General features: G+C 64.7%; 51 protein-coding genes and 1 riboswitch (1 of these 52 running past the window's edge). Of the genes, 21 read left to right on the top strand and 30 right to left on the bottom strand.

Annotated elements, in window-relative coordinates; genetic code table 11:
- Window positions 1-236 precede the first annotated feature (236 nt).
- Window positions 237-857, top strand: coding sequence for a ubiquinone biosynthesis accessory factor UbiJ (locus F462_RS06265; protein WP_038052507.1), 621 nt, complete (start codon window positions 237-239; stop codon window positions 855-857).
- Entirely contained in the window at window positions 857-2,542 is a 1,686-nt protein-coding gene (ubiB, locus tag F462_RS06260; protein WP_038052500.1) for a ubiquinone biosynthesis regulatory protein kinase UbiB, read from the top strand. Before F462_RS06265 ends, ubiB begins: the two co-directional genes overlap by 1 nt.
- 58 nt (window positions 2,543-2,600) lie before the next feature.
- Here ubiB and odhB read toward each other — a convergent pair whose 3' ends face one another.
- Together odhB and F462_RS06250 are read right to left on the bottom strand one after the other, a co-directional pair.
- Window positions 2,601-3,893: a 2-oxoglutarate dehydrogenase complex dihydrolipoyllysine-residue succinyltransferase gene (odhB, locus tag F462_RS06255; RefSeq protein ID WP_038052497.1), complete on the bottom strand. Its 1,293-nt coding sequence runs from the start codon at window positions 3,891-3,893 to the stop codon at window positions 2,601-2,603.
- 35 nt (window positions 3,894-3,928) lie between these two features.
- Window positions 3,929-6,739 (bottom strand): 2-oxoglutarate dehydrogenase E1 component, encoded by a 2,811-nt coding sequence (locus F462_RS06250; protein WP_038052495.1) that lies wholly within the window; start codon window positions 6,737-6,739, stop codon window positions 3,929-3,931.
- Between the two features lie 169 nt (window positions 6,740-6,908).
- Between F462_RS06250 and uvrD the strand changes: the two genes are divergently transcribed.
- Window positions 6,909-9,119: a DNA helicase II gene (gene uvrD / locus F462_RS06245; protein WP_038052492.1), complete on the top strand. Its 2,211-nt coding sequence runs from the start codon at window positions 6,909-6,911 to the stop codon at window positions 9,117-9,119.
- A gap of 375 nt (window positions 9,120-9,494) precedes the next feature.
- On the opposite strand, the gene F462_RS06240 is transcribed toward uvrD, so the two are convergent.
- The gene (locus F462_RS06240) at window positions 9,495-9,968 is read right to left on the bottom strand and encodes a DsrE family protein (protein ID WP_369772031.1); all 474 of its coding nucleotides are present in this window, start codon (window positions 9,966-9,968) and stop codon (window positions 9,495-9,497) included.
- 218 nt (window positions 9,969-10,186) lie between these two features.
- On the opposite strand from F462_RS06240, the gene rpsT reads away from it, so the two are divergent.
- Entirely contained in the window at window positions 10,187-10,456 is a 270-nt protein-coding gene (gene rpsT / locus F462_RS06235) for a 30S ribosomal protein S20 (RefSeq protein WP_018141172.1), read from the top strand.
- Window positions 10,457-10,709: 253 nt separating this feature from the next.
- Here the strand turns inward: rpsT and ggt are convergent, their stop codons facing one another.
- Genes ggt through coaD form a run of 3 tightly spaced genes read right to left on the bottom strand, consistent with a single transcriptional unit; the run spans window position 10,710 to window position 13,212 of the window.
- Complete coding sequence (gene ggt / locus F462_RS06230; RefSeq protein WP_038052486.1) at window positions 10,710-12,422, bottom strand: gamma-glutamyltransferase; 1,713 nt, start codon at window positions 12,420-12,422, stop codon at window positions 10,710-10,712.
- Window positions 12,423-12,430: 8 nt separating this feature from the next.
- On the bottom strand, window positions 12,431-12,682 hold the full coding sequence (locus F462_RS06225; RefSeq protein ID WP_018141170.1) for a YfhL family 4Fe-4S dicluster ferredoxin: 252 nt from the start codon (window positions 12,680-12,682) through the stop codon (window positions 12,431-12,433).
- A 41-nt stretch (window positions 12,683-12,723) separates the two neighbouring features.
- Window positions 12,724-13,212 (bottom strand): pantetheine-phosphate adenylyltransferase, encoded by a 489-nt coding sequence (gene coaD / locus F462_RS06220; RefSeq protein ID WP_018141169.1) that lies wholly within the window; start codon window positions 13,210-13,212, stop codon window positions 12,724-12,726.
- 97 nt (window positions 13,213-13,309) lie between these two features.
- Between coaD and F462_RS06215 the strand changes: the two genes are divergently transcribed.
- Window positions 13,310-13,537 carry a hypothetical protein gene (locus F462_RS06215; RefSeq protein WP_018141168.1) on the top strand — a complete coding sequence of 76 codons (228 nt, stop codon included), beginning with the start codon at window positions 13,310-13,312 and terminating at the stop codon, window positions 13,535-13,537.
- 141 nt (window positions 13,538-13,678) lie between these two features.
- Here the strand turns inward: F462_RS06215 and F462_RS06210 are convergent, their stop codons facing one another.
- From F462_RS06210 to F462_RS06200, 3 genes are all read right to left on the bottom strand, one after another.
- Window positions 13,679-14,704: a PA2778 family cysteine peptidase gene (locus F462_RS06210; protein ID WP_244270852.1), complete on the bottom strand. Its 1,026-nt coding sequence runs from the start codon at window positions 14,702-14,704 to the stop codon at window positions 13,679-13,681.
- 7 nt (window positions 14,705-14,711) lie between these two features.
- A complete protein-coding gene (locus F462_RS06205) occupies window positions 14,712-15,137 on the bottom strand; it encodes a PA2779 family protein (protein WP_038052481.1) in 426 nt (141 codons plus the stop codon).
- Between the two features lie 146 nt (window positions 15,138-15,283).
- Entirely contained in the window at window positions 15,284-15,721 is a 438-nt protein-coding gene (locus tag F462_RS06200; RefSeq protein ID WP_038052479.1) for a hypothetical protein, read from the bottom strand.
- Between the two features lie 155 nt (window positions 15,722-15,876).
- On the opposite strand from F462_RS06200, the gene F462_RS06195 reads away from it, so the two are divergent.
- Window positions 15,877-16,095 carry a GDCCVxC domain-containing (seleno)protein gene (locus F462_RS06195; RefSeq protein ID WP_038052477.1) on the top strand — a complete coding sequence of 73 codons (219 nt, stop codon included), beginning with the start codon at window positions 15,877-15,879 and terminating at the stop codon, window positions 16,093-16,095.
- A gap of 16 nt (window positions 16,096-16,111) precedes the next feature.
- Here F462_RS06195 and F462_RS06190 read toward each other — a convergent pair whose 3' ends face one another.
- Window positions 16,112-17,377: a 6-phosphofructokinase gene (locus F462_RS06190; RefSeq protein ID WP_038052475.1), complete on the bottom strand. Its 1,266-nt coding sequence runs from the start codon at window positions 17,375-17,377 to the stop codon at window positions 16,112-16,114.
- A 208-nt stretch (window positions 17,378-17,585) separates the two neighbouring features.
- Here F462_RS06190 and F462_RS06185 point away from each other — a divergent pair, with 208 nt between their 5' ends.
- Together F462_RS06185 and chrA are read left to right on the top strand one after the other, a co-directional pair.
- Window positions 17,586-18,599, top strand: a complete 1,014-nt coding sequence (locus F462_RS06185) for a class 1 fructose-bisphosphatase (RefSeq protein WP_038052473.1) — start codon at window positions 17,586-17,588, stop codon at window positions 18,597-18,599.
- A gap of 97 nt (window positions 18,600-18,696) precedes the next feature.
- Window positions 18,697-20,058 (top strand): chromate efflux transporter, encoded by a 1,362-nt coding sequence (gene chrA / locus F462_RS06180; RefSeq protein ID WP_038052470.1) that lies wholly within the window; start codon window positions 18,697-18,699, stop codon window positions 20,056-20,058.
- Between the two features lie 125 nt (window positions 20,059-20,183).
- Here the strand turns inward: chrA and F462_RS06175 are convergent, their stop codons facing one another.
- The 3 genes from F462_RS06175 to F462_RS06165 all read right to left on the bottom strand — a co-directional run bounded on the left by F462_RS06175 (window position 20,184) and on the right by F462_RS06165 (window position 23,228).
- A complete protein-coding gene (locus F462_RS06175; RefSeq protein ID WP_038052468.1) occupies window positions 20,184-21,185 on the bottom strand; it encodes a 2-hydroxyacid dehydrogenase in 1,002 nt (333 codons plus the stop codon).
- A 161-nt stretch (window positions 21,186-21,346) separates the two neighbouring features.
- Window positions 21,347-22,111 carry a ParA family protein gene (locus tag F462_RS06170; protein ID WP_244270851.1) on the bottom strand — a complete coding sequence of 255 codons (765 nt, stop codon included), beginning with the start codon at window positions 22,109-22,111 and terminating at the stop codon, window positions 21,347-21,349.
- 205 nt (window positions 22,112-22,316) lie between these two features.
- Complete coding sequence (locus F462_RS06165) at window positions 22,317-23,228, bottom strand: DMT family transporter (protein WP_038052463.1); 912 nt, start codon at window positions 23,226-23,228, stop codon at window positions 22,317-22,319.
- A gap of 255 nt (window positions 23,229-23,483) precedes the next feature.
- Here F462_RS06165 and F462_RS06160 point away from each other — a divergent pair, with 255 nt between their 5' ends.
- On the top strand, window positions 23,484-24,614 hold the full coding sequence (locus tag F462_RS06160; RefSeq protein ID WP_038052461.1) for an acyl-CoA desaturase: 1,131 nt from the start codon (window positions 23,484-23,486) through the stop codon (window positions 24,612-24,614).
- A 42-nt stretch (window positions 24,615-24,656) separates the two neighbouring features.
- Here F462_RS06160 and F462_RS06155 read toward each other — a convergent pair whose 3' ends face one another.
- Both F462_RS06155 and F462_RS06150 read right to left on the bottom strand, forming a co-directional pair.
- A complete protein-coding gene (locus F462_RS06155) occupies window positions 24,657-24,974 on the bottom strand; it encodes a response regulator (protein WP_038052459.1) in 318 nt (105 codons plus the stop codon).
- Window positions 24,975-25,159: 185 nt separating this feature from the next.
- The gene (locus tag F462_RS06150; protein ID WP_038052457.1) at window positions 25,160-25,666 is read right to left on the bottom strand and encodes a GNAT family N-acetyltransferase; all 507 of its coding nucleotides are present in this window, start codon (window positions 25,664-25,666) and stop codon (window positions 25,160-25,162) included.
- A 145-nt stretch (window positions 25,667-25,811) separates the two neighbouring features.
- Between F462_RS06150 and F462_RS06145 the strand changes: the two genes are divergently transcribed.
- From F462_RS06145 to F462_RS06135, 3 genes are all read left to right on the top strand, one after another.
- Complete coding sequence (locus tag F462_RS06145; protein ID WP_018141144.1) at window positions 25,812-26,762, top strand: PDC sensor domain-containing protein; 951 nt, start codon at window positions 25,812-25,814, stop codon at window positions 26,760-26,762.
- 69 nt (window positions 26,763-26,831) lie between these two features.
- Entirely contained in the window at window positions 26,832-27,647 is an 816-nt protein-coding gene (locus F462_RS06140) for a PP2C family protein-serine/threonine phosphatase (RefSeq protein WP_038052454.1), read from the top strand.
- A 43-nt stretch (window positions 27,648-27,690) separates the two neighbouring features.
- A complete protein-coding gene (locus tag F462_RS06135; protein ID WP_038052451.1) occupies window positions 27,691-28,698 on the top strand; it encodes a LysM peptidoglycan-binding domain-containing protein in 1,008 nt (335 codons plus the stop codon).
- A 37-nt stretch (window positions 28,699-28,735) separates the two neighbouring features.
- Here the strand turns inward: F462_RS06135 and F462_RS06130 are convergent, their stop codons facing one another.
- Window positions 28,736-30,412, bottom strand: a complete 1,677-nt coding sequence (locus F462_RS06130; protein ID WP_038052449.1) for a serine/threonine-protein kinase — start codon at window positions 30,410-30,412, stop codon at window positions 28,736-28,738.
- A 29-nt stretch (window positions 30,413-30,441) separates the two neighbouring features.
- Complete coding sequence (locus F462_RS06125; protein WP_038052446.1) at window positions 30,442-30,981, bottom strand: FHA domain-containing protein; 540 nt, start codon at window positions 30,979-30,981, stop codon at window positions 30,442-30,444.
- A gap of 156 nt (window positions 30,982-31,137) precedes the next feature.
- On the opposite strand from F462_RS06125, the gene F462_RS06120 reads away from it, so the two are divergent.
- Both F462_RS06120 and F462_RS06115 read left to right on the top strand, forming a co-directional pair.
- Window positions 31,138-31,515: a DUF5362 family protein gene (locus F462_RS06120; RefSeq protein WP_038052443.1), complete on the top strand. Its 378-nt coding sequence runs from the start codon at window positions 31,138-31,140 to the stop codon at window positions 31,513-31,515.
- Between the two features lie 46 nt (window positions 31,516-31,561).
- Window positions 31,562-32,659 (top strand): GGDEF domain-containing protein, encoded by a 1,098-nt coding sequence (locus F462_RS06115; protein WP_038052440.1) that lies wholly within the window; start codon window positions 31,562-31,564, stop codon window positions 32,657-32,659.
- Between the two features lie 30 nt (window positions 32,660-32,689).
- Here the strand turns inward: F462_RS06115 and thiC are convergent, their stop codons facing one another.
- Window positions 32,690-34,579 (bottom strand): phosphomethylpyrimidine synthase ThiC, encoded by a 1,890-nt coding sequence (gene thiC, locus F462_RS06110; protein ID WP_038052437.1) that lies wholly within the window; start codon window positions 34,577-34,579, stop codon window positions 32,690-32,692.
- An 81-nt stretch (window positions 34,580-34,660) separates the two neighbouring features.
- Window positions 34,661-34,759: riboswitch (TPP riboswitch) on the bottom strand.
- Window positions 34,760-34,860: 101 nt separating this feature from the next.
- Between thiC and F462_RS06105 the strand changes: the two genes are divergently transcribed.
- Window positions 34,861-35,541, top strand: coding sequence for a TIGR00153 family protein (locus F462_RS06105; protein ID WP_038052433.1), 681 nt, complete (start codon window positions 34,861-34,863; stop codon window positions 35,539-35,541).
- A 29-nt stretch (window positions 35,542-35,570) separates the two neighbouring features.
- A complete protein-coding gene (locus F462_RS06100) occupies window positions 35,571-36,824 on the top strand; it encodes an inorganic phosphate transporter (RefSeq protein ID WP_018141135.1) in 1,254 nt (417 codons plus the stop codon).
- Between the two features lie 82 nt (window positions 36,825-36,906).
- On the opposite strand, the gene F462_RS06095 is transcribed toward F462_RS06100, so the two are convergent.
- The gene (locus F462_RS06095; RefSeq protein WP_038052431.1) at window positions 36,907-38,415 is read right to left on the bottom strand and encodes a protein adenylyltransferase SelO; all 1,509 of its coding nucleotides are present in this window, start codon (window positions 38,413-38,415) and stop codon (window positions 36,907-36,909) included.
- A 144-nt stretch (window positions 38,416-38,559) separates the two neighbouring features.
- Between F462_RS06095 and F462_RS06090 the strand changes: the two genes are divergently transcribed.
- Window positions 38,560-39,063: a hypothetical protein gene (locus F462_RS06090; protein ID WP_038054839.1), complete on the top strand. Its 504-nt coding sequence runs from the start codon at window positions 38,560-38,562 to the stop codon at window positions 39,061-39,063.
- A 67-nt stretch (window positions 39,064-39,130) separates the two neighbouring features.
- Here F462_RS06090 and argH read toward each other — a convergent pair whose 3' ends face one another.
- Window positions 39,131-40,561: an argininosuccinate lyase gene (gene argH / locus F462_RS06085; RefSeq protein ID WP_038054837.1), complete on the bottom strand. Its 1,431-nt coding sequence runs from the start codon at window positions 40,559-40,561 to the stop codon at window positions 39,131-39,133.
- 115 nt (window positions 40,562-40,676) lie between these two features.
- Between argH and F462_RS06080 the strand changes: the two genes are divergently transcribed.
- The 4 genes from F462_RS06080 (at window position 40,677) to F462_RS06065 (ending at window position 44,321) form a co-directional block, all read left to right on the top strand.
- Window positions 40,677-41,708 carry a sensor histidine kinase gene (locus tag F462_RS06080; RefSeq protein WP_038052429.1) on the top strand — a complete coding sequence of 344 codons (1,032 nt, stop codon included), beginning with the start codon at window positions 40,677-40,679 and terminating at the stop codon, window positions 41,706-41,708.
- Window positions 41,705-42,427, top strand: a complete 723-nt coding sequence (locus F462_RS06075; RefSeq protein ID WP_038052427.1) for a LytR/AlgR family response regulator transcription factor — start codon at window positions 41,705-41,707, stop codon at window positions 42,425-42,427. The genes F462_RS06080 and F462_RS06075 overlap by 4 nt, the downstream gene beginning before the upstream one ends.
- Before the next feature lie 116 nt (window positions 42,428-42,543).
- Window positions 42,544-43,488, top strand: a complete 945-nt coding sequence (gene hemC / locus F462_RS06070; RefSeq protein WP_081911368.1) for a hydroxymethylbilane synthase — start codon at window positions 42,544-42,546, stop codon at window positions 43,486-43,488.
- Between the two features lie 5 nt (window positions 43,489-43,493).
- Window positions 43,494-44,321 carry a uroporphyrinogen-III synthase gene (locus tag F462_RS06065; protein ID WP_038052421.1) on the top strand — a complete coding sequence of 276 codons (828 nt, stop codon included), beginning with the start codon at window positions 43,494-43,496 and terminating at the stop codon, window positions 44,319-44,321.
- A 287-nt stretch (window positions 44,322-44,608) separates the two neighbouring features.
- On the opposite strand, the gene F462_RS06060 is transcribed toward F462_RS06065, so the two are convergent.
- From F462_RS06060 to dnaA, 10 genes are all read right to left on the bottom strand, one after another.
- Window positions 44,609-45,637: a CDP-6-deoxy-delta-3,4-glucoseen reductase gene (locus tag F462_RS06060; protein WP_038052418.1), complete on the bottom strand. Its 1,029-nt coding sequence runs from the start codon at window positions 45,635-45,637 to the stop codon at window positions 44,609-44,611.
- A 138-nt stretch (window positions 45,638-45,775) separates the two neighbouring features.
- Window positions 45,776-46,771: an alpha/beta fold hydrolase gene (locus F462_RS06055; RefSeq protein WP_038052415.1), complete on the bottom strand. Its 996-nt coding sequence runs from the start codon at window positions 46,769-46,771 to the stop codon at window positions 45,776-45,778.
- Window positions 46,772-46,774: 3 nt separating this feature from the next.
- Entirely contained in the window at window positions 46,775-48,238 is a 1,464-nt protein-coding gene (gene ubiD / locus F462_RS06050; protein ID WP_018141125.1) for a 4-hydroxy-3-polyprenylbenzoate decarboxylase, read from the bottom strand.
- Between the two features lie 33 nt (window positions 48,239-48,271).
- A complete protein-coding gene (xth, locus tag F462_RS06045; protein WP_038052412.1) occupies window positions 48,272-49,039 on the bottom strand; it encodes an exodeoxyribonuclease III in 768 nt (255 codons plus the stop codon).
- Window positions 49,036-51,087 carry a M3 family metallopeptidase gene (locus F462_RS06040; protein ID WP_038052410.1) on the bottom strand — a complete coding sequence of 684 codons (2,052 nt, stop codon included), beginning with the start codon at window positions 51,085-51,087 and terminating at the stop codon, window positions 49,036-49,038. The genes xth and F462_RS06040 overlap by 4 nt, the downstream gene beginning before the upstream one ends.
- Window positions 51,088-51,279: 192 nt before the next feature.
- Entirely contained in the window at window positions 51,280-51,795 is a 516-nt protein-coding gene (locus F462_RS13270; RefSeq protein WP_081911367.1) for a hypothetical protein, read from the bottom strand.
- A gap of 37 nt (window positions 51,796-51,832) precedes the next feature.
- On the bottom strand, window positions 51,833-54,262 hold the full coding sequence (gene gyrB / locus F462_RS06035) for a DNA topoisomerase (ATP-hydrolyzing) subunit B (RefSeq protein WP_038052407.1): 2,430 nt from the start codon (window positions 54,260-54,262) through the stop codon (window positions 51,833-51,835).
- Window positions 54,263-54,378: 116 nt separating this feature from the next.
- Complete coding sequence (locus tag F462_RS06030) at window positions 54,379-55,461, bottom strand: DNA replication/repair protein RecF (RefSeq protein ID WP_081911366.1); 1,083 nt, start codon at window positions 55,459-55,461, stop codon at window positions 54,379-54,381.
- Between the two features lie 12 nt (window positions 55,462-55,473).
- Window positions 55,474-56,577, bottom strand: coding sequence for a DNA polymerase III subunit beta (dnaN, locus tag F462_RS06025; RefSeq protein WP_038052401.1), 1,104 nt, complete (start codon window positions 56,575-56,577; stop codon window positions 55,474-55,476).
- Between the two features lie 244 nt (window positions 56,578-56,821).
- Window positions 56,822-57,436 carry the 3' end of a chromosomal replication initiator protein DnaA gene (dnaA, locus tag F462_RS06020; protein ID WP_038052398.1) on the bottom strand. The gene runs 762 nt beyond the window's last position, so the window shows 615 of its 1,377 coding nt (coding positions 763-1,377); its start codon lies beyond the right edge, outside the window; the stop codon is at window positions 56,822-56,824.

Here is a 57,436-nt window from a genome sequence, read left to right as displayed (position 1 = left end):
CTACCCGCCCGTTTCTGATGGATTCGGGGCGCAACGCCGGATCGGGGAACCTGGGGTACCAACCCCACAAACCATTGAAAGCAGGGGCTCGGCCGCTTTTGCGCGCGCACAGCGTTGCGGCTCCTTTGTGCAGAATGACTGCACGGCAGTCACCGCGCCTTGTTCCCACGCAAAAGCGACTCGAGCGCGAGCGTGTACATTCATCAGTATTTCCCTAGGGAAATGCGGGCCTCATCATGACCGAACCCCTCGCCCTGCCCAGCCCGTTCGCGGCCTTGATCGAGGCCACGCTCAACGAACACCTGGCCAGCGCCCCGGAGAAAGACCGGGCGCGTCTGGCGGGACGTGCAATCGCCATTGTGATCGAACCGCCGGGGCTGGCCCTTTCGCTGATCGGGGCCGCCGACCGGCTGCAGGTCATTGGCGGTGTCGAAGAACCCGTCGATGTACAACTTTCGGGCTCGCCGCTGTCGCTGGCCGCGGCGATGGCACGTGACGACCGTTCCGGGTTGACTATCGCGGGCGACGCCACCGTACTCTCCGATCTGCAGCACGCGCTGCGCGACTCCGGGATCGACTGGGAGGGCCTGTTCGAGCGCTTTGCCGGCGCCGGGGCCGCCGGACCACTGCGCCACCTGCTGGATCAGGCGCGCGACAGCCTGCGCCACCTGGGCCGGCGCTCCGCCGAGGACACCGCCGACTATCTGCGTGACGAACTCGAGTGGCTGCCGGCGGGCGGGGCCTTCGAGGCCTTTGCCGAAGATGTCGCCGACTTGCGCGATGGGGTTGCGCGCCTAGATGCCCGACTGCGCCGGCTGGAAACCGACGCCTCCGAACCCGACGACCGGAAGGCCTGATGCGCCGCGCGCTGTACCGGGGCTTGCGGCTGTGGACCATTGCGCGGGTCCTGGTGCGCTATCGCCTCGATGTCATCCTGTTTACGCTGAAGCCGCTGCGCCCGCTTAGCTTCCTGCTCTATCTCGCCCCCTGGAACTGGTTCCGCCGTACCGAGGGCACGCGCGGGGAGCGCATCCGTCGGGCATTGGAGGACCTGGGGCCGATCTTCATCAAGTTCGGGCAGATGCTCTCCACTCGCCGTGACCTGCTCCCGGACGACATCGCGATCGAACTGGCGCGCCTGCAGGACCGCGTCCCGCCGTTCCCCAGCGACCAGGCCCGGGCACTGATCGAAGCCGAGCTCGAACGCCCCATCAGCATCGCCTTTGCCGCGTTCGAGGACACGCCGATCGCCTCCGCCTCCATCGCCCAGGTGCACGCGGCCACGCTGCAGGATGGACGCGAGGTCGTGGTCAAGGTGGTGCGCCCCGGCATCCTCAAGACCATCCGTGCGGATCTCGAGGTCATGCACCTGATCGCGGACCTCGCCGATCGCTACTGGTCCGAGGCCAAGCGCCTGCGTCCGCGCGAGGTTGTGGACGAATACGAAAAGACCGTCACCGACGAACTGGATCTGATCCGCGAGGGCGCCAACGCCGCCGCGATCCACCGCAACTTCGAGGACAGCCACCTGCTGTACATCCCGGAGATCATCTGGGACTACACCCGCCGCAGCGTGCTCGTGATGGAACGCATCGGCGGTATTCCCGTCGCCGATATCGCCGCACTGCGCGAACGCAACGTAGACCTGAAGCTGCTGGCCGAGCGCGGGGTGGAGATCTTCTTCACCCAGGTGTTCCAGCACAACTTCTTCCACGCCGACATGCACCCGGGCAACATCTTCGTCGATGCCACCCACCCGGACGACCCGACCTACCTGGCGGTGGACTTCGGCATCGTCGGCTCGCTGCTGGACTCCGACCAGCGCTACCTCGCGGAGAACTTCCACGCCTTCTTTAACCGCGACTACCGCCGCGTGGCCGAACTGCACGTGGAGTCCGGCTGGGTGCCGAAAGACACCCGCGTGGACGAGTTCGAAGCGGCCATCCGCACCGTCTGCGAGCCGATCTTCCAGCGCCCACTGGACGAGATCTCCTTCGGCCAGGTCCTGCTGCGCCTGTTCCAGACCGCGCGGCGCTTCAACATGGAGGTCCAGCCGCAGTTGGTGTTGTTGCAGAAGACCCTGCTGAACATCGAGGGCCTGGGCCGCCAGCTCTACCCGCAGCTGGACCTGTGGACCACCGCCAAGCCGTTCATCGAGGACTGGATGCACGAGCGCATGGGCGTGCGCGCCTTCATCCGCAATGCGCAACAGCACCTGCCACGCCTGCTAGCGCACTTGCCGGAACTGCCCATGCATCTGGAAAAGGCCCTGACGGTCGAGGAACAGCGCGCCGAGCGCGACGCCGCCCTGCGCCACCAGATCCTCGAGCTGGAGGATGGGCTGCGGCGCCAGTCCCGACGCCGCAACGAAGGCTGGGCCGGCGTCGCCCTGCTGGCCCTGGCAGGGCTAGCCACGCAACTCGAGGTCGCCGCCTGGCAGGGCCTAGCCTGGCCAGTCTGGCCGCTCGCCCTGATTGGCGCCGGCGTGCTCCTGTTCAGCCTGCGCCCCGGCCCGCGCCGTCGCCCGGCAACGGATGACTGATTGACTCGTCATCGGCGACCGGCTTCAGTCGTAGCCAGCGGCCGGGTCTGAGCCGAATTCAGACGTCGAGGAGCAGGCGCGCCGGGTCTTCGATGGCGTCCTTGATCGCGACCAGGAACTGCACGGCGTCGGCGCCGTCGACCAGGCGGTGGTCGTAGGACAGCGCGACATACATCATCGGCCGGATTACCACTTCGCCATCCACCGCGACCGGGCGCTCCTTGATCGCGTGCATGCCCAGGATCGCGCTTTGCGGCGGGTTCAGGATGGGCGTCGAGAACAGCGAGCCGAATACACCGCCGTTGGTGATGGTGAAGGTGCCGCCGCGCAGCTCGTCGATATCCAGCTTGCCGTCGCGGGCGCGCTCGGCGAAGTCGCGTATGCGCCGCTCGATCTCCGCGATCGAGGCGTTGCCGGTATCACGCAGCACCGGCACCACCAGCCCGCGCGAGGACGACACCGCAATCCCAATATCGCTGTAGTGGTGATAGACGATCTCCTCGCCATCCAGGGCGGCGTTCACCACCGGGAAGCGCTCCAGCGCCCGGCTGGCCGCGGCCACAAAGAGGCCCATGAAACCGAGCTTGATGGAGTGGCGCTTCTCGAAGCTCTCCTTGTAGCGACCGCGCAGGGCCATCGCCGCGGACATGTCGATCTCGTTGAAGGTGGTCAGCATCGCGGTGGACTGCTTGGCCTCCAGCAGGCGCTCGGCGATGCGGGCGCGCAGCCGGGTCATCGGCACGCGTTCGATGCGCCCGGCATGCTCACCCGACACGGCTGGACGCGGCTCGGGCCGCGGGCCCTCCCTCGAAGCAGGCGCCCTCGGCTCCCCGCCGTCACCTGAACGCTGACTTCGGGCGCGCTCCACGTCCTCGCGCTGGATGCGCCCATCCTCGCCCGTGCCCTCGACCTCCTCGGCCCGCAGCCCGGCCTCCTGTAGCAGACGGCGGATGGACGGCGATGGCGGGGGCGGACTGCCAGCGGATTCCGGCTCCCCCCCATCCGTCGCGGTCTCGGACTTCGAGGTCGCGGCGGGCGTCGATGCCTTCGCAGGAGAGGTCTCGTCGGTGGTCTCCTCGTCGTCGGCGTCCGCTGGGGTTGCTTCGGCCGGCCCCAGGTAGCCGAGGATCGCATCGGCCTTCACAACGTCACCCTCGCTGGCGGAAAGTTCGACCAGGGTGCCCGCGCTGGGCGCCGAGACCTCGAGAACCACCTTGTCGGTCTCGAGCTCCGCGATGAGCTCATCGCGCTTGACGGAATCACCGGCCTTCTTGTGCAGGGCAATCACGGTCGCGTCGGCGACCGATTCGGGGAGTTCCGGGACCTGGATCGGGGTGCGATCGGATGCCATCTCGCTTCCTTGTGCTGTGCTTCAGTGTCGAATGTTCAGGGTGTCGGATGCGGCGTGTCGCGCGAGCTTATGGGCCCGAACGCGCGCTCGAGCAAATCCTTTAGCTGCGCCTTGTGCACCTCGGGATAACCAACGGCCGGTGCGGCGGCCGGGGGCCGAGCGACCGCGTGCAGGGTCTGGCCACGCACCGCCAGCAACGGGTTAATGCGCGGGGCGACAAACTCCAGATAGCCCTGGTTCTCCGGCTCGTCCTGGACCCAGACGAATTCGTCCGCCTCCGGGTAGCGACCGAGCAGCGTGGTCATACGCTCTTCGGGGAAGGGGTAGCACTGCTCCAGGCGCAGTATCGCGGTATCGGTGTGTTCACCCTCGGACTGGCGGGCGGCCAGATCATAAAAGATCCGGCCACTGGTCATCAGCACGCGTTTAATCTTGCCGGGGTCCTCGACACCGGCGTCGTCGATCACCGTCTGGTACTGCCCGCTGGCCAGCGCGTCGAGACCCGAGACCGCATCCTTGTGCCTGAGCAGGCTCTTGGGGGTCATCACGATCAGTGGCTTGCGGTAGGGGCGCAACATCTGCCGGCGCAGCAGGTGGAACATCTGCGCCGGTGTGGTCGGCACGCAGACCTGCATGTTCTCCTGCGCGGCCAGTTGCAGAAAGCGCTCCGGGCGCGCCGAAGAGTGTTCCGGTCCCTGGCCCTCGTAGCCATGGGGCAGCAACAGGGTCAGCCCGGACAGACGCCCCCATTTCTGCTCGCCGGAGGAGATGAACTGGTCGATTACCACCTGGGCGCCGTTCACGAAGTCGCCGAATTGCGCCTCCCAGATCACCAGGGCCTCGGGCGCCGCCGTCGCGTAGCCGTATTCGAAGGCCAGCACACCCTCCTCGGAGAGCAGCGAATCGATCACCAGGAAACGCGGATGATCCGGGTCCAGGCGGCGCAGCGGGACGATCGCCTTGCCGGTCTCCTGATCATGCAGCACGGCATGGCGATGGAAGAAAGTGCCACGGCTGGAGTCCTGCCCGGACAGGCGAATGCGGTAGCCATCCTGGATCAGCGCGCCATAGGCGAGGGTCTCGGCGGCGCCCCAGTCCAGCGGCTGCTCGCCGCGCGCCATGGCCACGCGCGCCTCCAGGATCTTCTGCACCCGGTCATTCGGACGAAAACCCTCCGGGGACGTCGAAAGCTGTTCCAGGGTGCGCGCCAGGCGGTCGGCGGGGGCACCGGTATCCACGTCCTGGTCCCAGGTTTGATTCACGTAGGGGCCCCAATTGGTCGAGGAGCTGGCATGGCCGTTGCGCTCGCGCAGCAGGGACAGTGCCACCGGCTGACCCGCGTCCAGACGACCGCGATAGTCCTCCACGGCCTGTTCCTGCGCATCCTCGGTGGTCAGGCCATCACGGATCAGGCGCTTGGCATAGCGCTCACGGGTCGTCGGCAGTTCGCGGATACGGTGGTACATGCGCGGCTGGGTCGCCGCTGGTTCATCCGCCTCGTTGTGGCCCTGGCGGCGGTAGCAGACGAGATCGATCACCACATCCTTGCCGAAGCGCATGCGGTAATCGAGCGCGATCTGGGTCACGAACACCACCGCCTCGGGGTCGTCGCCATTCACGTGCAGAATGGGCGCATTCACCATCTTGGCGACATCGGTCGAATAATGCGTCGAACGCGCATCCTTCAGCGTCGATGTTGTAAAGCCAATCTGATTGTTCACCACCACGTGCACGGTGCCCTTGGTGGAGAAGCCCCGGGTCTGGGACATGTTCAGGGTTTCCATGACCACGCCCTGCCCGGCAAAGGCGGCGTCGCCATGGATCACCACGGGCATCACCCGATTGCCCTTGCGGTCGCCCACGCGCACCTGGCGAGCGCGCACGGAGCCCTCGACCACCGGGGTCACGATCTCCAGGTGCGAGGGATTGAACGCCAGGGCCAGATGGACCGCCCCCCCGGGGGTCTCGAGGTCCGAGGAAAAGCCCATGTGGTATTTCACATCCCCGGTGCCGCGGTCGTCGCGCGGCCGGCCCTCGAACTCGTTGGCCAACTCCTCCGGGGACTTGCCGAACAGGTTGACCAGGACATTCAGGCGCCCGCGGTGTGCCATACCCACCACCAGCTCCTGCAACCCGCGCGCGCCACCGCGCTGGACCAGGGCATTCAATAGCGGGATCAGGCTCTCCGCACCCTCCAGGGAAAAACGCTTCTGCCCGACGTAGCGCCGGTGCAGATAGCGCTCCAGACCCTCGGCGGCCGTCAGGCGCTCAAGGATGGCCAGGCGGGTATCACCGTCAAAACCGAACTGGCCGTGCGCCGACTCCAGACGCTCCTGCAGCCAGCGCTTCTCGTCGGTGGCCATGATGTGCATATATTCCGCGCCGATGCTGGCGCAGTAGGTCTCCTTCAAGACCCGCTCGATGGTATCCAGAGACACCCGGCCCTCGATAAACAGCGAACCGGGATCGAACGTGACATCCGGCCCCACCTGATCCAGCCCGTGGTGCTCGCGGCTTAGTTCCCGCGGCGGCTCCGGGGACTCGCGCTCCAGCGGATCCAGGCGGGCACCAAAGTGGCCGAGATAACGGTACGCATTAATGAACTGCAGGACGCGGATCTGCAGTTGCTCGTGGGCGAGATCCGGCCGATCGGTGGAGCGGCGGCGACGCTCCGGACGTGCCGCACCCTCCAGGGACCGAAAGTAATCGGCCCAGGCCGGCGGAACCGAATCGGGGTCTTCGCGGTAGCTTTCCAGCAGCCCCTCGGCGAAGGCGAGGTTGTCCGGGTGCAGTTCCTGGCCGGAAACGGGGCTGTCCAGCCGGTGCCGGGATGGCATCTCGTTCATTCGCGGTCTTCCCATTCCTGATGCGCCTACCCTTGGGACCTGATCGACACGTGAGGTTCCTGCGTGTCGCAAGAAGGCTGTCTCCGAGAGTAGCGCGTTTGCCCTGCCGAAGGCACACGGCCCGCGTGCCGAACGTGCGATTCCGGCCGGGTTTCCCTACCATTCGCGCATGGATGTCTCCCCCCTGCTCGATTCCCTGAACCCGGCCCAGCGCGAGGCCGTGGCCGCCCCACCGCAACCGGTGCTGGTCCTGGCCGGTGCCGGCTCCGGCAAGACCCGCGTACTGGTGCACCGCATTGCCTGGCTGATCGGCGTGGAAGGCGTGGCCCCGCACAGCCTGCTGGCGGTTACCTTTACCAACAAGGCGGCGGCCGAGATGCGCGGGCGGATCGAGACCCTGCTGGGACATCCGGCCACAGGCCTGTGGGTTGGCACCTTCCATGGGCTGGCGCACCGGCTGCTGCGCCAGCACTGGCAGGAGGCGAGACTGCCGCAGAGTTTCCAGATCCTCGACTCCGACGATCAGCTGCGCATGGTCAAGCGCGTGCTGCGCGGCCTGGAACTGGACGAATCGCGCTGGCCACCGAAACAGGCGCAGTGGTACATCAACGCACGCAAGGACGAGGGCTCGCGCCCGGAGCACCTCCCGGATACCGGCGATCCGGTCGCGCGTCAGTGGGTGCGCGTCTACACCACCTACCAGCAGGCCTGCGAGCGCGCCGGGGTGGTGGACTTCGCCGAGCTGATGCTGCGCTCGCTGGAGCTGCTGCGCGACAACAAGGCCCTGCTGGAGCACTACCGCACCCGCTTTCGCCACGTGCTGGTCGACGAATTCCAGGACACCAACGACATCCAGTACGCGTGGCTGCGATTGCTGGCCGGCGACAGCCCGGTGTTCGCCGTCGGCGACGACGACCAGTCGATCTACGGCTGGCGCGGCGCGAAGATCGAGAACATCCAGCACTTCCAAAAGGACTACCCCGGCACCCAGGTGGTGCGTCTGGAACAGAACTATCGCTCCAGTGCCAACATCCTGAACGCCGCCAATGCCCTGATCCGGCACAACTCCGGACGTCTGGGCAAGGAGCTGTGGACCGAGGACAAGGAAGGCGAACCGGTACGGCTGTACACCGCGCTGAACGAGCAGGAAGAGGCACGCTTCATCGCCGAAACCATCGCCCGCCACGTGGACCAGGGCGGGCTGTACCGCGAGTGCGCGGTCCTCTACCGCTCCAACGCCCAGTCGCGCGTGCTGGAAGAGACCTTCATCGCCCGCCGCATGCCCTATCGCGTCTATGGCGGCCTGCGCTTCTTCGAACGCCAGGAGATCCGTGACGCCCTGGCCTACCTGCGCCTGGCCGGCAACGGCGATGACGACGCCGCCTTCCTGCGCGTGGTCAACCAACCGCCGCGCGGGATTGGCGAGAAGACCCTGGAGGGCTTGCGTCAGGCCGCACAGGCCGCCGACACCAGCCTGCTGCAGGCTGCAACTCACGCGGTGGATTCCGACGCGCTGCCAGGACGGGCTCGTACTGCCGTTGCCGGCTTCGTTCAACTCATTCGCACCCTGCAGCAGGATCTCCCGCGCCAGCCACTGGCCGACCAGGTGGAACAGGCGATCGGCCGCGCTGAGCTGCGCGAGCACTACAAGAAAGAGAAGGGCGAGCGCGGCGAGGCGCGTCTGGAGAACCTGGACGAACTGGTGGGCGCCGCGCGCGCCTTCGACATGGAGTCCACCGCCGAGAGCGAGGAAGGCGAGGGCAATCGGCTGACCGAGTTCCTCGCCCACGCCGCGCTGGAAGCCGGCGAGGGCGCGGCCGACCCGCATGAGGACGCGGTGCAAATGATGACCCTGCATTCGGCCAAGGGCCTGGAGTTCCCGTTGGTATTCCTCACCGGGATGGAAGAAGGCCTGTTCCCCAACGCCCGCTCACTGGAAGAGCCCGGGCGCCTGGAAGAGGAACGCCGCCTGGCCTACGTCGGCATGACCCGCGCGGAGAAGGAGCTGTACCTGATCCACGCCGAGACCCGGCGCCTGTACGGCCGCGAGTCCTACAACGTCGCCTCGCGCTTTATCAACGAGATCCCGGAAGGCGCCCTGGAGGTGTTGCGCCCGCAGGCCTCCCCGTATGGCGCCGGGCGCTTCGCCGCCAGCCGGCGCAAAGCCGCCGAGGGTTTCGGCACCATGGATGCGCGGGCCCACGAAGCAAGCGCTGCCGGGCTCGCAATCGGGGCCCGCGTCCACCACGCGAAATTCGGCGAAGGGCTGATCACCCAGTTCGAGGGCTCCGGCAACTCAGCCCGCGTCCAGGTGAACTTTGCCCACGCCGGCTCCAAGTGGCTGGTCCTCGGCTTCGCCAAGCTGGAAGTCCTGGGCTAGGCTTTTTTGACCACGGAGAACACAGAGGGCACGGAGAAGGTCCAGGGCGATTTACAGGAAGGTGGGGAGGCAGGAAGAAAAAGGCTGGATTGATAGGGCTGGCATTGTGAGCGCAGCGCGGCAATCTTTTGGGTAACACTGGAGGGGATCCCAGCCCGATCACCACGTCGCTTCGCTCCTCGCGATGACCTCCTCAATAGCGACAAGATGCGATGCGCTCGTCACATTCCTGCCCCTCTTCGCGGGATTTCTCCGTGTTCTCTGTGCCCTCTGTGGCGCAAACGCCCTTGACCCCCTTCGTGTCTTCGTGCGCTTCGTGGTGACACAAAAAAGCCCCGCCGAAGCGGGGCTTGTGATCATGAGCACGCGCAACGATCACTCAATCTTGATGTAGGCGAAGCCTTCCTCGTTCTGCAACTCCGCGACGCGCACCACGCCGGAAGGCACGAAGTTCACGTGATCATAGATCAGGTCTTCGTCAAGCCCGATCTGGGAGCGAGTGATCTCGCATAATTCCAGCTGCACACCATGCGTGGAGGCCAGGCTCATCAGCCGACCGCGCAGGGTCTCGCGCTCTTCCTTCAGCTCCTCGTCGGCCTCGAACGGGGTATCGGCCAGGTTGTCGTCGGTCAGGAAGCGGATGCCGTGGGCCACGAACACGATGCGCACGTCCACATCCATGAACTCGTCCTGGTAGTACGTCATCATGTTGTTGATGCTGGTCAGCATCGCGGAGAACCGACGTGGATCAGCGAAGTCCGCGTGGTAGACGACCTTGGCTTCTGGCTCGAACGCCTTGGCCTGCGGCATGAACGCCAGACTGGCAATCAGCAATGCGGTCAACAGCATGCCAACACCAATCCCGGTGGCGTGAGTGCGGGGCTGTTGCAGGGCGACGGAAAACATGGCGCGCTCCTTTTTTGGTGGCCTTTTTCTTACACAGTAGACGCTTCTGCGGGCCGACACCATCCTCAACAGTACGATCGTTCTGGTTGACCCGGCATCTGCATTTTCGGTATGCTCGCCGCCTTTTCCGGAACCTAGCGATTCAACGCGAGGGAAGTACTTTGGCAAATATTGCTTCTGCCCGTAAGCGGGCCCGTCAGGCGGTCAAGAACCGCGCCCACAACATGGCGCTGCGCTCCCGTTTCCGTTCGGCCATGAAGGCCGTGCTCAAGCCGCTGCACAAGGGCGATGCCCAGGCCGCGGCCGAGGCCTACAAGCAGGCGGTGCCGGTGATCGACAAGACCGTCAGCAAGGGCCTGGTGCACAAGAACAAGGCGGCCCGCCACAAGAGCCGCCTGAACGCCCGCATCCGCGACCTGGCCCAGGGCTAAGCCCCAGGCTTGCGGGCTGGCCCAGCCGGCCCGGTTGGCAGTGAATCGAAAAGCCGCGCCCCGGTACTGGGGCGCGGCTTTTTGCGTGGATGACTTTCAGACAAATCCCACCACGGGCGAACGCCCGATTCTTCGTTCAGTGCCCAGATCCAGCCCGTCATCGCGAGTCGCGCAACGACGCGGCGATCTGCTCGAGACTGGCTCAGCGATTGCCGCTCTGCGTTCGCAATGACGGGCACCTGAAGGGCTTCGATTACTGCAGCTGGAAGACGCGCGCCTCGCCCTCGCCACGCGGATCGGAGGCGGCCTCCAGACGGTCGGCGGAACGCTCCCACAGGATGGCGTGCATATCGCCGAACGGGCGCACCTGGGGTAACAGCTGATGGCCCCGCGAGACGAGCTGGCCGCGGAGTTCGGCATCGAAGGCCCCGGTCTCGTGTTCCACCCGGTCCGGCAGGTACTGGTGGTGATAACGCGGGGCCGCGACCACGTCACTGACGGAATCCCCCTCAATGATGCCGAGCACGCCGTGCAGCACCATGGTGATGATGCGACTGCCACCCGGGGTGCCGAGGATCGCGACGCGATCCCCAGTCTCGACGAAGGTTGGGCTCATGCTCGACAGCGGGCGCCGCTGCGGGGCGATGGCGTTCGCCTCGAACCCGACCAGGCCATAGGCATTCGGCTCGCCCGGCTTGGCCGAGAAGTCGTCCATTTCGTTGTTCAGGAGGACGCCGGTGCCGGGGACCATGTAGCCGGACCCGAACGGGTAGTTCAGCGTCAGGGTCGCCGCCACCCGGTTGCCATCGGCATCCATCACCGAGAAGTGGGTGGTCTGGCGGCTCTCGGTATCCCTGGCGTCCGGGAGGTCGGCCTGCGGCTCCACCGACAAAGGCAGAAAGCGGCTCGGCGTGGCGGCGTCAGGATGGATCGTCGCGCGCAGGCCGGCCGCATAGTCCTCCGACAGCAAACGTTCCAGCGGCATGTCGACGTGATCCGGATCGCCCAGGTACTCGGCGCGATCACGATACGCCCGACGCATCGCCTCGATGATCAGGTGCGTGCGCATGTCCGGCGCCAGGGCTTCAAGGTCGTAGAACGCGAGGATGTTCAGGATCTGGCCAATCGCGACCCCGCCGGAAGACGGCGGGGAGGCCGTGGTGATCTCGGCATCGCGATAGGCGAGACGCACGGGTTCGCGCTCGACCACCTCGTAACCCGCCAGGTCATCCAGCGTCCAGATGCCGCCGGCCTTGCGCACGCCCTCTACCAGGGTCTGTGCCAGGTCTCCCTGGTAAAAACCATCCCGCCCCCGGTCGGCCAGGAGCCGCAACGTGGCGGCCAGATCGGGCTGGCGCAGCGTGGCGCCTTCGTCCGGGAGGCTGCCATCCACCAGAAACACATCGCGGGCGGCCGCGCCGTCCCGCAGCGCCTGGTGGCGAAAGCCCGCCATCTGCAGATAGCGCCCGCTGATCAGCACTCCGTCTTCGGCGAGCTCAATCGCCGGTGCCAGACTGTCCGCCAGTGACAGCCGCCCGTAGGCCCCAGCGATGTGATCCAGCCCCGCCGGCATACCGGGGATCCCGGCCGCCAGCACGCCATCCAGCGACAGCCCGTCGATCACGTCGCCGTCCGCGTCCAGGTACATGTCGCGGTCCGCCTCGGCAGGGGCCGTTTCGCGGGCATCGACCATGATGCTGCGGCCGGAGTCCGCCTCATGCAGCAGGAAGAAACCGCCGCCACCCAGACCGGAGCCGTAGGGCTCGGCCACGCCCAGCGCGGCGGTGATGGCGACGGCGGCATCAAAGGCATTACCGCCGTCCCGCAGCACGCGCTCCCCCGCCGCCGTTGCAGCCGGGTGAGCCGTCGCCACCGCATGCTGCCCGGGCCCCGCCAGCGCCAGCGGGGCTGCCAGGGAAAACGCGACCAGAGTGGCCGCAACCAGCAGGGGACGATGCCAACGCATGGCGCGGCTTACTTGGCCGCCATCAAGGCTTCGTATTTGGCCTGCAGCTGTTCGCGGGTCTCCTTGCGATCCGGATCCAGCGGGATGCAGTCCACTGGGCAGACGTCCTGGCATTGCGGCTCGTCGAAGTGCCCTACGCACTCGGTGCACAGGTTCGGATCGATCTCGTAAATCTCGTCCCCCGGGTAGATGGCCTCGTTCGGGCACTCGGGCTCGCAGACATCGCAGTTGATGCATTCATCGGTGATCATCAGGGCCATGGGGCATTCCTCGTCGAGTCAGTGGCGAAAGCCCGGCAGGGTCAGGCTTCGTCACCGTTGTGACCAGCCAGCATCCGCGCCACGCCGGGGCTTACGAATTTTGAGACGTCCCCGCCCAAGCGGGCGATTTCCCGTACCAGACTGGAGGAGACAAAGCTGTATTCCTCCGCCGGGGTCAAGAACAAGGTTTCGACCTCTGGGGCCAGCTGCCGGTTCATCGCCGCCAGCTGGAATTCGTGCTCGAAGTCCGACACCGCACGCAGCCCACGTAGAATGACATTGGCCTGCTGCTGATGCACGAAGTGGGCGAGCAGCACGTCGAAACCCTGCACCTCCACGCCGGGGATATCACCCACCGCCTCCTTGACCAGGGCGACGCGGGTCTCCAGCGGAAAGGCCGGCCCCTTGTTGGGATTGGCCGCCACCGCGACCACCACCCGATCAAACAACCGCGCGGCCCGGCGCACGATATCGGTGTGGCCGTGGGTGATCGGATCGAAGGTACCGGGGTAAATGGCAGTTACGGACATGGACGAAAGGCCGGCCGGGGAAACCCCCATTAGACCGCAAGCACCGCGAGCAGACAAAATACGTCCCACGCCCGCTGCCCGAACCAAGGATTGCCTGATGACTGACGACTACCGCCCCCCGCTGGCCGACTACTGGGATCAACTGGAGACCCGCTACGGCGGCGGCTTCAATTTTCACCAGATCTCGCGCGACGAGCTGGCGCAGCTGGTCGAACATCTGCGGCAGGCCGTCAAGAACGACCCACAGGTCACCGACGTCGAAAAACAGAACCTGGGGCTGGTGCTGAAACACGCCGAACAGACCCTGGAAAAGCGCAAGGCCTGACCATCACTCTGGCGGCGTTTTGGAGGAACGGTCAAGACGAGCGCAGCGCGGCAATCTCGGAAGGTTCCCGGGAGATGCCGGGCGGATCGCCGCGCGACTCGCGAGCACAAAGGGTTCAATCGCCGCGCCCGTAGATCCTGACTAATCTGCACGCGCCCCGAGGGGTGCGGCACAAGGGGGCAGAGCGCGGCACTCGCTCCCGCCATCCGGCGCCTCTGCCGCAAGCCCAAGGGCGCGGGCGTAGGTACCCGGCCCCGCCAGCGCCGCCGCACAACTCGCGGCCTCCCGCGCCGGCTCGCCACACTCGCGGGCGACCAGTACATGCGCCAGGTTGTTCCAGCCTTCGTGCCGGGCGGGATCGCGCTCGACGAGCGTACGCAGGGCATCCTCCGCCGTGGACAGATCGCCCTGGGCAAACGCGACATTGGCGCGGCCCACATAGGGGATCGGTTCGTCCGGCCAGCGCTCCATCGCGGTTTCGTAGCCCGTGGCGGCGGCCCCGAGACGGCCTGTCTGCTCCAGCTCGTTGACCGCCCGCAGCCAGCGCAAAGGGGTCGCAGTGGCCGGCAGGGTATCCGGCGCCATCACCAGAAAGGCCCAGCGTTCACCCCGCGCCCAGGTGCGCTCGAAGCGCGCGAAGGAATTCACGTGGCGCTGGATGGGCCCGCTGCGCAGGAAGAGCTCCTGGTCCTCCAAGTCATAGCCTATCACCACCGCGAAGTGCCATTCCGGGATCAGGGCGACCCCGAGATTCTGGAACACCACCACCGGATTACCGGCCGCGACCTCGCGCAGGATGGTCTCCATCTGGGGCTCGATCCGGTAGGCGACCTGGTCACGTGCGCGCACCGCCGCGCGCATTTCCGCCTGCAGGCTGCCCTGGCGGGCGGGGATATAGACCTCGTCGATCAGGTCCTCCAGCTCGGCGTCGATACCGCGGGCATTCAGGGCCGTGGCCAGGGCGGCGGGGCCACACTGATAGTCGTCCTGGGGAAAGAAGGGCGTGTCCGTCAGCTCGACGCGCGTCGGCAGATCCGCCGGGCGTTCGCTCGCCAGGCCCGCGCTTTGCGGCGCCGTGGCGCACCCGCTTACCACGAGAGTGACCAGGACCAAGCCCAAAAGAAGAACGGCGAGCCCGGGGGCTCGCCGTGGTTGGATCGAGGTCATGGTCGGGCTAGCGATTCGCGCGGGCCGGACCCACGAACGAGAAGATGTCGGTCACGCCCACCGCGTCCAGGATCACGAACACCACAAACACGATGGCGACCACGCCGATAACGCTGCCAGCAGCACCGGCCGGATCGGTCTCCATGTGGGCCTCAAATCGGGCGAGCTCGTCAGGGGTCAGCCGTGCAATGCGCTGCTCCGCGCGCTCGGGATCCACGCCCATCTCGACCAGCTTGGCGCGAACCTCGGCGTCATTGAGCTGCTCCAATAGCTGGGCGCGGGTATCGTCCGCGCTGGCCTGCTGGATCATGCTCCCGGTATCCAGCATGCCGACTTCGGCGAATGCGGGCGTTGCGGGCAGCAGGGTCAGTGCCAACGCGACCAGGAAGGCCGCAGGGGCAGAGAGGACTCGACGGGACAAAACAGTGCGCATGAGAAGGCTCCTGGAACGCGGTGAGTGACCGCTCAAAGTGTAGCGCGCCAGGGCGACAAAAAAACCGGCCGCGACAACAAAATCGCGGCCGGGGTCACTCTAGTGACAGGGGCGGAACCCCGCCCCGTTTGCGCTTGGTCACAAGACTAGCTTTCGTCCGGCGGGTCGATCACATTCACTTCGTACTCCTGGACCTCGACTCCACGTGCCCAGGCCCCACCACAGACCGAGTCGTCGCGGGTCCGTTCTTTCGTTTCACCGGGGCCGAGGGTGCGCCAAACTCGAGTGGAGGTACGGACGTCGTCCTCCAGATCGCCGGGACAATTATAGGCGATCTTGGTCACCCTCACTTCCAGCCAGTCGTCGGTATTGTTGGTCGCCCGCCACTGGCCGCGCACGTTGGCACAGCCGTACTCGCGCATGCGGTATTCAAAGGTCACCTCGTCCGGCGAGCCATCCGCAGGGGCAAAATAGGCTCCCTGGGCAGCGACCTGACCGGGGGCCACGAAAGCCGCGGCCAGGACGCTGGCAGCGGTCAAGGCGAGGGTGCGATTCAGGATTCGCGATTGCATGATGTCCTCCATCCAGTAGTGGATTCTGGGCCCGTCTTGCGCGGGCTCGTCATTCGTTGGACGCAAACTGGTGGAATTCGTGCCGTTTCCGGGTATCTGACGCGGTTTTTTTGGCCGCTCCACCAAGCGGTTATGGGCCCATTCTCCCAAACCGAACTGAAACGGAAATGAACGAAACCCAGCTGAATTCAATCCTGACCTGCCCGGAATGCGGGCACCAGAAGTCGGAATCGATGCCCACCGACGCCTGCCAGTGGTTTTACGAGTGCTCGGGCTGCGGGTCGCTGCTGAAGCCGCTGCCCGGGGACTGCTGCGTGTTCTGTTCCTACGGCACCGTCCCCTGCCCGCCCATTCAACCGGACGGTGGCGGCTGTTGCAGCACCTAACGCTTTCGCTCGACGATCATTCTGTCTTGACCTCAAACGGCGGGCATTTCTTCGGCAGGAGCTCGCCCCGAATGCGCGGGTAGCAGGGGAGCCCGCGCTCGAACGGCGGCGCATCCTCGCCTTGGATTAGCGGACGCAGGTAATCACGCGCGACCTGGGTAATGCCGTAGCCATCCGGGGTGATGAACCTGCGCGGCATGCCCTGCTCGATATCCGCCACGGTCTCCAGCGGCGTAAAGCCGATACTCCAACGATAGGGGTCATCCGAGTCGCGCCGAATAATCGGCATGAAGGCATCCTCGCCGGCGACGACGCCCTCCACGGCCGCACGACCACACCCGTAGGCCTGCTCGACATCCACCTTCGAGGCGATGTGCCGCGAGGCGCGCTGGATGTAGTCCACTACCGCCCAATGCAGCTTGTGCCCAGTCTTTTCGCGGATGAGCTCGGCCAGACGCGGCGCCGCTCCGCCAAGCTGAGTGTAGGCATAGACGTCATGGTCCTGGGCCACCGAGAACAGACCGCCATCCGGGTTCTTGAGTCCTTCCGAGACCACCACCACACAGTAGCCATGGCGCTCGATGGTGCGGTTCAGGTGCTCGAGGAAGTCATCCTGGTCGAACGGAATCTCGGCAAACAGGATCAGCATCGGCGGCTGGCCGTCGAACTCCTGGGCCAGAGCCGCGGCGGCTGCCAGCCATCCGGCATGCCGACCCATCACCTCCATCACGAAGACCTTCGTGGAGCTGGTGTGCATGGACTCCACGTCCAGGCTGGCCTCACGCACGGCCGTGGCGATGAACTTGGCGGCGGAGCCGAAACCGGGGCTGGAATCGGTCACCGCCAAGTCGTTATCGATGGTCTTGGGAACACCGATCGCCTTGATCGGGAAGCCCATGCGATCCCCCATCTTGGCGATCTTCAGCGCGGTATCCATGGAACCACCGCCGCCGTTGTAGAAGAACGTACCGATGTCGTGGGCACGGAAGACCTCCACCAGGCGCTCGTATTGCTCCGGATCCTTGTCCGGATCGCCCAGATCGAAGCGGCAGGAGCCGAAGGCCCCGCCCGGCGTATGGCGCAGGGCGGCCAGGGTTAGCGGGTCTTCCTGGTCGAGATCGATAATCTCTTCGCGCAGTACGCCGAGGATCCCATCACGCGCCGCATAGATTTTGCCAAAGTGGGCCGGGTGGCCCCGCACCGCCTCAATCACGCCCCAGGCGCTGGCGTTGATGACGGCGGTTACTCCACCGGACTGGGCATATAACGCGTTCTGCGGCATGCGAACCCTCCTTTTTCAGTTTCATCCCGGATGCCCTGCAGGTTCAATGCCAGGCGGACGAATGCGGCGGATCGGCCTCTCCGGGTGCTTTTGCTACACTATGCCGCCTTTGACACCCGACGCGCCGGGGCTGCTCGCCCCGTCAAGGTGCCTGTGCACCCCAAGCGCGCGGCGTCGCCCTCATTCACAACAGCATCAGGATTGCATCATGCATATCGGTACCACTCTGACCAACTGCATCATCGAAACCCAGCGCGGCATCCAGGGCGCGACCGGCGAATTTACCGGTCTGCTGAACGATATCTCCGTGGCCTGCAAGAAGATCTCCAACCTCGTCGACAAGGGCGACCTGGTCGGCGTTCTCGGCTCCGCCGGCTCCGAGAACGTGCAGGGCGAGACGCAGAAGAAGCTCGACATCATCACCAACGAGGTGTTCATCGAGAGCCTGAGCCACAACGGCCATGCCGCCGGCCTCGCCTCCGAAGAGATGGACGAGATCTGCGAGATGCCTGCCAACGAGCCGCGCGGCCACTACCTGGTCCTGTTCGACCCGCTGGACGGTTCCTCGAACATCGATGTGAACGTCTCCGTCGGCACGATCTTCTCCATCCTGAAGGCCCCGGAAGGCGTGACCGATCCCAAGACCGAGGACTTCCTGCAGCCGGGCACGAAGCAGGTCGCCGCCGGCTACTGCCTGTACGGCCCGTCCACCATGATGGTGATGACCACCGGCCAGGGCGTGAAGATGTTCACCCTGGACAAGGACTTCGGTGAGTTCCTGCTGACCAAGGACAGCGTGCAGATCCCGGAAGACACCCAGGAATTCGCGATCAACATGTCCAACAGCCGCTTCTGGGAGGCCCCGGTCAAGCGCTACATCGACGAATGCCTGGCCGGCAAGGAAGGCACCCGCGGCAAGGACTTCAACATGCGTTGGGTCGCCTCCATGGTGGCCGAAGTGCACCGCATCCTGTCGCGCGGCGGCGTGTTCCTGTATCCAATGGACACCAAGATGCAGGCCAAGGGCACGGCCGGCAAGCTGCGTCTGATGTACGAGGCCAACCCGATGAGCTTCATCATTGAGCAGGCCGGCGGCGCCGCCACCACCGGCCGCGAGCGCATTATGGACATCAGCCCCGAGGGCATCCACCAGCGCGTGCCGGTGGTCCTGGGCGCGAAGAACGAAGTGGAGCGCATTACCGGCTACCACAACGAGGGCTGATCCAGCGCCCTCTGCAGTCTCCGGCCCGGCCCCGCAAGGCGCCGGGCCTTTTTAATGGTGACGGGCTCGCACCGCTCACCCTCAGCGAAAGAATCCAATGACCGAGCCCCATGAGCCACAACCAAGCTCCGCCGAACGGCCCCCGGCGCCGACACGCGGCGAAGCCTTTCGCTACTGGCTGAAACTGGGGTTTATCAGCTTCGGGGGCGCGGCCGGACAGATCGGCATGATGCACGACGAGGTCGTGGAGCGCCGCCGCTGGGTCTCGGAGAAGCGTTTCCTGCACGCGCTCAACTACGCAATGGTGCTGCCCGGACCGGAGGCCCAACAACTCGCCACCTATCTCGGCTGGCTGCTGCACGGCGCCTTTGGCGGGCTGATGGCAGGCTTACTGTTCATCCTGCCGTCGCTGCTCCTGATCACCGGGCTGTCCTGGGTCTATCTGGCCTTTGGCGATGTACCGGCGGTGGAGGCCGTGTTCTATGGCATCAAGCCGGCGGTGGTCGCGATCATCGTGTACGCCGGCTGGCGCATCGGCGGACGGGTACTCAACAATGGCCTGCTGTGGTTGATGGCGATCGCGGCCTTCCTGGCCATCTTCGCGCTCAATATCCCGTTCCCGTACATCATCATCGCGGCCGGCATCCTCGGCTGGCTGGGCAGCCGTGTGTGGCCGGAGCGCTTTCGTGGCGGCGAATCCCACGGTGACGGCGCCCACGAGACCCGCGGCCCGACGGTGGTGGACGACGACACGCCGCCCGCCCCCTGGATGCAGTTTCGCTGGCTGCGAGTCGTACGATTTCTGGTGGTGGGCCTGGGCCTGTGGGCCGCCGTATTCGGCGCGTTGCTCGCGGTGTTCGGCTGGGACGGCACGCTGACCCGCATGGGCCAGTTTTTTACCCAGACCGCGCTGGTCACCTTTGGCGGCGCGTACGCGGTGCTGCCCTATGTGTATCAGGGTGGGGTGGAGACCTATGGCTGGCTGAGCCCGACCCAGATGATCGACGGGCTGGCGCTGGGCGAGTCCACGCCGGGGCCTCTGATCATGGTCGTCACGTTCGTCGGCTTCATCGGCGGCTGGACACAGGCCTTTCTCGGCCCGGATCAGGTATTCCTGGCCGCGCTGCTCGGGGCGCTGGTCGCGACGTTCTTCACCTTCCTGCCGTCGTTCCTGTTCATCCTGATCGGCGCGCCGCTGGTCGAACGGACCCGGGGCGATCTGCACTTCACCGGCCCATTGACCGGGATTACCGCAGCCGTCGTCGGCGTGATTGTGAACCTGGCCGTGTTCTTCACCTGGCACGTCCTCTGGCCCGCCGGCTTTGACGGTGCCTTCGAGTGGTTTTCCGCCCTGCTGGGGATTGCCGCATTTATTGCCCTGGCCCGTTTCCGGGTCGGCATCATCCCACTAATTCTTGTATGCGCCGCCCTCGGCGCTGGATATCAGCTCTTGCTGTAGGGCTTAGTACAGGGCGGGGAGGCACGAGAGCGGCTCGTCATCGAAGACACGTTGTGGCAACCCACAGGCCGGGACCCGCGGCTTGGAGATCACCACGTCGCTGCGCTTCTCGTGATGACGAGTTGCTACACGATCCGGCCGTCGAGCATCGCGCCCGCCGTCGGGTCTTCAAGCATGGCATGCAGATTGTCGGTGGTCTGTTGCGCGATGCTGCTCAGGGCCTCGCGAGTCAAAAAGGCCTGGTGGCCGGTGACCAGCACATCGTCGCGCTGCATTAGGCGCGCCAGACGTTCATCCGGCAGCCCATCCGCCGACCAGTCGTAGAAGAACAGACCCGCCTCGTCCTCGTAGACATCGAGCCCCAACCCACCTAACTGGCCTGAGATCAGCGCCGCCTCGGCAGCGTCGGTATCCAACAACTTCCCGCGACCGGCATTGATCAGGATGGCCCCCCGTGGCAGGCGGGCGATGCGTTCCGCGTCCATCAGGTAGCGGGTCTCGGGCGTCAACGGGCAGTGCAGACTCACTACCTGAGAGACTGCCAGCAGATCCTCCAGCTCGCGGTATTCGACCCCCGCCGCCTGCAATTCGGCATTGGGATACGGGTCGTACGCGAGCACACGCGACCCGATCCCCTGCATAGCCCGGGCGAAGGCGGCGCCGATGTTGCCGGTCCCAATCACCCCGACCGTGCACTGCGCCAGATCAAAGCCCACCAGTCCCGTCAGGCCGAAATTGCCCTGCCGGACGCGCGCCCAGGCCTGCGGGATATGGCGGTTGAGCGCCAGCAGCAACGCCAGCGCATGTTCGGCAACCGCATTCGGGGAGTAGGCAGGCACCCGCGCGCACTGCATGCCTAGGCTTCGGGCATGCTCACGATCCAGGTTGTCGCAACCGGCGCAACGCAGGGCGATCGCACGGATTCCATACTCCGAAAGGCGATCCAGCACCGACGCACCGAGATCATCATTGACGAACGCACATACCGCCCCCGCGCCCTCGGCCTGGGCCACACTTTCCATATCGAGCTTGTCCTCGATGAACCGGGCCTCGAAACCCGCCTCCTGAAAGGCCGGAGCCAAAAATTCTCGGTCATGGGCCTGCGTACTGAATACGGCAACTTGCATCAACGTGGACTCCAAAGATCGGCGGGCATCACCATCTTGGCTTGAGACATCCCTTGGGCCAAGCCTGCGGAGGGAACAAACATTGATTGCGGTCGCCCTCGCCTAACGTTTCGAGAAGACGAACCCTGATGCCCAAGGGGGTGACGCAATCCGCCCAAACGTTACGAGATATTGACCGTCTTCACGATCTCATCCCACAGGGCGCGGTACGCCTGCGTAGCGGGATCGTTCCCGGCAAACACGGGTAATGGGAGTCCCTTTTCACCCATTCGCTCCACGCTGGCGGCGTACGGAACCTCCGTCTTAAGCAATCGTTTCAGTAACGGGGGCGGCCGTTCGCGGAGATTGCGATGCAGGTTGCGACGTCGGTCCACCATCGAAAAGAACGGATACAACTGCTTGTGCCCAAGCCCCTTTTCCTTAACGAAATCGCGCGTCTGCTCGAACGTCCGCAACGAGAGCGGGGACGGGACCAGGGGCAACAGGATGGCGTCGCTGGCCACAAAGACCTGCTCGGCCAGATCCGAAAGGCTGGGCGGACAGTCCAGGACGACCAGAGCATAGTCCTCCCCGAACGGTGCGATCAGCTTCGACAGGGCATCGGCCCCATCGGCATGCTGCCGGATCAGCAGATCAAGATGACGGTAGGCCAGATCGGAGGGGATCAGGTCCAGCTTCTCGTAGGCGGTGGACGTGACGAGCCGGCCGACCGGGAGCTTTCCCGAGAGGAGCTTCTTGAGCCTCCCGTTTCCGGATTGCCCGGGTGCCAGATACCAGCCACCGGCGCCCTGAGGGTCCAGATCCCAGAACAGGGTGCGCAACCCGGATGCCGCCGCCAGCCAGGCGCAGTTGACGGCCGCGGAGGTCTTTCCGACCCCACCTTTCAGGTTGTAGAACGCGATGGTCTTCATCAGCCCGCTGTGCATGCCCCCACGCTCCAAGACAAGCGAGGGAAGCTACCACACGGCGGCGGCTGCCTGTCACCGTGGGCCGCGCTTTCCTAGAGAAACACCTTGGTCAACTCAACGTAGCTAGGCGTCGCCATAGAGATGTCACTCAGGAGGGCGATCACCATGGCTCGTATCCGAGCGGCTTATGGCCACCGGTCGGCGCATTTGCAGCCAGCGCCCATTACGCCTCCGAGTCCCGTTCTGAATCCTTGACCAACGCCGGCGGCGTGGCGCGCGAGAAGACGCTAAGCGCGGTGACCGTGACCAGAATCAGGGCCATGCCGAGGACCTGCACGAGAGCCAGGCTTTCATGCAGCACGACGACGCCGAACAGCGTGGCAGTGACCGGCTCAATCATCGCGACGATAGAGGCCACAGCAGGCGCGGTGTACTTGAGGCCGTTGATGTAGAGCGCAAACGACAGGCCCGCCCCGAACACACCAAGCGCTGCAAATAACGGCCAGTCCGTGGTGGTGAGTACCGCCACCATCTGGGTATTGTCGCCCGGCAGCATCAGCAGAATGACAAGCACTCCGAATGCGATCGAAAGGATCGCCTGCGGACTGCCATGCGAACCGGCATATTTGAAGCCGAATATGAACAGCGCGTAAGACACGCCGGCCAGGATGCCCGCACCAGCACCAATGAGTGTGACGCCGCCCGCGCCCGTGTCGTAGATCTGGGTAAGCATCACGATGCCGACCATGACCACCGCGATCGCGACCAACTTGAGTGTGGTGGGCGTTTCCAGTTTCAGGGCGAAGGAGACGATGTAGACAAATACGGGCGCGGTGTACATCAGCGTGGCCGCAACCGCTACGCTTCCATTCGCGATACTTACGAAATAGAACGCAAAGTTACCCGCCACGCCAAGGCCGGCGACGGCCGACCAGAACCACAACCTTGGATTCCCGAGCCCGCTACCACCCGGCCGCCAGGCGAGCCACGCGAGCACAAACAAAAGGCCAATCGCACCCCGATAGAACGAGACCACAAAGGCATCCCAGCCTTCGGCCATCAAGATACCGCCGATCCCACCCGACAAGCCCCAGAAGAGCGCGGCGAGCACCACGAATCCTACACCCAACCCCATCAGTGGCTCCCTTTGTTGTCGTATTCAGCGTGGTGCGATTGAGGTCGGTACGGGCATGCTGAGTAGCGCGCCGCACCGCGGTTTATGCGGCATTCATCATACAGAGCGATCATCGGCCGTTAAAAAAGGGCGCGAACCCAAGGGGCAACGGGATGAATCTTTCCCAATGTTGCGCATTTTTTGGCACGGCGGCGGTCGGAGCTTGTATGAGCAGATGAGCCTCTAGGCTCATCCCGTCCGCCAACAGGGTTCCCTATGTACGAACGCTCCCCTCCCATTGTCTGGTCGACCGCCATATTCTTTGTACTGACCAACCTGGCCGCGATCACGCTGGTGCCCTGGTGGGGTCTCACCCAGGGCTTTAGCAGTGCTGCTTGGCTGTTCTTCGGGCTTTTCATGGTGCTGAGTGGACTGGGCATCACAGTCGGATATCACCGGCTCTGGGCGCATCGCAGCTTCAAGGCACGGGGGCCTTTGCGCGTGATCCTGGCGCTTTGCGGAGCCATGGCGCTCCAGAACAGCATCTACAACTGGAGCGCCCGCCACCGCGTCCATCATCGCTATGTAGATGATGTAAAGCGCGACCCGCACTCTATCAAGCGCAGCTTCTGGCACGCCCACATGGGCTGGATGCTACGCAACTGGCCCACCAGCGAGGCCGACTATTCACGGGTGAAGGACCTGACAAAGGACCCGGTGGTGATGTGGCAACACCGCCATTACTGGACCCTGGTGTGGTCACTGAACCTGGGCCTGCCGCTACTTCTCGGACTAATACTCGGGGATGTGGTCGGCATGCTGTTGCTGGCAGGTGTTCTTCGCCTCGCCCTCAGCCACCACTTCACCTTCTTTATTAACTCCCTGGCGCACTGGTGGGGCCTGCGTCCCTACAGTGACGAAAACACCGCGGTAGACAACGGCCTGGTCGCATTGCTGACCTGGGGCGAGGGGTACCACAACTTTCACCACGCCTTTCAGGCGGACTACCGCAACGGGGCCCGCTGGTGGCAGTACGACCCGTCGAAGTGGCTGATCAACCTGTGCGCCTGGCTGGGGCTGGTGCATGACCGGCGCTGGACGCCGCACTTCAAGATCCTGCGGGCACGCCTCCACACCGAGTTCCGCCGCCTGCTAACTGCGGGCGAGGCCGAGCAGATGCACGAGACCTGGCGCTCGACCGTCGAAAGGGAATATCAGCGCTTTCGCGACACCGTGACCCAATGGCAGGAGGTGCAGGCGCGCAAAATGCGGGCCGGGCGCGAGGCCGTGAACGATCGCTGGGTGCGCACCGAACTGCGTACCCAGTTCAAGGAGCTGGAATACCGCCTCAAGATGCAACGCCGCCGCCTGCGCGCGCTGGCGGCCTCGTGCCACACGCCAGCGTAATAGTCCGATCCGGCGCGCGTGGACTGTAACGTCCAAACGCCTCTAGGAGCGATCACTTTCCAGCTTGGCGGCGACGCGGTCGGCGACCTTGCCGCGGACGACGACTTCGTCCGCGCCGGACTGTCGCGCAGCCTTAAGCATCTCACCCTCCACGTGTGGGCCGAAGGCAAGAATCCTGGCTTCCGGATAACGCTGGCGCCAGTCAGCGATAGCCTCAACACCTCGGGTGCCCAGGTCGACGACGACCAGGTCTGGATGGCCGGGCATCTGGCTACTGGTGACGTTGGCGCCGGCCGAACGCCAGCGGGACTCGAGCCGAACACGGGTCATCAGGTCGGGTGTGTCCAGGTGGATTTGCATGACTTATCCGGCGCAGGCTGATGTGGGTGAGGTGGGCAGCATGGCGGGCTTGCTCATCAAACATCGGGGGGTCTCATGCGCTCGGCCAATCGCCGATCACGTGAGTAATGTTTGCGTTCCATCCAATAAGCATGCGCAGGACTCGTTTACAGGGTCAAAGAACCCGCCTTCTCGCGCGGACTGTATTACCGCACGCCATCGTTGTCCGTGGGATGGTCGGGGATCCAATAGCGTTGTTCGTAATCGCGATCACGGTCCCGGACGGGCACGGGTATGAAGCCCATGGCCTCGAAGAAGCCGGCGGCCGAGCCTTGGGCCTTGACCAGCACGCCGGCTACACCCACCTCGCGCGCGGCGGCCCGACAGGTATCGACAAGCTGGCTGCCGATACCCATTCGGCGTGCCGCGCGGGCCACGTACAACCCGTGCAAGAGGAGACCGCCCGATACGCCGCCGGGCAGTTCGCGGGGGCCCGCATGCTCCCAGGCGGCAACGCCCAACACCTGACCGGCCGATTCCACGACGCGCACCTCAAGGAACATGAGATCCGCCTCGGTATAGCGGTAGGCCGGCAACGCCAGCCGCCGGACGCGTTCCGGCAGCGGCCAGTCCTCGATGGCCTCCGCTACCAGGGTATTGATCGGGTCAAGATCGTCGGGTCGGGCGGCTCGGAGGGCAACAGTCTCGGGCATGGCGTAGCTCGTGGTCGGCACGGTTCCTGCTCGGACCCGGGTACCGGTGCAAAGTGCCCCGAGACATGCGGTTCGACCGCGTCACGACAGCGACATCCCCAATCGGGGATAATCGCGCCGCACCGAAAGGAGACGACACCGCACCATGACGGAACTGAAAAAAGCGATCGAACACCAGCGCGCCTACCTGGAAGACAAGCTACACGACACCCTTACGGTGATCGCCAACCGCCTGAGTTCAGCCTGGCCGCGCCGCGAAGACCTCGACTCGATCCTTGAGGAGGCGATTGGCCAGATCCCGGAGGCCACATTCGTCTATGCATTGAATACCAAGGGCATCCAGCTCTCCGACAATATCTCGCGCAGCGGGGTGCTGCCGGAGCATTTCGGTCGCGACCGGTCGCAACGCCCCTATATGAAGGAAGTGGTGCCCGCCGACGGCTTTTTGCTGTCGGACGCCTACATCAGCCTGCTCGGACGGCGACCCTCGCTGACCGCGCTGCAACTGGTGCGCGACGACGAGGGTAATGCCCTGGGTTTTCTGGGCGCCGACTTCGACCTGCGCAACCTGCCGGATTTCTCCGAAAACCTGTACGAGGAACCCAACGAGTGGCGCCAGATCAAGGGCGATCCGTCCATCCGCGGCACGCTGTTCCTGCAAAGCCGTACGGAAAGCCTGATGGACCAGAACATGGATACCGCCCTGGCCATCATCGAGGAGCTATTCACCGAGCGCGGCGTATTTCAGGGCGTGTTCCACTTCTCCAGTTCGCGCGCCACGCTGTGGACGACCGAGGACCCGTACCGCTACCGCATCCTTACCCACGAGTCTCTGGGAGACCCGGACGTCTGCCTGGCCTTCCCGCATGAGCCCTATCCCGAAGAGGCCCTGATCCCGAAGGACAAGGTTGGTCCCGTGCTGGAGGGACTGAAGACGCTGCGCTACGCGGATGAGACCGTTTACCTACGCTCCGCCTCCATCAACCTGTTCAACGGCATGGTCAGCCTGACCTTCTCCTGTGACGGCTCCCACTACATGACCTGGGACGAGTTCCTCGGCCGCTCCATCGAGTTCTGGATCGGCGCCACGGGCTGACCCGCAAAGATGAACTGACAGCGCAGGCCCGTCTGCGCGATGATGGGGCAACGCCAACCGGGAATGGCCATGGACACCGCATACGCCAGGGATGTCGGCGGACGCGCCGAACAGCAGGACCAGGCCAGCGTGCTCGTGGCCCGTAAAGGTGGGGCGCACCTGCTGCTGGTTGCCGACGGCATGGGCGGGCACCAGGGTGGCGCGACCGCCTCGCAAACCGCACTGAAAACGGCCGAACGCCTGTGGGATGAGTGCGCCGGTCGGCCTGCGGATCCAGCCGACCTGCTAGAACGAATCTTCCACGAGACCCACGCGGCGCTGGCTTCTGCCGGCAGCAGCCTCACCAGCCGTCCTGGCACCACTTTGGTGCTACTGTTCTGCGACGGCCAGCAGGCCTATTGGGCCCACTGCGGCGACAGCCGCCTGTATCACTTCGAAGGAACGACGCTGCTACGGCGCACCCGGGATCATACGCGCGTCCAACATCTTGTCGACGCTGGCATGATTGGCGAGGACGAGATGGCAACCCATCCGCAGCAGAACCAGCTGCTGCAGGCTCTGGGCGTGATCGACCCGATTCACGTGGACCACGGTAATGCCACGCTCACCAAGGAGAGCCGTTTTTTGCTGTGCTCCGATGGCTTCTGGGAACAGATCCGACCGGACGAGATGGCCGCGTTGCTGGACGTCGACGACCTGAGCGAACGACTGCCACGCATGGTGGCCGAGGCCGCCCGGCGCGGCGGGCCCTCCGGGGACAACGTGGCTGCCGCGGCACTGCGGCCGGACACCACGCCCTCCAGAGGCGATCACCGGCGACGCACGATCCTGCTCGGGCTGTTGTTGCTGGCCGCCCTGAGCATCCTCTTCTGGCCGCTGGATTGAACCGGGCCGTATACTCCTTTCCTGATTCGCAAAGACCCTTCCGATGCTACCGACTGTTCTTTTCCCGCGTGCTGCTGTCCTGTTGGTGCTGGCCGGACTCCTTGGCGGCTGCGCCCAGTTCAAGGCCCTGATGGACCCGGATAAAGGCCGCGAGGACGAGACGGAGACCGAGCCCACCGAGACGGCCGAGGCCACGGCCCAGCCGGAGGACGCACCGACCCCGGCGATCGAGGAAATCATTCAACTCTTGCAGGCGGGTGAATACATTGAGGCGGAGGCCGCCCTGGATCGACTCATGGCCGTGGACCCGGGGCACCCGGCCGGACGCGATCTGATGTCCCAACTACAAGCGGACCCACAAGAGGCCCTGGGCTCCGACTACCAGATCCACACGGTAGCCCCAGGCGAAAGCCTGGCCCAGATTGCGCGGAAGCACCTGGGCTCCGCCTCGCAGTTCGTGATCCTCGCGCGCTACAACGAACTGGAACAGCCATCCCGTTTGTTGGTGGGCCAACGCCTGCGCATTCCCGAAGGGTCGATGGCAACCATGGATGCCCCGGAAGCGCCGGACACCGGGGATGCGCCCGCAGCCGCCTATCGCGAAGCGATCAAGACCGAGCTCGAGGCAGGGCGCTACGAACAAGCCCTGGCACTTGCCAGCCAGGCGCAGGCCGAGCTGGCTGTGAGCGGAAGTGGGGCCGACTGGCTGGAGCCGCTGCAACGCGAAGCGGAGGCCGGTTACTGGGAGCAGTCCGGCCATGCGGCACGGGACGCGGGGGATCGGTCCGAGGCACTGGCGGCCTACAACCAGGCACTGGAACACGATACGGAACGCCGCTCCGTGGTTGAAGCCCGCGACGCGGTTCGCAAGGCGCACAAGGAGGCCCTGCACGAAGAGGCGATTGTGCGCTATCGCAATCAGGATCTGGATACTGCGATTGCGCTGTGGGACCAGGCCCTGGAACTGGATCCTGAATTCGAGGCCGCCCGCGGCTATCGGCTGCGGGCACAGGAGCTGCTACGCCGACTGGACGCACTGGACAACAGTTAGGGAAGCGGCGCTGACCGGTCCGTGATCACGAGCGCGATCAGGGCCCGTCACGATCCTCGCGTGAACGATCCCCGGTTTGCGGGGCATCGAGCTCCAGAGTTTGATCCGCGGGATGATCGGAGGAGGACGGCGTCGGGCGTTTCATCCGAGCCTCCAGGGAATCGGCCATCACATTGTAGGCGGCATAAACCCGTTCGAAGTCATCGCGTCGGTGGGTCCGGATGCGGGTATCCAACCGGCCCTGGCCAATCTGATCCAGTGCCCCACGCAGGGTATTCAGCGGGCCCTGCAACCGTCGCGTCAGTACATAGGCGACGATCAGCACGGCTAGCAGCGTCACCAGCGCCAGTAGCAGCAACGCCATGAAGGTGGCCCGGTTGGCCTGACCCAGGGATTGGGTGGACAAGCCGACCTGAAGACGGCCGATGGTCCGGTCCTGATAGCTCACCGGTGATTCGAACAGGAACAGCTCGCGGCCGTCGGGCCCCTCCACCGACCACACCGCCTGATCCCCTCGCCGGTTACGCAGACGCTCGTCCGGGGGCGACTCCCAGGGCTGGCCCAGTGTCTCCGAGTCACTGCTGGCCACGATACGGTCATGGCGGTCGGCGACACTGAGCAGGGCGATCTCCCGGTTTTGCTGCATGTCGCTCAGTCGGCCCTGAACGGCAATCGAGTCCTCCAGCAACAGATCTTCGGCACTCTCCACCGCGATGATCTGCGCCAGCGCGGCACCGTAGTCGAATGCCAGATCCGTCATCACAGCGTTCTGTTTCTGGTAGACCAGGGTCGACGCTATCACCAGGGTGAGCGCCACCAGCCCCCCCATGATCCCGGCCCAGCGCAGACGCAGCGGAATAATGCGCCGCCCGCTGCCCAGACGCTCGCGTTCCAGGCGCTCTTCCTCCAGGCGCTGGAGGTCCACCAGGAGCTCGCCGGCGCTCTGGTAGCGCGCGTCCGGGTCCTTGGCCAACAGTCGCATGACCCCATCGATCAGTTCCGGCGGGCAATCGGGCACAATCGGGCGCGGGCGTTCAGCGTCCTCGCGCACCACCTGGGTGAGTAGCGCCTCCACATCGTGGCCCCGAAACGGGGTCGTACCCGTCAGCAGTTCGTACAGAACCACGCCCACCGAATACAGGTCAGCACGCGTATCCGTGGGCTGCCCTCGAATCTGCTCCGGAGCCATGTAATGCGGGGAACCGGCCACGTAGCCATCATCGTCGGCCCGCCAGTCGGGGTCGCTCAGAGTGCGCGCGATCCCGAAATCCATCACCTTGATGTTCACCGTGGCGCTGGTGACGATGATGTTCTCGGGCTTGATGTCGCGATGCACGAGCCCATGGCGGTGCGCGTAGTCCAGGGCCTCCGCCAGCTGGATGCCAATCTTGAGGACATTGCGCAGACGCAAGGGTCGGAACTGCTCGGCGAACGCGGCCAGCGTGATCCCTTCGAGCAGTTCCATTGCGATGAATGGGCGCCGGTCGCTCTCGCCCACATCGAAGATGGTGACGATGCCGGGATGCGTCAGGGTCCCGGCGGCGCGTGCCTCGGCCAGAAAGCGGCGGCGATACTCCGGGCGGCTGGCATAGTCATCCTGCAGGCACTTGATCGCCAGCGGGCGACCGATCTCCGGGTCGTAGCCACGATAGATCACCGCCATCGCGCCGCGTCCGATCTCCTCCCCGATTCCGTAGCGTCCTATTCGCTCCATGCTGAAAGGGCGCTCCGCCGACGCAGCGTTCAGACGGTCTCGAGGAAAATGCGTGCGATGACCGCCAGCACGAGTACGATCACCGCGAAGCCAATCCAGCGCCATGGAATGCCGCGACCCCGACGTCCAGGCAGCACATCGGAGCCGTCGTCCTTCTGGTGGTATACAAACTCGGCGCTCCCAAAGCGGACATGGTCGCCCTCCTTCAGCACCGCATCATGGACCTTTTCATCGTTGACCCAGGTGCCATTGGTAGACAGCAGGTTGACCACTCGGCACTCGCCGCGCTCGTTGACCAGCCAGGCGTGCTGGGCCGAAACGCTGCGATCCTGGAGGACAATGTCGTTGTCCGTCTGACGACCGACCGAGCGCTTGCCCGGCTTGAAGGTGAGGCGTTGCTGGCGGAAGTTGGCACTGACCCCGACGAGCACCGGGTAGCCATCGAGTGGCGCCTGGTCGGCTGCCAGCTGGCCCCGGCCTTTGGACTCGGGCAGACCTTGCCCTTGAAAGAGCATGGTGCCTTGCGGACCACTGCGGGCCTTCTCGTTGCGTCGTCCCTGATCGCTCATACATCCCCCTGTTCTCACACCCGTTACATCCTGAAGGTCGGGTTTGCACCCCGTGGAGTATGCACGGGCCACGCGCGCCAAAACAACGAACGCGTCAAAGCATTAAATCGCCTGCTATGCTGCGGTCATCCGCCCATCACGGCAAGGAGTCTGAACATGGAACAGGATACAACCAACGAGGCCGACCTCCGTGGACTGATCGAGCCGCTCGTTCGCGGCAAGTTCTGGATGCAGCTTATTGGCGTGATGCTGATCATCTCGGGCGCGCTCACGGCACTCTCGATCATAGGCATCATCATCGCGTGGATCCCGATCTGGGCTGGCGTGGTCCTGATGCAGGCCGCCGGCGCCTCCCAGCGCGCCTTCGAAAGCGGCGACCCCGAAGCAATCAAGTACGCCCTGGGCCGCCTCCGGATCTACTTCACGATCTTCGGCGTGCTGCTGCTGATCTACCTGATCCTGATGCTGCTGGGCATGATCTTCGGGATCGGTGCGGGACTGATGGGTATGGGCGGCATGAGCGGCGCCATGTAGGAACCCTCACCCGGGCCCGGGCACGGACCAGCAAAGGAGTCAAGGCTTGGACAAAACCAGGCGCCGGTGGGCCCCCTGGGGCCCGCTGCACCGGGAAGACACCGCGGCTCAACAGGCGTTCGACGCCTGGCATCGCCACGCGCGCATCCCGCAGGTCCGCTACGTCGCGCTGCTGACGGCCCTGATGTATTTCCTGTTCAGCTTCGTCGAACAGTCGGTGGCAGCGGACCTGCACAGCGAGCGGTTGTTTGCGCATGCGGTGCTGGTGCCCGGCCTGTTGCTGGCCGTGGCCGCGATGAGCCTGCGGGCCTCCCTGCGGCGGCCGATGTGGGTCCTGCTGATGGTGGCGCCAGTGGTTGCGAATGGCGCCAATCTCTACCTGAATTCGGGGTCGCCGCAGTTCCTGTTATTCGCCCCCGAGATCTATCTCAGCATCATGTGGACCTTCGCGATATCGGGCCTGCCGCTGCGCCAGGCCTCGATGGCCGCCATCGCCATCGGCGCGCTGGTGATTGCGGCGGCTTTCCGCGATGCCATGCAGGGCGAACTTATCCTGCTGCATCTTCTTTGGGTGCTGGCCGCCTTCGCCTTCGGCGCGCTGAGTGCCTTCATGCTGGAACAGGCGCGCAAGCACAGCTTCCTGCAGCAACGCCAACTGGAGCGCGCAGCGCGGATCGACGAGCTGACCTCGCTGTGGAACCGCGCCCATATCGAGCGCCTGTTCGAGGCGGAACGGGCCCGCACCGAGCGCTACGGCGAACCGTTCTCGGTGATCCTGCTGGACATCGACCACTTCAAGGCGGTCAACGATACCTGGGGGCACAGTGCCGGTGACCGCGTGCTGCGACAGTTCGCGGACCTGCTGCGCCAGAACCTGCGCAAAGTGGATGCGATCGGCCGCATCGGGGGCGAGGAATTCTTCGTGCTGCTACCGCAGACGTCCGTCGCGCAGGCACAGGGGGTGGCCCGTGACCTGCAGGCCCGCATCAATGCCTTCGACTTCGACACGATCGGGCGGCGCACCGCGAGCTTCGGCGTGACCGAATACCGGCCGGGCGAAAGCCGGGTCGACACCTTCGATCGTGCCGACCAGGCCCTGTATGCCGCGAAGGAGAACGGCCGCAACCGCATCGAGGTGCGGTAGAACGACAGCACCTCGCATGCCACCCGGGGTCTACACCTCGCGGTAGATCTGCGCGCCCTTCTCGACGAACTCGACCGCCTTCTCCTGCAGGCCCTTCTTCAGGGCCTCGTCCTCCGAGATGCCCTGCGCCGCGGCGTAATCGCGCACGTCCTGGGTGATCTTCATCGAGCAGAAGTTCGGACCGCACATGGAGCAGAAGTGGGCGACCTTGTGCGCATCCTTGGGCAGGGTCTCGTCGTGGAATTCGCGCGCGCGCTCCGGGTCCAGCGCGAGGTTGAACTGGTCCTCCCAGCGGAACTCGAAGCGCGCCTTGCTGAGTGCGTTGTCCTGCAGCTGCGCGCCGGGGAAGCCCTTGGCCAGGTCGGCGGCGTGGGCGGCGATCTTGTAGGTGATGATGCCGTCGCGCACGTCCTGCTTGTTGGGCAGGCCCAGATGTTCTTTCGGTGTCACGTAGCAGAGCATCGCGGTGCCGTACCAGCCGATGTTGGCCGCGCCGATGCCGGAGGTGATGTGGTCGTAGGCCGGGGCGATGTCGGTCACCAGTGGGCCGAGGGTGTAGAACGGCGCCTCGAAGCAGTCCTCCAGCTCCTTGTCGACGTTCTCCTTCACCTTCTGCAGCGGGACGTGGCCAGGGCCCTCGATCATCACCTGCACGTCGTGCGCCCAGGCTTTCTGCGTCAGCTCGCCCAGGGTCTCCAGCTCGCCAAACTGCGCGGCGTCATTGGCATCAGCCAGGCAGCCGGGGCGCAGACCGTCGCCCAGCGAGAACGAGACGTCGAACGCCTGCATGAGCTCGCAGATCTCGTCGAAGTGGGTGTAGAGGAAGTTCTCCTGGTGATGCGCCAGGCACCACTTGGCCATGATCGAGCCGCCGCGGGAGACAATGCCGGTCACCCGGTCGGCGGTCAGCGGCACGTACTGCAGGCGCACGCCGGCGTGGATGGTGAAGTAGTCCACGCCCTGCTCGGCCTGCTCGATCAGGGTGTCGCGGAACAGCTCCCAGGTCAGGTCCTCGGGCTTGCCGTCGACCTTTTCCAGCGCCTGGTAGATCGGCACGGTGCCGATCGGCACCGGCGAGTTGCGCAGGATCCACTCGCGGGTCTCGTGGATGTTCTTGCCGGTGGACAGGTCCATCAGGGTGTCGCCGCCCCAGCGCGCGGACCAGACGAGCTTCTCCACCTCCTCCTCGATTGAGGAGGTGACGGCGGAGTTGCCGATGTTGGTGTTCACCTTCACCCGGAAGTTGCGGCCGATGATCATCGGCTCGAGCTCGGGGTGGTTGATGTTGGCGGGGATGATCGCGCGACCGCGGGCAATCTCGTCACGCACGAACTCGGGGGTGATCGCGTCCGGGATGGAGGCGCCGAAGGACTCGCCGGCGTGTTGCCGCAGCAGCTTCTGGTAGCGCGGGTCGGCGCGCAGCTCTTGCAGGCGGTTGTTCTCGCGGATCGCGACGTACTCCATCTCCGGGGTGATGATGCCCTTCCGGGCGTAGTGCATCTGCGAGACGTTCGCGCCGGCCTTTGCCCGGCGCGGCGGGCGGATGTGCTCGAAGCGCAGGGATGCCAGCTCCGGGTCCACCGCACGGGCCTGGCCGTATTCCGAACTCGGGCCGTCCAGCCATTCGGTGTCGCCGCGTTCGTCGATCCAGGCGCCGCGCAGATCCGCCAGCCCCTGGCGCAGATCGATGGTCGCATCCGGGTCGGTGTACGGGCCGGAGGTGTCGTACACCGGGATCGGCGGGTTCTCCTCCGGGGTGCCGGAGGTCAGCGTCGGGCTCTGTGCGACCTGGCGAAACGGCACGCGGATGTCCGGACGCGAACCCTGGACGAACACCTTTTCGGAGTTCGGGAACGGGCGCGTGACGTCGGCGGAGACCTCGGCGGTCTTGCGGGCGAAGGATTCGGGGATGGCGCTCATGACAGGACCTCTGCGACTCGGACGTGACGGCAGAGGGAGCAGAACGGGCAGGACAGACTGCGAACGGGTCGCGCGCGGACTGAATCGAGCACCGAGCTTCCCTCCGCCAGTGTGAACTGGTTCAGGTTCAAGGGGACTCTCTCAGCCCGGCACGTGGCACGGGCACCCCCAGCTCTGAGGGCCCGAGTGTAGCGCACCCGTGCAACCACGGCACGAACAAGGCCGCGCGCATAGCGGTGTTTTGCGTTAGATTACTGCTTTGTGACAACCTTCGCGCCGCTATGTCCCCCAAGAACTTCGTCTTCGAGCTGTTTGGCCGTTCCCCGGTGCGCCCGTTACAGGCGCACATGGAGAAGGTGCGCGCCTGCATCGCCGAACTGCCCCCGTTCATCGAGGCCATGGCCCAGGACGACTGGGAGACCGCGCGAGTTCAACAGAAGAAGATTTCCACGCTGGAGCGCGAGGCCGACCGCCTGAAAAAGGATCTTCGCCTGCACCTACCCAAGGGCATGATGCTGGCAATGTCGCGCCGCGACGTGCTCGACACCCTGCTGATCCAGGACCGCATCGCCAATATGGCGAAGGATATCGCGGGGTTGATGCTGGGGCGCCAGATGCAGTTCCCCGACAACATGCACGAGCCCATCCAGCGCTTCCTGAACCGCAGCGTGGACGCCGTGGATCAAGCTGGCCGCGCGATCAACGAGCTGGATGAATTGGTCGAGGCCGGCTTCCGCGGGCACGAAGTAGAAGTCGTCAACGGCATCCTCACCGAGCTGGACCATATCGAACATGAATCCGACGAGGCCCAGCGCGAGGTCCGCGAGATCCTGTTTGCGCAGGAGGTCGACCTGCCGCCGGTCAACGTGGTCTTCATGTACCGCGTGATCGACTCCATTGGCGAACTGGCCGACCTGGCCCAGCGTGTGGGCAGCCGCCTGCAACTGATGCTGGCCAAGTAACCACTGGCACCATAGGGACTTAGGACTGCATGGAATACAGCACCCTGTTGCTCGGCCTTGCAGTAATCTTCGGGCTGTTCATGGCCTGGGGCATCGGCGCCAATGACGTCGCCAATGCGATGGGCACCTCGGTCGGCTCGCGCGCGCTGACCATCCGCCAGGCGGTATTCGTCGCCGCGATCTTCGTATTCTCCGGGGCCTGGCTGGCCGGCGGCGAGGTCACCCAGACCATCCGCAGCGGGATGGTCGATTCCAGCCTGATGGCCGACAACCCCGAGTTGCTTGTGTACGGGATGCTGGCGGCCCTGGCGGCCGCCGGAACATGGCTGATGATCGCCTCCTACTTCGGCTGGCCGGTCTCCACCACCCACTCCATTATCGGCGCGATCGTCGGCTTTGCCGTGGTCGGGCTGGGTTTCGAGGTGGTGCGCTGGGAACGCGTGGGCACCATCGCGATGTCCTGGGTGGTCTCGCCAATGGTCGGCGGCATGATCGCCTTCGCCCTGTTCCGCAGCGTACAGATCCTCATCCTCGACACCGTGGATCCGCTGAAGAACGCCAAACGCTGGGCCCCGCTGTATATCTTCCTGACTGCCTTCGTGACGGCGCTGGTCACGATGTTCAAGGGCCTGACCCATGTCGGCCTGGATCTGACACCTGTGCAAGCCTATGGCTTTGCCATTCTGATTAGCGCGATCGTCGTCGTGCTCGGCATGCTGGCGATTCGTCGCCTGCGCTTTGATCAGACCCACGGAGACGATGGCTCCCATTTTGCCAACGTCGAAAAGGTGTTCGCGGTGCAGATGGTGGTCACCGGCTGCGCGATGGCCTTTGCCCTGGGTTCTAACGACGTGGCCAATGCCGTCGGCCCGCTGGCCGCGGTCGTGGACGTGATCCAGACCGGCGACGTCAGCGCCGAAACACTGGTGCCGGTCTGGGTGTTGCTGCTGGGCGGCGTCGGGATCGTGTTCGGCCTGTTCACCTACGGCCACAAGGTGATCGCGACGGTGGGCACCGGCATTACCCAGCTCACCCCTAGCCGCGGCTACGCCGCTACCGCGGCGGCGGCCGCCACCGTGGTGCTCGCCTCCGGTACCGGACTGCCAATCTCCACGACCCACACGCTGGTCGGCGCGATCCTCGGAGTCGGCCTGGCGCGCGGGATCGCCGCCATCAACCTTGGCCTGGTGCGTATGATCTTCCTGTCCTGGATCGTGACCCTGCCGGCCGGTGCCATCCTCGCCGTGGTCTACTTCTATATCCTGCGCAGCATTTTCGGCTAGGGAAACATCCGGACTCCGGCCCCTTCAAAGCAGAACTCAAGCGACCACCGCCCTAGGGGGACGGACGGTTGCTACCGATCCCTCAAGAAGAACAGCTTAGCTGGATGCCACTCGCCCAGGCCGGTGGCAGATCCGCGTAGGCTTCAAACTCGGGCTGCTCGTCGAACGGTCGTGCCAGGATCTGCTGCAGGCGCAGCACCTCGGACGGGTCCCCGGCCTCGGCCTGCTCAATGGCAGCCTGGGCCAGATGGTTGCGCAGGATGTACTTCGGATTGACCGCGTTCATCGCAGCCTTGCGTTCACCCGCCGCTTGCCCTTCGAGCGCCAGGCGCGCCTGGTAGCGCGACCACCAGGCCTGCCAGGCGACCACGTCCTCCAGCTCCGATTCCAGTTGAGCGCGGGTTTCCGCCTGCTCCAGATCGGGCAATTGGCGGAAGAACCGGGTGTAATCCACGCCCTCGGCCGCCATCCGCGCGAGCAGCTCCTGGATCAGTGCCTCATCGTCCCCCTGGGGCGTCTGCAGCCCCAGCTTCTTGCGCATACGCAAGAGCCATGCATGGCGGTACTGCGGCTGGAAGTCCTGCAGCAGGGCCTTGGCGCGCTCGATCGCGGCCTCGCGGGTGGCGTCGGCGAAATAGATGACCAGGGTCTCGGCCAATCGGATCAGGTTCCACTGCGCGATCTGCGGCTGCTGATCGAAAGCATAGCGACCGCCCTGGTCGGTATGGTTGCAGATGTAGCCAGGATCGAAGGCATCCATAAAAGCGAACGGGCCGTAGTCGATGGTCAGCCCGATCAGGCTCATGTTGTCGGTGTTCATCACCCCGTGGCAGAAGCCCACGGCCTGCCAGTCGGCAATCATCTCCGCGGTGCGGGCAATCACCTCCTCCAGCATGGCCGCGACTGGATCGGCTGCATCCTGTAAATGGGGGTAATCATGCGCCAGGGCGTACGCAATCAGTTCCTGCAGGCGTTCGCTGTAGCCGTTGTAATGGAAGTACTCGAAATGTCCGAAGCGCAGGAACGAAGGGGCGGCGCGCAGCACGATGGCCCCCGGTTCGATCCGCTCGCGATAGACCCGCAGGCTGGACCCGAACAACGCGACGGCGCGGGTCGTCGGGACACTCAGCGCGGCCATCGCCTCGGAGGCCAGGTACTCGCGTACCGAGGAACGCATCACCGCGCGGCCGTCCGCCCCGCGCGAGAAGCGGGTCGGGCCCGCACCCTTGACCTGCAGCTCCCAGGTCTCGCCCTGCGAAGTCCGCACCTCGCCGAGCAGCTTGGCGCGGCCGTCTCCCAACTTCGGCACGAAAACCCCGAACTGGTGGCCGGCATACACCGAGGCCAGCGGCTCGGCGCCGGGCAGCTCACTCCCGTGGGTACAGGCCCCGAGCCACGGGTCTTCGGCCAGCTCAGCCGGGTCCAGGCCCAGGCGCCCGCAGAGGTCGGGGCTAGTCGCCAGGCAGGCCGCGCCCGGAAACGGGGCGGGCAGCGGCCGATCGTAAAAGGCCTCCGGCAGGCGGGCGAAGCGGTTGACCCACTCCAGTTCGGAGTCGGTTCGAGCGGCGTTTACGGGGTCGGGGACCGACATGGGGCATCTCGGCAGATTGCGGTGTGAGGGGTTATCATGCGCGTCGCAACGACCCCGGTTCAGGAACCCACGGCGGTCGCACGTTCATTTTTCCGCTGGCCGCCGCAGCGCGGCCGCGCATCTCGCATCCCGGAGGCTAGCCCCGTGTCCGAACAAGAAAGCCCCAAGCAGCAAAACCTCAAGACCAGCGAACGCCTGGTCTGGGTCGGTTTCATGCTGTTTTTCGTCGTCATCCTGGCGATCTACATCGCCCGCGGCAATGGTCTCGAGCAGGATCTGTCGGAGGCCAACCGCGACCTGCTACAGGCACAGATGCAGCTGCAGCAATACACCCGCCACGAGGTGCCGCGTCCCGTGGTGCTCGGCCTCACCAATGCCCACCTCCAGGACCTGCAGCGCCGGGGGATGGTCCGGCCCGACGAACGTCTGGCCAACGACCTGATGCAGCAGACCGACCTGATCCCACACCAGGCGTCCGAAGGCGAGTCGTATGAATTTCGCGAGGACGGCATTCACGTGCTGAACCACCAGTGGGTCCTGGCGAACTTCGAGGGCGACTCCGCCCATGGCCAGCTCCTGCTGGCCTACGAGGTCGTGCACGGCAACGTCGTCTGGGAAGTGCTGGAGTCGACGCTGGACCGCTTCTGAGGCCCCTCTTGGCCGCACACGCCCAGACGGGCCATGGCCAGGGGACGCGCAGTTCCAAGGAACAGGATCAGGTGTCGGCGCGGGCTAACGCCGCCAGATGCTCGCGGGCCGCCGCGGCCTGGCGGCGCACCTGCTCCGGGGCGGTTCCCCCGGTCAGGTTGCGCGCCGCCGCCGAACCTTCGGGTGTGAGCACCGTATAGACATCCTCGCCAACCGCCTCGCTGATCGCCTGCAGATCGGCTAACGGCAGCTCCGCCAGGTCCACCCCGCGTTCCTGCGCAATGCGCACCGCCCGTCCGACCACTTCGTGGGCATCCCGGAAGGCCACGCCCCGACCCACCAGGTAATCGGCCAGATCGGTCGCGGTGGCAAAGCCCTTGCGCGTTGCGGCCAGGGTGTTCTCCCGCCGCACCTCCAGGTTCGGGACCATGTCACCAAAGGCCCGGAGCGACCCCTGCAAGGTGTCGACGGTGTCGAACAGCGGTTCCTTGTCTTCCTGATTGTCCTTGTTATAGGCGAGCGGCTGGCTCTTCATCAGGGTCAATAGCGACATCAGATGGCCGTAGACTCGGCCCGTCTTGCCGCGCACCAGCTCCGGCACGTCGGGGTTCTTCTTCTGCGGCATGATCGAGGAACCGGTGCAGTAGCGATCCGGCAGCTCGATAAATGCGAACTGCGCGCTGGTCCACAGCACCAACTCCTCGGCTTGGCGTGACAGGTGCATCATCAGGGTCGCCGCGGCCGCGGTGAATTCGATTGCGAAGTCGCGATCCGACACCGCGTCCAGCGAATTGCGGGTAACGCCATCGAAGCCCAGCAACTCGGCCGTGTACTCGCGGTCCAGCGGATAAGGCGTGCCGGCCAGCGCGGCGGAACCGAGCGGGAGCACGTTTACCCGGACACGGCAGTCCCGCAGGCGTTCGGCGTCGCGCTCCAGCATCTCGTACCAGGCCAGCATGTGATGACCGAAGGTCACCGGCTGCGCGGTCTGCAGATGGGTGAAGCCCGGCATCACGGTATCGGCCTCGCGCTCGGCCAGCGTGACCAGGCCTTCCTGGTAGATGCGGATCAGGCGCAGGATGTCGTCGATGTTTGCGCGCAGCCACAGCCGAATGTCGGTGGCGATCTGGTCGTTGCGCGAGCGGCCGGTGTGCAGCTTCTTGCCAACATCGCCGATGCGCTCGATCAGGCGCGCCTCGATGTTCATGTGCACGTCTTCGCGTCCGACCTGCCAGTCGAAGTCACCGGCGGCGATCTCGTCGCGGATCGCGGCCAGGCCGTCCAGGATCTGCGCGGCCTCGTCCTCGGTGAGCACACCGACCTTGGCCAGCATGCGCGCATGCGCCTGCGAGCCCTGGATGTCTTCGCGGTAGAGACGGCGATCAAAATCCACCGATGCGGTAAAGCGTTCCACGAAGGCGTCGGTCGGTTCGGAGAAACGCCCGCCCCACAGCTTGGCCTCGGCGTTCGGCTTGTCGTGCGCGGAATCCTGCGTCATGGTGCACCCTGGACCGGGTTGGAAAGACACGGAAGTATACGGGCACAGCCGGGGATTGAACATGGCGCGGTCCCGCCCCGGCGAACCCGCCGGGAATCCGAGGAGATCCACGCGCATGGCCGAGGCGCCGACCGCCAGGGATAGCACCGAGGAACTTTCGCCGCTGCCGGATTTCTGCAGCGCGGAAACGCTGCTGCGCGTGTTGATGGTGGCCGTATTGCTGGCGCTGGCCGTAGCCCTGCTACGCGGGGGCGGCCAGGACTGGGTTTCGGGCCTGGCGCTGCACGCCCTGTTCATCTTCTGGGTCGCGCTGACCAGCCTGCTGATCCTCTGCGCATTCAAGAGCCCCCTGCGCCGGCTACCGCTGACCGCTCAGATCGTGGTACCGCCACTGATCCCCATCGCCAACACCGCGATTGTCTATCGCCTGGCGGAGGAACTGGTGCTGGCCGACCCGGCACTGCGCTGGCCGGTGATTGGTGTCGCCACCATCCTCAGCCTCGTCGCGATGCACTACCTTTATCTGCAGGCCGCCTGGCAACGCGAGACGCAGGCCGTGGCCGCGGCGCGCGAACAGGCGATGCGCGCCCGCCTGCGTCCTCACTTTCTCTACAACAGCATGAACACCATCGCCGGGCTTTGCCGCAGCGATCCGACCCGCGCGGAACAAATCACGCTGGACCTGGCCGATCTGTTCCGCGCGACCTTCGCCACCGGCGACCGTCATACACTGCGCGAGGAACTGTCGCTGGTACAGGCCTTCCTCGGGATCGAGCAGACCCGGTTCGGGGAACGCCTGACACTGGACTGGGACTGCCCGGACCACCCGGGGATGGACCTCGAGGTACCAACCCTGGTCCTGCAACCACTGGCCGAGAATGCAATCCAGCATGGCATTGCACCGGCCCGTAGTGCCGGTCGCGTCTGGATACGCTGCCGCATGGACTCCGGACGCATCACCCTCGAGATCGGCAATACCGTGGATCCGCAGGCGCGCGCCGACGGGACCGGGACCGCGACGGAAGCCGTGCGCCTGCGCCTGCAACACGCCTTCGGAGGACAGGTACACTTCGAGTCACGCAGCCAGCCGGATCGCTTCGAGGTCCACATCCGGCTACCGCTCGTGACCGGGGAGGGATCCAAATGAATGCCACGCCGCTGGATCTGCTGATCGCCGACGACGAGCCGATCGCCCGCCAGCGCCTTGCCGCGCTGGCGGAAGAGCTCGGACACCGGGTGGTGGCCGAGGCCGGCCACGCCGGCGAGGCCGAACAGGCCCTGGGACGATGCCAGCCGGACGCCCTGCTTTTGGATATCGACATGCCAGGCGAGAGCGGGCTGGAACTGGCCGCCCGCCTGCACAAGCCATACCCCGAACTGACCGTCATCCTGGTCACGGCCCATGACCGGTTTCCACTGGAGGCCTTCGAAGCCGGAGTGCGCGACTACGTGCTGAAGCCGGTGCGCCGCGAACGCCTGGAACAGGCGCTGCAACGCGCAGTACAGCAAAAACAGGGGCGGCCCCAGACCGTACCGAACGAGGTCCACATCACCGTGGGCCGGCGTGAGGAGCGCGTCCCGCTGGAGCGCGTGGACATCTTCATCGCCGAGGGCGGCTACGTGATGGCGCGTTCAGCGCGCCTCGCCGGGTTCGTGGATGCGCGCTTGCGCGATCTGGAGGCCCTGTATGGCCCGGCTCTGCTCAGGGTGCACCGCGGCTGCCTGGCGGTGAAGGCCTCGATCAAGGGCGTCGAGAACCTCGGCCCGACCGACAACCGCCTGCTGTTCCACGACGACCTGGACCCGATGCCGATCAGCCGCCGCCAGTTGCCAAGGGTGCGCGAATACCTGCGCAACGGCAGCTGAACCCCGGCGGGGGAGCCCGCGGATCCCTGCGGGATTCAGGCCCCTGGGCATTCGCCGTTATACTAGCCCGTTTTGAACGCCCGGCCCCCCTGAGCCGAGGCTCGCCCGGACAACGCATGAAGCCTGTACGCATCGCTACCCGAAAGAGCCCGCTTGCCATGTGGCAGGCGGAACACGTCGCTGAACGCCTGCGCGCCCGCGAGCCCGAACGCCCGGTCGAACTGGTGGGCATGACCACCCAGGGTGACCGCGTGCTGGACTCCCCGCTGGCCCGGATTGGCGGCAAGGGGCTGTTCGTGAAGGAGCTGGAGATCGCCCTGCTGGAGGATCGGGCCGACATCGCGGTGCACTCGGTCAAGGACGTGCCGATGGAGCTTCCGGAGCAACTGGAACTGCCCGTGATCCTGGACCGCGAAGACCCGCTGGATGCCTTCGTCTCCAATCACTACACCCATGTCGACGAGTTGCCGCAGGGTGCGCGGGTGGGCTCCTCCAGCCTGCGTCGCCAGTGCCAGTTGCGCGCCCGGCGACCGGATCTCGAGGTACGCGACCTGCGCGGGAACGTGAATACCCGCCTCGGCAAACTGGATGCCGGCGAATACGACGCCATCCTGCTCGCCGCGGCCGGGCTCAAACGACTCGGGTTTCACGACCGCATTCGCTCCTGCCTGGAGCCGGATGTCAGCCTGCCGGCGGTGGGCCAGGGCGCGATTGCCATCGAGTGCCGCGCCGGCGACACCATCATCGGCGAGCTGATTGCGCCGCTTAACGATCCGGACACCTCCGACCGGGTGCGCGCTGAACGCGCCTTCAACCACCGTCTGGAAGGCGGTTGCCAGGTGCCGCTGGCGGCTCACGCCACGCTCGACGGGGACCACCTGTACCTGGATGGCCTGGTGGGGGCCGTGGATGGCAGCCGCCTGCTACGTCGCCAGGTCGATGGCCCACGTGCCGATGCCGTGGCCCTCGGGATCCAGTTGGCCGACATGCTGCTGGAGCTCGGTGCCGGCGAACTGCTGGCCGCCGCGCATCGTGACCACGGCCAGGACGCAAAGGGGTAGTCGCCATGAATGCATCCGCAAACCAGAACACCCAGCCCGACGGCACCGGTCCCCTGTCCGGACTCGGCATCCTGGTGACCCGTCCGGCCGCTCAGGCCGAACCCTTCTGCGAGGCGCTGACGGCCGAGGATGCCACCGTGATCCGCTTCCCGGTGCTGGAGATCCTGGCTCCCAGCGATCCGACCAACCTGCGCGAGGTCCTCGACCGGCTGGACGACTTCGATATCGCGGTGTTCATCAGTCCGAATGCGGTGCAGCGCGTGCTGAACCTGGCCCTGGCCGACCGCGACTGGCCGGCCACCACCAAGATCGCGGCGATCGGCAACCGCACCGCGCAGGAACTGAAGGGCTTCGGCCGCCCGGCGGATATCCTGCCGCCACGGCGCTTCGACAGTGAGGCGTTGCTGGCGCAGGAGGCGATGCTGGACGTCGCGGGCAAGCGCGTGGTGATCTTCCGCGGCGACGGCGGCCGCGAACTGCTGGGCGACACCCTGAAGGAGCGCGGCGCCGAGGTGACCTTTGCCGAGGCCTATCGCCGCGGGCGCCCCGAAGGCGACACCGGGGAGTTGATGTATTCCTTCTCGCGCGGGCAGATCAACGTGATCACCATCACCAGCGGCGAAGGCCTGCGCAACCTGTACGAGATGGTCGGCAAGCTGGGTCGCATGTGGCTGCGCAAGACCCCGCTGGTGGTCGGCAGCGAACGGATCGCCGAGATCGCCCAGGAACTCGGTTTCAAGGCCGCGGTGGAAACCGCCGAGGACCCTACAGATGCCGCCATGCTCGCCGCCGTCCACCGGCTCGCCGACCAGCTCCGCACCAGCGGCTCTTAATTTTTTCACCACGAAGCGCACGAAGGCACGAAGAAGGGCCAGGTCAAGGGCGCTTCACAGGAAGGTGGGAAGGTCGGTAAGGTTCTGGATGGAGAGGTTTGGGATGTGGGGTACGGAGGTATCCCGGCCCAGCGTTCCCGATACCTCTGTCATCCCGGCCGGAACGTCGTGAAGAGCCGGGATCGCCACGGCCGGGCACCGATGCCAAATCCACCCTGGACGGTTGGCCAGCTAGCCCTAGCCGTTCGTCCGCTCTGCAAACCTGCCTGTGCGTTCAAGCCCTAAGGTCACTCCGCGGGGACGGCGGGTTCGAAGCTGTCGTAGTACAGCTGGTCGGTGGGCAGGCCGACGGCGAGGAAGGCCTCGCGGGCGGCATGGATCATGGCCGGAGGGCCGGCCATATAGACGTCGAAGCCCGACAGGTCCGGATATTCCGCCAGAACGGCGTCATGGGGCCAGCCGCTGATTGCGGGGAAATCCGCCGCGGTGGCGGTCGGGTGGTCGGACAGTACCGGGGTAAAACGAAAGTGCTCGGCGTGCTCGGCGGCCATTTTCTGCAGCCATTCCGGCGCGTAGATGCCGTCGGCCGCCCGGGCGCCCCAGAACAGGTGGTGCGGCCGGTCCAGGCCCTCGGCCGCCAGGTGGTCGAGCATGCCCTTCAGCGGTCCAAAGCCGGTACCGCCGCCGATGAAGAGGCGTGGGCGCGGGGAGTCTTCGTCGACGAAAAAGCTGCCCAGTGGGCCCTCGATGCGTAGCAGCCCCTTCGGCTTGAGCTCCTCGAACACCATGGTGGAGAACCGTCCGCCAGGCAGGTTGCGCACATGCAGGACAAGCTGGTCATCGTCGTGCGGGGCATTCGCCAGGGAGTAGCTGCGCCGGTCCCCGCCCTTAAGCAGGATGTCGAGATACTGACCCGCGAGAAACTGTAGGCGCTCGGACGCGGGCAACTGCAGGCGCAGCTCCATCACGTCATCCGCCAGGCGGTTCAGCGCCGCCACCCGGCACGGCAGGGTCTTGACCACGATATCCCGGGCGGCGCCAATCTCGCGGACTTCGATCTCCAGATCATCCACCGCGACCGCCTGACAGAACAGCGCCATGCCGTCGGCCAATTCCGCTTCGGTAATGCCCGGCGGCTTGGTGGGTCCGTGATCGACCTCGCCCTGGAGTACGCGGCCTTTACAGGAACCACAGGCCCCGTTGCGACAACCATAGGGGAAGGCAAAACCCTGGCGTATCCCAGCTTCGAGAATGGTCTCGTCGTCCTCCACCTCGAACGTATGACCACTGGGCTGAATGGTGACATCGAACGCCATCGAGATCCCTCTGTCGCGGAAAGGCCGTCATTTTCGCCACTACCCCGACGAACGCAAGCAACCGTAATGGCTCCGGGTCGGAACGGTCACGGCGTGACCGCGCATGAGCGCTCGAAAGGGCCATGTCGGGGGCAATCGCTACCGCGGTGACGAGTCGGGGCAAGGGCCGGTCTTCGAGGTGGCTGGGGCCTCGGCCTCGCCCCGCATCACGCGCTGCATCCAGTCGTGAAGGCGCTGTGCCGTTTGCGGCCAGTCGGGTGCGTGCAAGAGGAGGTGGGGCCAGTTGGGATCAGCCCAAACCTCGGCCTGACCCCGGGGATGGGCGGCCGCCGCGGCACAAACCGATTCAAGCAGGATTGTTCCGTCCTGCTCACCCCACAGGTACACCACCGGCACCGTAACCCGGTCGATATGGTCGGTCGCGTACTGAGCCAGCCAGACGACCCCGGCGTAGGTGTCCATGCGAATTCGACGGATGATCAAGGGATCCTCGGCGAAACGCTCCGCGGCGGTCGCAGACAGGCTGTCCGAATAGTCCGGGTCAACGGTGATGGTCAACCCCCCGGCCAGCACCTCACCGGTCCGTACGGCCGCATCCCAGAACCGGCGGGCCGGGATACCCCCGCGCAGGCCGGGTGCCACAGCGATGATCCCGGTAACATCCAGTTCGGGGTGGGTAGCCAAACTGGCGAGCGCAGCGGAACCGCCCATGCTCTCGCCAAGCAGGAACACCGGTTGCTCAGGATCATCTTCTTGCGCTTGACGAACCAGGGCCACGACGTCGGCCATCATCGCGTCCAGTCCTGGCCAACGCCCATGCGGCTCGCTTCGGCCATGCCCGCGCTGATCCAGAGCGGTCACGCTGTAGCCTCGCGCGGCGAGCCAAGGACCCAGTTCGCCATAAGCACCGGCGTGATCGCGAAAACTGTGCAGGGCGATGACGGTCGCGTGGGGCGAGTCGGCAGGCCAGGAACGGATGCGCTCGGGTGCGATGCGGGAGACTTCGGACAGTGCGTTTACCGGATCCTGGGCCGCGCGCACGTCTTCACGCTCCGGCGTCGCAGCACAGGCCGTCAGACCGAGCAGGACCGCCGCCAGGACGAGCGGGCGGCGCCAGCCCGAGCCGGTCTTCACGCGTCATAACCCCAGTTCATCCCAGATCTCGTCGACCCGGCGTTTCACCGCGTCGTCCATGGTGATTGGGCGCCCCCATTCACGGTTGGTCTCGCCAGGCCATTTGCTGGTCGCGTCCATCCCCATCTTGGAACCGAGACCGGAAACCGGCGAGGCAAAGTCGAGATAGTCGATTGGGGTGTTCTCGACCAGAGTGGTGTCGCGGGCCGGATCCATGCGGGTGGTGATCGCCCAGATTACGTCCTTCCAGTCGCGCGTGTTCACGTCGTCGTCCACCACGATCACGAACTTGGTGTACATGAACTGACGCAGGAACGACCAGACGCCCATCATCACGCGCTTGGCGTGGCCGGGGTACTGCTTGCGCATGGAGACCACCGCCAGACGGTAGGAACACCCCTCCGGCGGAAGATAGAAGTCCACGATCTCCGGGAACTGCTTCTGCAGGATGGGGATGAATACCTCGTTCAACGCCACCCCAAGGACCGCGGGTTCGTCCGGCGGGCGCCCGGTGTAGGTGGAGTGGTAGATCGGGTCGTCGCGGTGGGTAATGCGGTCGATGGTAAAGACCGGGAATTCGTCGACCTCGTTGTAGTAGCCCGTGTGATCGCCGTACGGACCCTCGGGGGCCGTATCCCCCGGGTGGATATGCCCCTCCAGCACGAACTCGGCCGACGCCGGCACCTCCAGGTCGGAGCCGAGACAGCGGGTGACCTCGGTGCGGCTGCCGCGCAGCAGGCCGGCAAAAGCGTATTCGGACAGGGTATCGGGTACCGGTGTGACCGCCCCCAGGATAGTGGCCGGGTCAGCGCCCAGGGCCACCGCGATAGGAAACGGTTCGCCTGGGTGGGCCTTGCACCACTCCTGGAAGTCCAGGGCCCCGCCACGATGCGACAGCCAGCGCATGATCACGCGATTGGGGCCAATCACCTGCTGGCGGTAGATGCCCAGGTTCTGCCGCGACTTCTCCGGCCCACGGGTGACCACCAGGCCCCAGGTGATCAACGGTCCGGCATCGCCCGGCCAGCAGGTCTGGACCGGCAGGCGGTCGAGATCCACCTGATCGCCTTCGAGGACGTGGCGTTGACAGGGTGCGTTCCGCGTTTTCTTCGGGGCCATATCCAGCACCTTGCGAAACACCGGGAGCTGCTCCCACGCCGCCTTCAGGCCCTTGGGCGGATCGGGCTGCTTGAGAAAGGCGAGCAGACGGCCTACCTCGCGCAGCGCCTGCACCGAATCCTCGCCCATGCCCATCGCCACACGCTCCGGGGTCCCAAAGAGGTTGGCGAGCACCGGGATCTCCGAACCGGTCGGGTTTTCAAACAGCAGGGCGGGACCGCCAGCGCGCAGTACGCGGTCGGCAATCTCGGTCATCTCGAGGTTTGGATCCACCTCCCGGCTGATGCGCTTCAACTCGCCACGCTGCTCGAGTCCGGCAATGAAATCGCGCAGATCCTTGTACTTCACGGGGACTCCCTGGAGGCGGTCGAAAGGACCGGCCTAGTCAGCAAATTCGGCCCATACCGGGGCATGGTCGGAGGGACGTTCCCAGCCGCGTGGTTCGCGGTCGATCCCGGCAGCCTGCAGGCGCGTCTGCAACGGCGCACTGGCCAGCACCAGGTCGATGCGCAGGCCACGGTTGCGGCGGAACGAGGCCGCGCGGTAATCGAACCAGGAGTATTCCTCTTCCGGCTGCTCGAAGGCTCGGAAGGTATCCTTCAGGCCTAGATTCGTTAGGGCAGCGAGCGCTTCACGTTCCGGGTCCGAACAGAGGATTCGATCCTTCCAGGCCTCCGGATCGTGCACGTCTTGGTCAGTCGGAGCGATGTTGAAGTCCCCTAGGACGACGAGGTTGGGGTAACGGGCGATCTCATCCACCAGCCACTCGCGCATGCGGGCCAGCCAGTCGAGCTTGTAGGCGTACTTTTCGGTTCCGACATTCTCGCCATTAACCACGTAGAGGTTGACCACGCGGACATCACCAATCGTGGCCGCCAGGATTCGGCGCTGGGCATCCTCGAGTCCCGGGGGGTCGGTGATGACATCAGTGGCCTGAGTGCGCGACAGGATTGCGACCCCGTTGTAGGTCTTCTGCCCGGAGTAAACGACCTCGTAACCCGCATCCTGGATCGCGGAGACCGGGAAATTTTCGTCGGTCAGCTTGGTCTCCTGCAAGGCGAGGATGTCGGTCCGCGACCGGTTCAGCCAGTCCAGGACCTGGGGCAGACGAACCTTCAGGGAATTGACGTTCCAGCTCGCAATCTTCACGCGGCTTTATCCTCCAGACCGCTGTGGCGCAGCAATGCATCAATCTGCGGATCTCGACCGCGGAACGCGCGGAACGAATCCGCAGCGGGTCGCGAGGATCCGGCCTCGAGGATTTCGTGGAGATAGGCCGCGCCCACCTCCGGAGAAAACAGCCCCTCTTCCTCGAAGCGGCCAAAGGCATCCGCCGACAGGACCTCGGCCCACTTGTAGCTGTAGTAACCGGCCGCGTAGCCGCCGGCAAAGATGTGGCCGAAACCATGGGCAAAGCGATTGAATGCCGGTGGTTGAACCACCGCGACCTCGTCCCGGACCGAGTCCAGCAGGCGCTGAATCGCGGCGGCGTCAGCGGGTGCCGGGCCTGCATGAAGGCGCATGTCGAACAACGAGAATTCGACCTGGCGCAAAAGCTGCAAAGCAGCGTGGAAGTGGCGCGTGCCCTGCAGGCGCTCGAACAGATCAGCCGGCATGGGCTCCCCGGTCTCGTGATGACGCCCGAACAGATCCAGCGCCTCGCGCACCCAGCACCAGTTCTCCATGAACTGGCTCGGCAACTCGACCGCGTCCCATTCGACGCCGTTGATGCCCGCGATCTCCGGTTCGTCCACCCGGGTCAGCATGTGATGCAGGCCATGGCCGAACTCGTGGAACAGGGTGATGACCTCGTCGTGAGTGAACAGCGCGGCCTTGCCGTCGACCGGCGGGGTGGAATTGCAGGTCATGTAGGCGACCGGCAGCTGGGCCTGATCGCTGGAGATGAAGCGCTGACGGCAGACGTCCATCCAAGCGCCGCCACGCTTGTTCTTCCGGGCGTAGAGATCGAAGTAGAATCCTGCACGTTCGACGTCGTTGGCATCATAAATGCGATAAAACCGAACATCATCGTGCCAAGTTTCGACGCTATCGTCAGGCTCGAAACGCACCTGGAACAGGCGCTGGACGAGATCGAACAGGCCCCTGACGGCCTGATCGGCGGGGAAGTAAGGCTTCAGCATCTCCTGGCTCAGACCCAGGCGGCGTTCGCGCATCTTCTCCGCGGCAAACGCCATATCCCAGGGTTCCAAAGTATCGAGCTCGAGTTCCTCACGGGCAAAGGCCTGCAGATCGGCCAAATCGTGTTCTGCCTGGGGGCGGGCGCGGCGCGCCAGGTCCTGCAGGAAGTGTTCTACCTGTTCGGCGCTGTCGGCCATCTTGGTCGCCAGTGAACGCTCGGCATAATGCGAAAAGCCCGTCAGGTGTGCCTTTTCTTCGCGTAGCTGCAGGATCTCGACCATGATCTCGCTGTTGTCGTGATTGCCCGCCCCGGGACCCTGGTCCGAGGCCCGGGTGGTAAAGGCCTCATAGACCCGGTAGCGCAGTTGACGGTCCTCCCCGTGGGTCATCACTGCCAGGTAGCTGGGGATGTCGAGCGTGACAACAAAGCCGGTCTGATCATTATCGCGGGCGTTCTGCGCAAGCATCGCTTGATCCGATTCGGGAATCCCGGTCAACGCCTCGCGGTCATCGGTCTGCCAAGTCCACGCCTGGGTGGCATCCAGGACGTTTTCCTCGAATCGGGCGGTCAGCTCGGAAAGCCGGGAATTGATCGCTCGCAGGCGTTCACGTTTGGCCTCCGGCAGGTCGACACCGCTGAGGTGGAAATCGCGGAGCATATCGTCAATGACTTTACGGCGCGCGGGCGGCAGGGTCGCATAGGCGTCGCTATCGGCCAGTCGGCGCACCGCCCGGTACAGGCCCTGGTGCTGCGAAACCCAGCTGCCGTAATCCGACAGCAAGGGCAGACAGGCGTTGTAAGCCTCGCGGATGGCCGGGCCGTTCATCACCGCATTGAGGTGGCCCACCGGAGACCAAACGGCGTCCAGACGGGCGTCCAGACGCTGCAAGGGCAGCATCAGATTGGACCAAGTGGGCGTCTCGCCCACAGCCTCCACCAACGCATCGATCGCCGTTCGATTCTCCACCAACACCGTCTCGACGGCCGGCAACACGTGCTCGGGTTCGATGGAGCGAAAGGCGGGCAAGCGGTCGGTCTGTAACAGTGGATTCGACACGGTTTCTCCAAGGGGCGTGCTAGCGTTCGATTATGCCATTCGGACCGAGTGGCCGGGAGGGCGTTCCCGTTTGATCGTGGGCCGGTAAGAATATGTGCCGAGTTGTCCAAACAGCCCAATTTCGGGTGATTGCGCCTAGCTGAGAGTGGAGCCCACAACGCAACGACGAGCGCAATTGCCTGTATGGAATCGTCATGGTGAGTTCGGCGGATTCACTGGACGAAAATTGGTGAATCCGGTTAGCCGTGCAAGGACACTGTAGCCCCGGCGGCAACGCATGGCAGCGTAGTCGACAACCGCCTGGTTGTAGCGAGCGAGGGCTTCGCTCAGGGCTTGATCAAGAGCTGCTACCCGCCGCTCTGCACGCTTGGGAAGATGAAGGGTTTTCGTTTTAAAATCAATAGGATAGGACAATATCGAATCCCAGGATGAGCGAATGTCACGTTCTGCCTGGGCTAGAGACAGCAAGTCACCCCTCCGACGCGCGGTCTCCTGGACCTGAACGCAGGAGCTAAGACGTCCCAAAAGGTCGGCATCCGGGTTGGCCAGATAGCATTCGTGTAGCTGACCATTGCGTTGGGTCAGAAGTGTGTCCAGCCGATCCCAGGCCGCAACGACCCGCCGTTCGTGAACCGCGAGCTGGGTATAAAGGCGAAACGCGGCCAGGCTCAGCGCGACCAGGGCAAAAACCGCGAATAGAACCCACATACTCGAGAATGCCCCGCGCCCTACCCACACCGTGGGGTTAGATATCGACGTTCTCCGCGCTTAGGGCCCGGCTCTCGATAAACTCGCGACGGGGTTCAACTTGATCACCCATAAGTGTCGTAAAGACCTCGTCGGCTCGAATGGCATCCTCGACTCGAACCTGCAGCAGGCGACGGGTATCGGGATTCATGGTGGTCTCCCAAAGCTGCTCGGGATTCATCTCGCCCAGACCCTTGTAACGTTGGGTGGCGAGACCGCGACGACCTTCGTGCAACAGCCATTCCATGGCCTCCGAGAAGCCTTCGATGACGTGCACCCGCTCGCCGCGCTTCATATACGCGCCGTCATCCAACAATGTGTTGAGGCGTGCCGAGAGATCCAGAACCGCCTGGAAGTCGCGCGAGGCCAGGGTGTCGTCAGTGATGTACTGCGAGAGGGCTGCTCCGTGTTCAATCCGGTCCAGGCTTAGCTGCGCATGGCCGTCGGGTTCGGTCACCGGGCCCAGGCTGTACCGAGTGGCCCCCGCCTTGTCACTGGAGAGCGTACCGAGAATCCGGCCAAACCATGCCTGCACGTCGGGGTTAGTGACGCTACGCGGTTCTGGAATCGCGTCCGCTTCGAGCATGGCCCAAAGGATACGCGGGTCGTACATGCGGCCCAGTCGTTCGACCGCACGGGCGGCCTTCAGGTAGCCCTTCACGAGGTCCTCGAAGGCTTCACCGGTGATGGGTGGCGCATCCGGGCTAGGGTGGAGAGCGGCGCCATCCAGCGCCAGGGAAACCACGATCTCACCCATCTCGGCCTCGTCCCGGACGTACTGTTCACGCTTCCCGCGCTTGATCTTGTAGAGCGGCGGCTGGGCAATATAAACGTGGCCGCGTTCGATCAACTCCGGCATCTGACGGAAGAAGAAGGTCAGCAGGAGCGTGCGGATGTGGGAGCCATCCACATCCGCATCCGTCATGATGATGATTCGGTGATAACGCAGCTTGTCCGGGTCGTATTCCTCTTTCCCGATCCCGCAGCCAAGCGCAGTGATCAACGTGCCCACCTCCGCGGAACCCAGCATGCGGTCAAACCTTGCGCGCTCGACGTTGAGAATCTTGCCCTTGAGCGGAAGAATCGCCTGGAAGTGTCGGTCTCGACCTTGCTTGGCCGAGCCACCCGCCGAGTCGCCCTCGACCAGGTAGAGCTCCGACTGAGCGGGGTCCTTTTCTTGGCAATCCGCCAGCTTTCCGGGCAACCCTGCGATATCCAGCGCGCCCTTGCGACGGGTAACCTCACGCGCTTTTCGCGCCGCCTCGCGGGCGCGCGCGGCATCCAGGACCTTCTCGGTGATGGCCTTGGCCTCCTGCGGGTTCTCCAGCAGGAAGTTGTTCAGGGCATCGGAAAGCACACTCTCGACGATCGGCTTGACCTCCGAGGAGACCAGCTTGTCCTTCGTCTGCGAAGAGAATTTCGGGTCGGGAACCTTGACGGACAACACGGCGGTGAGCCCTTCGCGCATGTCATCACCGGCGGTGGCGACCTTGGCCTTCTTGATCAGGCCTTCTTTCTCCAGGTACTGGTTGATTGTCCGCGTTAACGCCGCCCGAAAGCCCGCCATATGCGAGCCACCATCGCGCTGAGGGATATTGTTCGTGTAGCAGAAAATGTTCTCCTGGTAGGAGTCATTCCACTGCAGGGCAATCTCGACGGCGTAGTCCTCCCGCATCTGATCGGCATAGATCACGGACGGATGCAGGGCCGTCTTTTTCTGGTTGAGGTGCTCAACAAACGCGCGGATCCCGCCTTCGAAGACAAAGGTCTCCTCGCGATTATCACGATGATCACGCAGGGTAATCCGCACACCGGAGTTCAGGAACGAGAGTTCGCGCAGACGTTTGGCCAGCACCTCGTAGTGGAAGTTGATGTCGGTGAAGATCTCGGGGCTTGGCCGGAACCAGATTCGGGTGCCATTGCGATCGGTCGAGCCGGTCTCGGACAGGGGCGCGTCAGGCTCGCCGAGGTGGTAGACCTGTTCATGACGCTTCCCATCCCGGTGGATCTCGAGCCGTAGCTCCTCGGACAGGGCGTTCACCACCGAGACCCCGACCCCGTGCAGACCGCCGGAGACCTTGTAGGAGTTATTGTCGAACTTCCCGCCGGCATGGAGCACGGTCAGAATGACCTCGGCCGCGGACATCCCTTCCTCTTCATGGATATCGACAGGAATGCCGCGACCGTTGTCACTAACCGAGACGGCGTTGTCTTCGTGAATCGTGACTTCGATGGCGTCGCAGTGTCCGGCCAGGGCCTCGTCGATCGAATTGTCGACGACTTCGAACACCATATGATGGAGGCCGGTCCCGTCATCGGTGTCCCCGATGTACATGCCGGGTCGCTTGCGAACGGCATCCAGTCCCTTGAGGACGCGGATCTGAGTGGAGTCGTAGGCGTCGGGCGTTTGCGCTTCAATATCGGACATGCGAGGAATTCATCCGGCCAGGTACGGATCGTGCAGTATAGCGCAAAGCGAGGAGGTACCGGTTAGGTCCAACAACAAGCTGAGGCGGGGCGGCCGATGGTTAGAGCGAGTAAGTACTAGTCCTCCGCATGGGTAAGGACGCGGCCATGTTTCACGTGGAACAATTGGCCCACCCTGTCACTTATCAGGCCGGGAATAGCATCCTCAACCGCGGTCACCAGGATCTGCCAGCCTGAATCCGCGAGCCCCGCCATCAACCCTTCTACCGCCTCGCGATCCAGTTCGGAGACGACATCATCGAGCAGCAACACGGGCGCCCGCCCGCTGACGGACTCCAACACCCGTGCCTGCCCCCCGACCATAGCCGTCACCAGACGCTTTTGTTCTCCCCTCGATGCTTCGGCCGCTGGCCTACCGTCCAGCCTCAAATCCAGATCCGCACGCTGTGGACCGACCTGGGCAAAGCCTCGCTCTTCATCCGACTCACGACTCCGATCCAACGCCTCCTCCAGGCTGCGCTCCCGATCCCAACCCGCTCGCAGTGCAAGCCGCAGCCCCTCCAAGCGTTCGCCGAATCCGAACTGCGCCGCCACCGCCCGTGTCTGGACTTCCCAGTCCTCCACGTACCGTCGGCGAGCCTCGCTGACCACCTCCCCGAATTCCAGCCAAGGCCTCTCAAATTCGCGCGCCCCTGCACCGTCCCCTGCACGCAAGGCCGCGTTGCGTTGCTCGTGCGCCCGCCGCCACCGTTGCCAAGCCGAGCGATATCCCGCCAACGCGTAGAACCCACCCCAATCCAACAAGCGCCGCCGCTCCTCCGGGCCTCCTGTGAGCAATTCGAACGAACCAGAGTGAAGGACGCGAGCGGGCAACCACTCCGCAACCGCGGCATGCCCTTCCATCCAACGACCATCCAGCCGAGAACGGCGAGCCCCATCCCAGACCAACCCAAGGCGATGCCCCCCTCCCGCCGGATCCCGAGTCTGCGCACCCACCCACAGGCTCTCGGACCCCGAGGTCAGCACTCGGCGCAATTGAGACGTACGGAAGGATCTCCCCGCTGCAAGAATATGAACCGCTTCCAGCACCGAGGTCTTGCCCGCCCCGTTCGGACCTACCAGCCGGTTAATCCCAGGGGTCAGTTCGAGGGTCTGTTCCTGGAGGTTGCGTACTCCCTGCCACCAAAGCGAGTCCAGCACGCAGAACCCGAACTACAGTCGCATCGGCATCACGACGTATCGCGCACCGCCAGGGGGCTCGGCTTGAATGAGAATCGACGAATTCCCGTCGCGCAGCCCGATCCGGACCTGCTCGGTTTCCAGCACGTTCAAGACATCGGCCAGGTACCCCAAATTGAAACCGATCTCCATCGACCCACCGTCGTACTCGGCCTCCACGGACTCCTGTGCCTCTTCCCGATCCGCGTTGTGAGTCATCACCTGACAGCCATTCTCGCCAAGCACCATGCGAACCCCGCGATACTTGTCACTCGCCACGATTGCCACACGGGCGAGCGCCTGTTTAAGGACCTCCCGATCCACCTTCAACGTGGCCGGAAGATCCGCCGGGATCACCCGTTCGTAATCCGGAAAACGGCCCTCAATCACCTTGCTCCGTAGTACGGCCTTACCCAGCTCAAAGACGACCTGGTCCTCCCCGAATCCGATCCGTACCCCGGTCTCATCATCGGCCAGATTCCGCCGCAGTTCCGCTACCGCCTTGCGCGGCACGATACGCTCCACGCGATCCTCTACGGCCTGTTCCAACTCCACCTCGGCGAGCGCTAGTCGATGGCCATCGGTGGCCACCGCTCGCAGCGTATTGCCCGTGGCCACCAGCAGAAGCCCCTGCAGGTAATAGCGCACGTCCTGCTGCGCCATCGAGAACATGGTGGCCTCCAGCAATCGCCGTAATCGGTTCTGTGGCACATCCAGCACCACCTCCGAACCGCGTGCCTCCCAATCCGGAAAGTCCGCACCCGGCAGGGTGGCCAAGCTGAACCTCGACCCTCCGAACCCGACGGTCATTCGTTCCCCTTCCACCCGGGCCCGGATCTCACTATCACCAGGCGCGGCCTTGACGACATCCAGGAGTTTGCGAACGGATACCGTCACATCGCACTCGCCGGGGATCGAACCCTCCGCATCCGCCTTCCAGGCCAGTTCCAGGTCCGTGGTGTCCATCCGAATCGAACCGTTGTCGTCCGGCCGCAGCCGAACGTTACCGAGGATTGGCATTGTCAGTCTTTTCTCGGCCGCGCCCACAATCCTTTGGAGCGCTTCGGTCATCGTCTCGCGGTTGAAAGACAGTTCCATGGCGATGTCCTATATCTATTTTGTTTAGATATTAATCTAGTAGTAATAAGGGGCCGGGGTCCCTGTGCAGAAAACCCGTAAATCCCTTTTTATTCAGTCGATTAGATCTACTTTTCGGCTTCATTGAACCTCTGTGAACACTGTTCTCAACCTGTGGACAGTTTTGGCCTTCACGTTATACCCGGTTCCATACCGGGTTTGCGCCCAGGTTATCCACAGCTTTGAAGCCCCCGAAAAAGCGCCCTCAACTACTCAGTGTACGTAGAAGATTGGAGTAGTCCTCGTCCAGGCTGGCGTCGGCCTCGCGCAGTTCGGCCACCTTACGGCACGCATGGATCACGGTCGTGTGATCGCGTCCACCAAAGGCCTGCCCAATCTCTGGCAAGCTGTGTTGGGTGAGTTCCTTGGCCAATGCCATCGCGATCTGGCGCGGACGAGCAATCGAGCGACTACGTCGCGTGGAGAGCAGATCCGCCACCTTCACGCGATAGTAATCCGCCACCGTCTTTTGAATGTTGTCCAGCGTAATCAGTTTGTTCTGAACCGCGAGAAGATCGCGCAGGGCGTCTTTCGCGAAGTCCAGCGTAATTGGCTTTCCGGTGAAATGGGCGTTCGCTATGACTCGACGCAGGGAACCTTCCAGTTCGCGGATGTTGGACCGTATCCGTTTGCCCATGAAGAAGGCGACCTCGGTCGGTAGTTCGATGCCGGCCTGTTCTGCCTTGCGCTGAAGGATTGCGACGCGAGTTTCCAGCTCGGGTGGATCGATGGCGATGGTCAGACCCCATCCGAACCGCGACTTCAATCGTTCCTCCAATCCTTCCACCTCCTTCGGATAACGATCCGAGGTCAGGATGAT

This window comes from Thioalkalivibrio sp. ALJ1, assembly GCF_000745395.1.
Classification (GTDB): Bacteria; Pseudomonadota; Gammaproteobacteria; order Ectothiorhodospirales; family Ectothiorhodospiraceae; genus Thioalkalivibrio.
The sequence above is the reverse complement of the archived record's forward strand: the minus strand, read 5'-3'. Positions and strand labels throughout refer to the sequence as shown.

Bases quoted from the DNA above. Each gene is read 5' to 3' on its own strand.
- hemC (WP_081911368.1), top strand. From the start codon at position 42,544: ATGAAGCCTGTACGCATCGCTACCCGAAAGAGCCCGCTTGCCATGTGG.
- chrA (WP_038052470.1), top strand. From the start codon at position 18,697: ATGACCGAGCCCCATGAGCCACAACCAAGCTCCGCCGAACGGCCCCCG.
- F462_RS06225 (WP_018141170.1), bottom strand. From the start codon at position 12,682: ATGGCCCTGATGATCACCGATGAATGCATCAACTGCGATGTCTGCGAG.
- F462_RS06160 (WP_038052461.1), top strand. From the start codon at position 23,484: ATGTACGAACGCTCCCCTCCCATTGTCTGGTCGACCGCCATATTCTTT.
- F462_RS06170 (WP_244270851.1), bottom strand. From the start codon at position 22,111: ATGCACAGCGGGCTGATGAAGACCATCGCGTTCTACAACCTGAAAGGT.
- F462_RS06100 (WP_018141135.1), top strand. From the start codon at position 35,571: ATGGAATACAGCACCCTGTTGCTCGGCCTTGCAGTAATCTTCGGGCTG.
- F462_RS06155 (WP_038052459.1), bottom strand. From the start codon at position 24,974: ATGCAAATCCACCTGGACACACCCGACCTGATGACCCGTGTTCGGCTC.
- F462_RS06205 (WP_038052481.1), bottom strand. From the start codon at position 15,137: ATGCGCACTGTTTTGTCCCGTCGAGTCCTCTCTGCCCCTGCGGCCTTC.
- odhB (WP_038052497.1), bottom strand. From the start codon at position 3,893: ATGGCATCCGATCGCACCCCGATCCAGGTCCCGGAACTCCCCGAATCG.
- F462_RS06145 (WP_018141144.1), top strand. From the start codon at position 25,812: ATGACGGAACTGAAAAAAGCGATCGAACACCAGCGCGCCTACCTGGAA.
- F462_RS06215 (WP_018141168.1), top strand. From the start codon at position 13,310: ATGACTGACGACTACCGCCCCCCGCTGGCCGACTACTGGGATCAACTG.
- F462_RS06060 (WP_038052418.1), bottom strand. From the start codon at position 45,637: ATGGCGTTCGATGTCACCATTCAGCCCAGTGGTCATACGTTCGAGGTG.
- F462_RS06140 (WP_038052454.1), top strand. From the start codon at position 26,832: ATGGACACCGCATACGCCAGGGATGTCGGCGGACGCGCCGAACAGCAG.
- F462_RS06120 (WP_038052443.1), top strand. From the start codon at position 31,138: ATGGAACAGGATACAACCAACGAGGCCGACCTCCGTGGACTGATCGAG.
- gyrB (WP_038052407.1), bottom strand. From the start codon at position 54,262: ATGTCCGATATTGAAGCGCAAACGCCCGACGCCTACGACTCCACTCAG.
- F462_RS06175 (WP_038052468.1), bottom strand. From the start codon at position 21,185: ATGCAAGTTGCCGTATTCAGTACGCAGGCCCATGACCGAGAATTTTTG.
- F462_RS06125 (WP_038052446.1), bottom strand. From the start codon at position 30,981: ATGAGCGATCAGGGACGACGCAACGAGAAGGCCCGCAGTGGTCCGCAA.
- F462_RS06200 (WP_038052479.1), bottom strand. From the start codon at position 15,721: ATGGAGGACATCATGCAATCGCGAATCCTGAATCGCACCCTCGCCTTG.
- argH (WP_038054837.1), bottom strand. From the start codon at position 40,561: ATGACGCAGGATTCCGCGCACGACAAGCCGAACGCCGAGGCCAAGCTG.
- F462_RS06265 (WP_038052507.1), top strand. From the start codon at position 237: ATGACCGAACCCCTCGCCCTGCCCAGCCCGTTCGCGGCCTTGATCGAG.
- F462_RS06065 (WP_038052421.1), top strand. From the start codon at position 43,494: ATGAATGCATCCGCAAACCAGAACACCCAGCCCGACGGCACCGGTCCC.
- F462_RS06150 (WP_038052457.1), bottom strand. From the start codon at position 25,666: ATGCCCGAGACTGTTGCCCTCCGAGCCGCCCGACCCGACGATCTTGAC.
- F462_RS06095 (WP_038052431.1), bottom strand. From the start codon at position 38,415: ATGTCGGTCCCCGACCCCGTAAACGCCGCTCGAACCGACTCCGAACTG.
- F462_RS06250 (WP_038052495.1), bottom strand. From the start codon at position 6,739: ATGAACGAGATGCCATCCCGGCACCGGCTGGACAGCCCCGTTTCCGGC.
- F462_RS06075 (WP_038052427.1), top strand. From the start codon at position 41,705: ATGAATGCCACGCCGCTGGATCTGCTGATCGCCGACGACGAGCCGATC.
- dnaN (WP_038052401.1), bottom strand. From the start codon at position 56,577: ATGGAACTGTCTTTCAACCGCGAGACGATGACCGAAGCGCTCCAAAGG.
- F462_RS06190 (WP_038052475.1), bottom strand. From the start codon at position 17,377: ATGCCGCAGAACGCGTTATATGCCCAGTCCGGTGGAGTAACCGCCGTC.
- thiC (WP_038052437.1), bottom strand. From the start codon at position 34,579: ATGAGCGCCATCCCCGAATCCTTCGCCCGCAAGACCGCCGAGGTCTCC.
- coaD (WP_018141169.1), bottom strand. From the start codon at position 13,212: ATGTCCGTAACTGCCATTTACCCCGGTACCTTCGATCCGATCACCCAC.
- uvrD (WP_038052492.1), top strand. From the start codon at position 6,909: ATGGATGTCTCCCCCCTGCTCGATTCCCTGAACCCGGCCCAGCGCGAG.
- F462_RS06130 (WP_038052449.1), bottom strand. From the start codon at position 30,412: ATGGAGCGAATAGGACGCTACGGAATCGGGGAGGAGATCGGACGCGGC.
- ubiB (WP_038052500.1), top strand. From the start codon at position 857: ATGCGCCGCGCGCTGTACCGGGGCTTGCGGCTGTGGACCATTGCGCGG.
- F462_RS06185 (WP_038052473.1), top strand. From the start codon at position 17,586: ATGCATATCGGTACCACTCTGACCAACTGCATCATCGAAACCCAGCGC.
- F462_RS06080 (WP_038052429.1), top strand. From the start codon at position 40,677: ATGGCCGAGGCGCCGACCGCCAGGGATAGCACCGAGGAACTTTCGCCG.
- F462_RS06165 (WP_038052463.1), bottom strand. From the start codon at position 23,228: ATGGGGTTGGGTGTAGGATTCGTGGTGCTCGCCGCGCTCTTCTGGGGC.
- F462_RS06135 (WP_038052451.1), top strand. From the start codon at position 27,691: ATGCTACCGACTGTTCTTTTCCCGCGTGCTGCTGTCCTGTTGGTGCTG.
- F462_RS06195 (WP_038052477.1), top strand. From the start codon at position 15,877: ATGAACGAAACCCAGCTGAATTCAATCCTGACCTGCCCGGAATGCGGG.
- F462_RS13270 (WP_081911367.1), bottom strand. From the start codon at position 51,795: ATGTGGGTTCTATTCGCGGTTTTTGCCCTGGTCGCGCTGAGCCTGGCC.
- F462_RS06105 (WP_038052433.1), top strand. From the start codon at position 34,861: ATGTCCCCCAAGAACTTCGTCTTCGAGCTGTTTGGCCGTTCCCCGGTG.
- F462_RS06210 (WP_244270852.1), bottom strand. From the start codon at position 14,704: ATGACCTCGATCCAACCACGGCGAGCCCCCGGGCTCGCCGTTCTTCTT.
- ggt (WP_038052486.1), bottom strand. From the start codon at position 12,422: ATGCGTTGGCATCGTCCCCTGCTGGTTGCGGCCACTCTGGTCGCGTTT.
- F462_RS06240 (WP_369772031.1), bottom strand. From the start codon at position 9,968: ATGCTGTTGACCGCATTGCTGATTGCCAGTCTGGCGTTCATGCCGCAG.